Source organism: Shewanella sp. 38A_GOM-205m (assembly GCF_000518445.1).
Classification (GTDB): Bacteria; Pseudomonadota; Gammaproteobacteria; order Enterobacterales; family Shewanellaceae; genus Shewanella; species Shewanella algae.
The window spans coordinates 57,672-115,342 of the sequence record NZ_KI912438.1 but is presented as its reverse complement, the minus strand read 5'-3'; the positions used below and the strand labels follow the sequence as shown (position 1 = coordinate 115,342).

At 52.6% G+C, this 57,671-nt stretch carries 48 protein-coding genes (1 of these 48 only partly in view); 23 read left to right on the top strand and 25 right to left on the bottom strand.

What is annotated here, in order from left to right; genetic code table 11:
• Positions 1-55 precede the first annotated feature (55 nt).
• Positions 56-466 carry a lactoylglutathione lyase gene (gene gloA, locus N512_RS0120260; protein ID WP_025011617.1) on the top strand — a complete coding sequence of 137 codons (411 nt, stop codon included), beginning with the start codon at positions 56-58 and terminating at the stop codon, positions 464-466.
• Between the two features lie 56 nt (positions 467-522).
• Here gloA and N512_RS0120255 read toward each other — a convergent pair whose 3' ends face one another.
• Together N512_RS0120255 and N512_RS0120250 are read right to left on the bottom strand one after the other, a co-directional pair.
• A complete protein-coding gene (locus tag N512_RS0120255) occupies positions 523-3,075 on the bottom strand; it encodes a TonB-dependent receptor plug domain-containing protein (RefSeq protein ID WP_028781486.1) in 2,553 nt (850 codons plus the stop codon).
• A gap of 704 nt (positions 3,076-3,779) precedes the next feature.
• On the bottom strand, positions 3,780-4,115 hold the full coding sequence (locus N512_RS0120250; RefSeq protein ID WP_025011618.1) for a Grx4 family monothiol glutaredoxin: 336 nt from the start codon (positions 4,113-4,115) through the stop codon (positions 3,780-3,782).
• A gap of 221 nt (positions 4,116-4,336) precedes the next feature.
• Between N512_RS0120250 and sodB the strand changes: the two genes are divergently transcribed.
• The 4 genes from sodB (at position 4,337) to N512_RS0120230 (ending at position 9,967) form a co-directional block, all read left to right on the top strand.
• The gene (gene sodB / locus N512_RS0120245) at positions 4,337-4,921 is read left to right on the top strand and encodes a superoxide dismutase [Fe] (RefSeq protein WP_025011619.1); all 585 of its coding nucleotides are present in this window, start codon (positions 4,337-4,339) and stop codon (positions 4,919-4,921) included.
• 261 nt (positions 4,922-5,182) lie between these two features.
• A complete protein-coding gene (locus N512_RS0120240; protein WP_025011620.1) occupies positions 5,183-7,117 on the top strand; it encodes a PrkA family serine protein kinase in 1,935 nt (644 codons plus the stop codon).
• Positions 7,118-7,168: 51 nt separating this feature from the next.
• A complete protein-coding gene (locus N512_RS0120235; protein ID WP_028781485.1) occupies positions 7,169-8,434 on the top strand; it encodes a YeaH/YhbH family protein in 1,266 nt (421 codons plus the stop codon).
• A 12-nt stretch (positions 8,435-8,446) separates the two neighbouring features.
• Positions 8,447-9,967, top strand: coding sequence for a SpoVR family protein (locus N512_RS0120230; protein WP_025887758.1), 1,521 nt, complete (start codon positions 8,447-8,449; stop codon positions 9,965-9,967).
• An 86-nt stretch (positions 9,968-10,053) separates the two neighbouring features.
• Here the strand turns inward: N512_RS0120230 and fadR are convergent, their stop codons facing one another.
• Positions 10,054-10,773, bottom strand: coding sequence for a fatty acid metabolism transcriptional regulator FadR (gene fadR, locus N512_RS0120225; RefSeq protein ID WP_028781484.1), 720 nt, complete (start codon positions 10,771-10,773; stop codon positions 10,054-10,056).
• Between the two features lie 321 nt (positions 10,774-11,094).
• Between fadR and nhaB the strand changes: the two genes are divergently transcribed.
• Complete coding sequence (gene nhaB / locus N512_RS0120220) at positions 11,095-12,684, top strand: sodium/proton antiporter NhaB (RefSeq protein ID WP_025887756.1); 1,590 nt, start codon at positions 11,095-11,097, stop codon at positions 12,682-12,684.
• 139 nt (positions 12,685-12,823) lie between these two features.
• The gene (dsbB, locus tag N512_RS0120215) at positions 12,824-13,336 is read left to right on the top strand and encodes a disulfide bond formation protein DsbB (RefSeq protein WP_028781483.1); all 513 of its coding nucleotides are present in this window, start codon (positions 12,824-12,826) and stop codon (positions 13,334-13,336) included.
• 88 nt (positions 13,337-13,424) lie between these two features.
• Here the strand turns inward: dsbB and N512_RS0120210 are convergent, their stop codons facing one another.
• Genes N512_RS0120210 through N512_RS0120200 form a run of 3 tightly spaced genes read right to left on the bottom strand, consistent with a single transcriptional unit; the run spans position 13,425 to position 15,193 of the window.
• Positions 13,425-13,865, bottom strand: a complete 441-nt coding sequence (locus N512_RS0120210; protein WP_028781482.1) for a YcgN family cysteine cluster protein — start codon at positions 13,863-13,865, stop codon at positions 13,425-13,427.
• A 47-nt stretch (positions 13,866-13,912) separates the two neighbouring features.
• Positions 13,913-14,890: a lytic murein transglycosylase gene (locus N512_RS0120205; protein WP_028781481.1), complete on the bottom strand. Its 978-nt coding sequence runs from the start codon at positions 14,888-14,890 to the stop codon at positions 13,913-13,915.
• A gap of 15 nt (positions 14,891-14,905) precedes the next feature.
• Entirely contained in the window at positions 14,906-15,193 is a 288-nt protein-coding gene (locus tag N512_RS0120200) for a YcgL domain-containing protein (protein WP_028781480.1), read from the bottom strand.
• A 122-nt stretch (positions 15,194-15,315) separates the two neighbouring features.
• Between N512_RS0120200 and minC the strand changes: the two genes are divergently transcribed.
• From minC to minE, 3 genes are read left to right on the top strand one after another with little or no spacing between them, the layout of a single operon-like run.
• Positions 15,316-15,981 (top strand): septum site-determining protein MinC, encoded by a 666-nt coding sequence (minC, locus tag N512_RS0120195; RefSeq protein WP_028781479.1) that lies wholly within the window; start codon positions 15,316-15,318, stop codon positions 15,979-15,981.
• 26 nt (positions 15,982-16,007) lie between these two features.
• Complete coding sequence (minD, locus tag N512_RS0120190; protein ID WP_025011627.1) at positions 16,008-16,817, top strand: septum site-determining protein MinD; 810 nt, start codon at positions 16,008-16,010, stop codon at positions 16,815-16,817.
• A 3-nt stretch (positions 16,818-16,820) separates the two neighbouring features.
• Positions 16,821-17,081 (top strand): cell division topological specificity factor MinE, encoded by a 261-nt coding sequence (minE, locus tag N512_RS0120185; RefSeq protein WP_028781478.1) that lies wholly within the window; start codon positions 16,821-16,823, stop codon positions 17,079-17,081.
• Positions 17,082-17,220: 139 nt separating this feature from the next.
• Here the strand turns inward: minE and rnd are convergent, their stop codons facing one another.
• The 7 genes from rnd to tsaB form a co-directional block, all read right to left on the bottom strand.
• Positions 17,221-18,330, bottom strand: coding sequence for a ribonuclease D (gene rnd / locus N512_RS0120180; protein WP_037475779.1), 1,110 nt, complete (start codon positions 18,328-18,330; stop codon positions 17,221-17,223).
• A 71-nt stretch (positions 18,331-18,401) separates the two neighbouring features.
• Positions 18,402-20,075: a long-chain-fatty-acid--CoA ligase FadD gene (fadD, locus tag N512_RS0120175; protein ID WP_028781476.1), complete on the bottom strand. Its 1,674-nt coding sequence runs from the start codon at positions 20,073-20,075 to the stop codon at positions 18,402-18,404.
• A 204-nt stretch (positions 20,076-20,279) separates the two neighbouring features.
• Entirely contained in the window at positions 20,280-21,173 is an 894-nt protein-coding gene (locus N512_RS0120170; protein WP_028781475.1) for an alpha/beta fold hydrolase, read from the bottom strand.
• A 21-nt stretch (positions 21,174-21,194) separates the two neighbouring features.
• Complete coding sequence (locus tag N512_RS0120165; RefSeq protein ID WP_025011629.1) at positions 21,195-22,040, bottom strand: class I SAM-dependent methyltransferase; 846 nt, start codon at positions 22,038-22,040, stop codon at positions 21,195-21,197.
• A gap of 126 nt (positions 22,041-22,166) precedes the next feature.
• Positions 22,167-22,874 carry a M50 family metallopeptidase gene (locus N512_RS0120160; RefSeq protein ID WP_028781473.1) on the bottom strand — a complete coding sequence of 236 codons (708 nt, stop codon included), beginning with the start codon at positions 22,872-22,874 and terminating at the stop codon, positions 22,167-22,169.
• Positions 22,861-23,163, bottom strand: coding sequence for a hypothetical protein (locus N512_RS0120155; RefSeq protein ID WP_051472893.1), 303 nt, complete (start codon positions 23,161-23,163; stop codon positions 22,861-22,863). The genes N512_RS0120160 and N512_RS0120155 overlap by 14 nt, the downstream gene beginning before the upstream one ends.
• A gap of 59 nt (positions 23,164-23,222) precedes the next feature.
• A complete protein-coding gene (tsaB, locus tag N512_RS0120150) occupies positions 23,223-23,939 on the bottom strand; it encodes a tRNA (adenosine(37)-N6)-threonylcarbamoyltransferase complex dimerization subunit type 1 TsaB (RefSeq protein ID WP_028781471.1) in 717 nt (238 codons plus the stop codon).
• Positions 23,940-24,108: 169 nt separating this feature from the next.
• On the opposite strand from tsaB, the gene N512_RS0120145 reads away from it, so the two are divergent.
• The 4 genes from N512_RS0120145 to hemB all read left to right on the top strand — a co-directional run bounded on the left by N512_RS0120145 (position 24,109) and on the right by hemB (position 28,148).
• Positions 24,109-25,404, top strand: a complete 1,296-nt coding sequence (locus tag N512_RS0120145; protein WP_025011632.1) for a membrane protein — start codon at positions 24,109-24,111, stop codon at positions 25,402-25,404.
• Positions 25,405-25,583: 179 nt separating this feature from the next.
• Positions 25,584-26,525 (top strand): zinc dependent phospholipase C family protein, encoded by a 942-nt coding sequence (locus N512_RS0120140; RefSeq protein WP_028781470.1) that lies wholly within the window; start codon positions 25,584-25,586, stop codon positions 26,523-26,525.
• A 26-nt stretch (positions 26,526-26,551) separates the two neighbouring features.
• Positions 26,552-26,986 carry a hypothetical protein gene (locus N512_RS23505; protein ID WP_051472892.1) on the top strand — a complete coding sequence of 145 codons (435 nt, stop codon included), beginning with the start codon at positions 26,552-26,554 and terminating at the stop codon, positions 26,984-26,986.
• Between the two features lie 151 nt (positions 26,987-27,137).
• Positions 27,138-28,148, top strand: coding sequence for a porphobilinogen synthase (gene hemB, locus N512_RS0120130; protein WP_028781469.1), 1,011 nt, complete (start codon positions 27,138-27,140; stop codon positions 28,146-28,148).
• A gap of 120 nt (positions 28,149-28,268) precedes the next feature.
• Here hemB and N512_RS0120125 read toward each other — a convergent pair whose 3' ends face one another.
• On the bottom strand, positions 28,269-30,209 hold the full coding sequence (locus N512_RS0120125) for an ATP-dependent DNA helicase (RefSeq protein ID WP_028781468.1): 1,941 nt from the start codon (positions 30,207-30,209) through the stop codon (positions 28,269-28,271).
• 553 nt (positions 30,210-30,762) lie between these two features.
• Between N512_RS0120125 and hisG the strand changes: the two genes are divergently transcribed.
• The 8 genes from hisG to hisIE are packed head-to-tail and all read left to right on the top strand — an operon-like array spanning position 30,763 to position 38,079.
• Complete coding sequence (gene hisG / locus N512_RS0120120) at positions 30,763-31,659, top strand: ATP phosphoribosyltransferase (RefSeq protein WP_025011635.1); 897 nt, start codon at positions 30,763-30,765, stop codon at positions 31,657-31,659.
• Positions 31,660-31,662: 3 nt separating this feature from the next.
• A complete protein-coding gene (gene hisD / locus N512_RS0120115) occupies positions 31,663-33,021 on the top strand; it encodes a histidinol dehydrogenase (protein WP_028781467.1) in 1,359 nt (452 codons plus the stop codon).
• Between the two features lie 5 nt (positions 33,022-33,026).
• On the top strand, positions 33,027-34,130 hold the full coding sequence (gene hisC, locus N512_RS0120110) for a histidinol-phosphate transaminase (protein ID WP_051472891.1): 1,104 nt from the start codon (positions 33,027-33,029) through the stop codon (positions 34,128-34,130).
• Positions 34,131-34,173: 43 nt separating this feature from the next.
• Positions 34,174-35,241: a bifunctional histidinol-phosphatase/imidazoleglycerol-phosphate dehydratase HisB gene (hisB, locus tag N512_RS0120105; protein WP_028781465.1), complete on the top strand. Its 1,068-nt coding sequence runs from the start codon at positions 34,174-34,176 to the stop codon at positions 35,239-35,241.
• Positions 35,241-35,903, top strand: coding sequence for an imidazole glycerol phosphate synthase subunit HisH (gene hisH, locus N512_RS0120100; RefSeq protein WP_028781464.1), 663 nt, complete (start codon positions 35,241-35,243; stop codon positions 35,901-35,903). Before hisB ends, hisH begins: the two co-directional genes overlap by 1 nt.
• Positions 35,900-36,637: a 1-(5-phosphoribosyl)-5-[(5-phosphoribosylamino)methylideneamino]imidazole-4-carboxamide isomerase gene (gene hisA, locus N512_RS0120095; RefSeq protein WP_028781463.1), complete on the top strand. Its 738-nt coding sequence runs from the start codon at positions 35,900-35,902 to the stop codon at positions 36,635-36,637. The genes hisH and hisA overlap by 4 nt, the downstream gene beginning before the upstream one ends.
• On the top strand, positions 36,619-37,392 hold the full coding sequence (hisF, locus tag N512_RS0120090; RefSeq protein WP_028781462.1) for an imidazole glycerol phosphate synthase subunit HisF: 774 nt from the start codon (positions 36,619-36,621) through the stop codon (positions 37,390-37,392). The genes hisA and hisF overlap by 19 nt, the downstream gene beginning before the upstream one ends.
• Positions 37,393-37,428: 36 nt before the next feature.
• Positions 37,429-38,079, top strand: coding sequence for a bifunctional phosphoribosyl-AMP cyclohydrolase/phosphoribosyl-ATP diphosphatase HisIE (hisIE, locus tag N512_RS0120085; RefSeq protein ID WP_028781461.1), 651 nt, complete (start codon positions 37,429-37,431; stop codon positions 38,077-38,079).
• A gap of 200 nt (positions 38,080-38,279) precedes the next feature.
• Here the strand turns inward: hisIE and N512_RS23500 are convergent, their stop codons facing one another.
• Entirely contained in the window at positions 38,280-39,026 is a 747-nt protein-coding gene (locus N512_RS23500) for a DsbA family protein (protein ID WP_037475752.1), read from the bottom strand.
• On the bottom strand, positions 39,020-39,883 hold the full coding sequence (locus N512_RS0120075; protein WP_037475750.1) for an MBL fold metallo-hydrolase: 864 nt from the start codon (positions 39,881-39,883) through the stop codon (positions 39,020-39,022). The genes N512_RS23500 and N512_RS0120075 overlap by 7 nt, the downstream gene beginning before the upstream one ends.
• A gap of 109 nt (positions 39,884-39,992) precedes the next feature.
• Here N512_RS0120075 and N512_RS0120070 point away from each other — a divergent pair, with 109 nt between their 5' ends.
• Positions 39,993-40,874, top strand: a complete 882-nt coding sequence (locus N512_RS0120070) for a LysR family transcriptional regulator (protein WP_028781459.1) — start codon at positions 39,993-39,995, stop codon at positions 40,872-40,874.
• Positions 40,875-40,928: 54 nt separating this feature from the next.
• On the opposite strand, the gene N512_RS0120065 is transcribed toward N512_RS0120070, so the two are convergent.
• The 9 genes from N512_RS0120065 to pepN form a co-directional block, all read right to left on the bottom strand.
• The gene (locus N512_RS0120065) at positions 40,929-41,462 is read right to left on the bottom strand and encodes a cell division protein ZapC (protein WP_025011151.1); all 534 of its coding nucleotides are present in this window, start codon (positions 41,460-41,462) and stop codon (positions 40,929-40,931) included.
• A gap of 186 nt (positions 41,463-41,648) precedes the next feature.
• Positions 41,649-42,668 (bottom strand): quinone-dependent dihydroorotate dehydrogenase, encoded by a 1,020-nt coding sequence (pyrD, locus tag N512_RS0120060; RefSeq protein WP_028781458.1) that lies wholly within the window; start codon positions 42,666-42,668, stop codon positions 41,649-41,651.
• A gap of 61 nt (positions 42,669-42,729) precedes the next feature.
• Complete coding sequence (locus tag N512_RS0120055; RefSeq protein WP_028781457.1) at positions 42,730-47,577, bottom strand: NAD-glutamate dehydrogenase; 4,848 nt, start codon at positions 47,575-47,577, stop codon at positions 42,730-42,732.
• Positions 47,578-47,842: 265 nt separating this feature from the next.
• On the bottom strand, positions 47,843-50,152 hold the full coding sequence (locus N512_RS0120050) for an efflux RND transporter permease subunit (RefSeq protein WP_028781456.1): 2,310 nt from the start codon (positions 50,150-50,152) through the stop codon (positions 47,843-47,845).
• A 12-nt stretch (positions 50,153-50,164) separates the two neighbouring features.
• A complete protein-coding gene (locus N512_RS0120045) occupies positions 50,165-51,205 on the bottom strand; it encodes a WD40/YVTN/BNR-like repeat-containing protein (protein WP_028781455.1) in 1,041 nt (346 codons plus the stop codon).
• Between the two features lie 89 nt (positions 51,206-51,294).
• Entirely contained in the window at positions 51,295-52,662 is a 1,368-nt protein-coding gene (locus N512_RS0120040) for a DUF1329 domain-containing protein (protein WP_025887720.1), read from the bottom strand.
• A 13-nt stretch (positions 52,663-52,675) separates the two neighbouring features.
• On the bottom strand, positions 52,676-54,730 hold the full coding sequence (locus tag N512_RS0120035; RefSeq protein WP_028781454.1) for a DUF1302 domain-containing protein: 2,055 nt from the start codon (positions 54,728-54,730) through the stop codon (positions 52,676-52,678).
• 315 nt (positions 54,731-55,045) lie between these two features.
• On the bottom strand, positions 55,046-55,261 hold the full coding sequence (locus N512_RS0120030) for a DUF2835 domain-containing protein (RefSeq protein WP_025011156.1): 216 nt from the start codon (positions 55,259-55,261) through the stop codon (positions 55,046-55,048).
• An 8-nt stretch (positions 55,262-55,269) separates the two neighbouring features.
• Positions 55,270-57,671, bottom strand: the 3' portion of a protein-coding gene (gene pepN, locus N512_RS0120025) for an aminopeptidase N (protein WP_028781453.1). It continues 184 nt past the right edge of the window; only the last 2,402 of its 2,586 coding nucleotides appear in the window; its start codon lies off the right edge, out of view; it ends in the stop codon at positions 55,270-55,272.

The window sequence follows — 57,671 nt, the reverse complement described above, 5'->3', positions numbered from 1 at the left end:
ATCCACGCTACGGAAGCTCAACTGGGTTTCCGTTATAGAACCAAAAGAGGTAGCAATGTCACAAGTTCTCCATACCATGCTCAGGGTCGGTAACCTTGAACGCAGCATCCACTTCTATACAGAAATCATGGGAATGAAGCTGCTGCGTCAATCGGAAAACCCTGAATATAAATATACCCTCGCCTTCGTCGGCTACGGCGAAGAATCAACCGGCCAGGCAGTCATAGAGCTCACCTACAACTGGGGAACAGAGCAATATGATATGGGTAATGCCTTTGGACATATTGCCATAGGCGAAGAAGATATCTACGCCCGTTGTGAAGCCATCAGCGCCGCCGGTGGCAAGGTTATCCGTGCTCCAGGCCCTGTTGCCGGCGGAACCACTGAAATCGCTTTTGTTGAAGATCCTGACGGTTACAAAATCGAGCTCATTCAAATGAGCTCGGCTGAGCACGGCCTGGGTTAAACCATCAGACATTAAAAAAGCGCCCGAAGGCGCTTTTTTTCATTCCATGATATGGCTTAGAACTTGTAAGTCACACCACCGTAGATTTGACGACCGATAGTGTCATAGACTTCAGGTACCGTACCCGCATCACTACCATTGGACACAAATGAAGGTTCTTCATCAGTTAAGTTCTTAACACCCAGTGAAGCTGTGAAGCCATCCGTGAAGTGATAAGTACCGACAATGTTGTGGTACATTACAGCATCAGCCTTTGCAACCGCAGTGAACGGTTTATCATTCTGATCGTAATCAGTATAGATGTCATCCATCTTACCTATATAACGGTTGTAATACATCAAGCTCCAATCGCCACGACTTGCCTGAATACTGAAGTTGTTACGAACTTCTGCATAAGCACCAAAGTTACCATCGATAGTACCGTCATAGGCAACGCCATCCTGCTCAAACTCCAGCAGATAGGTCAGATCGTTGTTGATTTTCCAATCCAGCCCCAGACCTTCAAAGCTGTAAGCCAGGTTGAAATCGATACCACTGGTATTCTGGCTACCCACATTGGTCAGAGGGTTGGTGAAGTTGGACAGATCGCCATCCATAGTGATCTTGAAGGTATCACAGGCAACCTGGTTACCGGCGTGACAGTCATTCAGACCTTTCTGGGCATCCAGACGGGTAATGGCATTGGTCACCCGGAAGCGCCAATAGTCCAGTGTCAGAGACATGCCATCGATAAAGCGTGGCGAGTATACCAGACCGGCAGTGTAAGACTCAGACTCTTCCGGTTTCAGATCCGGATCTGAAGTGTAGTTAACCAGGATCTGTGGATCTTGTTCATTACCCCATGGATCATCCAGATAGTCATAAGACCCTGTATTACCACCGTAGAGTTCGCTGACGTTTGGCGCCCGGAAACCGGTAGCCGCCACGGCGCGCAGCATCAAATCATCTGTGGCTTCATAGGTCAGACCTATCTTCCAGGTCGTTGCCTTGCCGAAAGTTGAGTAGTCATCGAAACGCAGGGCAAATTCACCGGTCAGTTTTTCAGTGAAAGGTACACTGACTTCCTGATAGATAGAGATAACGTCGTAATTACCATCAGTTGGGTCTTGCTGGGCGGCAGTACCGTCACCGGCAACAATCACAGGATCTGGGTTAAAGTAACCACTGTCGTAACGGTATTCGGCACCGATAGCGAAGCTGACAGGACCGGCACTCAGATCAAACAGCTCACCACTCAATACGCCGGCAACCACGTGTTGTTCGTTACCACCATCATTGCGCTCGGTGAAACCGATGTCATTGATGATCTCTTGAGTCAGCGGGGCACCACTAAGCCAGGCATCCAGATTGTTGTAGACAGAGTTTTCCATCTTCTTGGCATTGATGGAGTTTTCAACCCAGGTATCGGCCTTGTTTTTGCCATAAGTGTAGGAAAGATCCCAAGTCATACCTGTGTTGACATCGAGTGTGCCCTGCAGGCCAATCGAGGCGCGCAGAGTATCGATGTCCTGGTTGTAGATACGAGGGCCTACATCATTGGTACGGCGACGGTAGTTAACACGGCCGGTTTTATCGGCCTTGATGCCGGCGTCCAGCATGGACTGATCCAGGGTGATACAACGGTCAGGATCTATCCCTGTTTGGCCACAAACACCCAGCATAATATCGGCAGGCTGAGCGGCCATTTGCTGATCTGACTTACGCTTGGTGTACAGAATATCACCTGTCAGTACCAATTCATTGCCCAGCTCCTGGATCATGTTGGCAAACAGACTATAGCGTTTACTAGGCGTCTGGAACCAGCTGTCTTGGGTATAGTCGTAACCTGTGCTGCGCTCAACCCAGTTGCCGTTGGCATCTTTAACCATACCAGCCAGAGAGCCGGTTGGAATGAAGGAACTGGCACCTGGCTCGGTCCAGTCACGGTCGCCCTGAATAACACCGCGACGGTCAGAGTAAGCTGCACCAAAGGTATAGTTACCGCCGTTGTCTGTGTTGAAACCGTACAGCAGGCTCAGTTCGCCGTTTTCACCGTCGCCCTTATCGGTTCCGCTGCCGTTGAAATCCAGCTGGAAGCCTTCAAAATCTTTCTTGGTGATGATGTTGACCACACCGGCAATAGCATCTGAGCCGTATACCGCCGAGGCGCCATCCTTAAGAATCTCTACCCGGGCAATCATCGCTACTGGGATTGAGTTCAAGTCCACTGCACTGTCTGCACCTGAGCCTGAGTTCACCATACGGCGGCCATTGAGCAGTACCAGAGTACGTTCAGCACCCATACCACGCAGATCAACCTGAGCCGCGCCATTGGCACCATTGTTGGTGGTTGAACCTACAGCCGCACCGGCCATAGAGGTCTGAGCCTGCAGCAGTTGATCAACAGAAGTGAAGCCTTCTGCACGAATGGCATCGGCACTGATCACTGTCACTGGAGAAGCGGTTTCCATATCCTGACGCTGGATACGTGAACCTGTTACTTCGATACGTTCTACCTTGGCACCGTCTTCTGCGGCGTAAGCCATCTGAGACACAGATGCAGCTCCCGTTGAAACCGCAGCAAACAGAGCCAGCCTGACTGCGCCAGTCAGCTTATTGGTTCTTGTCATTTTAAACTCCCTTACTTCCTGGTTTGTTTTTATTTTCACCGCGCTTATTAACACGGCGTTGCCAAGATACTGTCGCCTCGTTTCAACATCGTCAATAACAGGATTTTAATCTGACAAACCCGCAAATGTTTAATTTATGTTTTGCATTTGTTTTATTTAATGACAAATAGAACCTACCTATCCTACAGCGAATAGATATGCAGCCAATTACCGGGAGTTGTTAAAAAATAAACTTTGATTTTTTGTTAATTTCCAGAATATTAATTAACATTGCTCATCTCAAAAAGTGTGACGTGCATCACATTTTTAATTATTTCCACACTGATACATCACAGTAAATAGTCGAAATTTTTCTCAATACAATTCCCTGCTTTGAATCATCGCAAAAGCCTTAATTGCATATACAACAAGCCAGACCAGTCACATTTGGTAAGTAATAAAACGATACAGATAATACATTTGTTGCAATCTTGTTTTATTTTGAGGGCACCCCAAACTGCTTTGGTAGTCTTTTATGCTGCAAACAACAGGATTTAATCGGCAGATAAATGGTCAATAAAACAAAAATCAGAGTAGATTGTTAAAATGAAAGGTAATTTAAGATGATGACACCTATCGAAGATAGGCGCGCAAAAACGGGCAGAAAAAAGGCCGGAATATATCCGGCCTCATCTTTTAAATGCTTAAAGGTGCTGAAATTAACCTTAGGCTTCATCCTGCTTGTACTTGGCAGCAGTGTCCTTGATCAAGGTCTGTAACTCACCTTTTTGGTACATCTCGGTCAGGATATCGCAACCACCGACCAGCTCACCTTCAACCCACAACTGAGGGAACGTTGGCCAATTGGCATACTTGGGCAGTTCAGCACGGATATCAGGATGCTGCAAAATATCAACAAACGCGAACTGCTCGCCGATATTGATCATGATTTGCGCCACCTGAGAGGAAAAACCACAGCTGGGTAATTTGGGCGAACCTTTCATGTAAAGGATGATGGGGTTTTCAGCGATTTGCTGCTTAATTTTTTCAACAGTTTCCATTTACGTTCCTGAGTACGACACTATATTTGATTCACTATTGTACGCGAGAGAAACGCAGAACAAAATCACACTATTTGTAAGGTTATTTAGTCATTTGATTTTTCAATGATGTCAATCTGCTCAATCACTCAAACAATGATTCACTTCACAAATTTTATCGGTACAATAGGTGGCAGTGAGCAAGTCTGAAAATGATAAACCAAGTCCATGGAGAGATACTAATGGCTTTCGAATTACCTGCATTACCATATGCCAAGAACGCACTGGAACCCCACATTTCTCAGGAAACCATCGAATACCACTACGGTAAACACCACAACACTTACGTGGTTAAGCTGAACGGTCTGATCGAAGGCACTGAATTTGCCGGCAAGACCCTGGAAGAGATCGTAAAAACCTCCAGCGGCGGTATTTTCAACAACGCCGCTCAAGTTTGGAACCACACTTTTTACTGGAATTGTCTGGCGCCTAACGGCGGCGGCGAAGCCACCGGTGCTGTAGCCGAAGCTATCAATGCTGCTTTTGGTTCTTTTGAAGCCTTCAAGACTCAGTTCACTGAGTCTGCTGTCAACAACTTTGGTAGCGGCTGGACCTGGCTGGTTAAAAAGGCTGATGGCACTGTCGCTATCGTTAACACCAGCAACGCGGCCACTCCGCTGACTGATGCTTCAGTGACCCCACTGCTGACCGTTGACGTTTGGGAGCACGCTTACTACATCGACTATCGTAACGTTCGCCCTGACTACATGGCGCACTTCTGGCAGTTGCTGAACTGGGACTTTGTTAACCAAAACTTCGCCGGTTAATAATACTCATGAGTGCCTGAAAAGGAGCCTTATGGCTCCTTTTTATTGCCCATAAGCACTCTCCCGCAAGCCGACCGCACATCAACAAGCTCACCCTCCGGCAGCAATTCACAAGTGCAACTATTGCTTTTGCAACTATTTGCCTTTGTTTTTATTTATGTTTTTTGACATGAAGCATGAATTAGTGTCTAAGATTAATGGTAGGCAACTGCTAAAGACAGTTCCCTTCCCAGACATATTTGGCGTTTCAGGGGGTTTAAAATGGGCATATTTGAGCACTACCAACAGCGCTATGAGAAGAAACTCGATGAAGAATACACATTACAGGAGTTTCTTGATATCTGTAAGCAAGATCGCAGCGCCTACGCTTCGGCAGCAGAAAGACTGCTTATCGCCATCGGCGAGCCGGAAGTGGTCGACACTTCCAAGAATCAGGTTCTGAGCCGGATATTTTCCAACCGCTTAATCTCTCGCTATCCTGCGTTTAAAGACTTCTACGGTATGGAAGATGCCATAGAGCAGATAGTCTCTTACCTTAAACACTCGGCCCAAGGGCTGGAAGAATCCAAGCAGATCCTCTATCTGCTGGGACCTGTCGGTGGCGGTAAATCTTCGCTGGCAGAGAAGCTCAAGGCTTTGATGCAGCAAGTCCCCATCTATATTCTCAGCGCCGATGGAGTCAGAAGTCCGGTCAACGACCACCCTTTCTGCCTGTTTGATGCCGAGGAAGATGGCAAGTTGCTGCAGGAAGAATACCAGATCCCGACCCGTTACCTGCGCAGTATCATGTCGCCCTGGGCGGTCAAGCGCTTGCATGACTTTGGCGGCGATATCTCCCGCTTCCGGGTCGTTAAGGTATTCCCTTCGGTGCTGGATCAAATTGCCATCGCCAAGACTGAACCAGGTGATGACAACAACCAGGATATCTCTTCTCTGGTGGGCAAAGTCGACATTCGCCAACTGGAGCACTTTGCCCAGAATGATGCCGATGCCTACTCCTATTCAGGAGCACTGTGCCGTGCCAACCAGGGTTTAATGGAGTTTGTGGAGATGTTCAAGGCGCCGATCAAGGTGCTGCACCCACTGTTGACCGCCACTCAGGAAGGTAACTATAACGGTACCGAAGGTTTATCGGCCCTGCCCTTTAACGGCATTATTCTGGCTCACTCCAACGAGTCTGAATGGAGCAGCTTTAAAAATAATAAAAACAATGAAGCCTTCCTCGACCGTGTTTATATCGTTAAGGTGCCCTACTGCCTGCGCGTGTCGGAAGAGATCCAGATTTACCGCAAGCTTATCGCCAATTCAGAGCTGACCAAGGCGCCCTGTGCCCCAGGCACACTGGAGACCTTGGCTCAATTCAGCGTGCTCTCAAGGATCAAGACCCCGGAGAACTCCTCCGTCTACTCCAAGATGCGGGTCTATGACGGTGAAAGCCTCAAGGATACCGATCCCAAGGCCAAGTCTTACCAGGAATATCGAGACTATGCCGGGGTCGATGAGGGGATGCACGGACTGTCGACCCGCTTCGCGTTCAAGATCCTCTCCAAAGTCTTTAACTTCGACCACTCTGAAATTGCCGCCAACCCAGTGCATCTCTTCTATGTGCTGGAGCGGCAGATAGAGCAAGAGCAGTTCCCTTCCGATACCGCAGAAAGATATATGGAGTTTTTGAAGGGCTATCTGATCCCTAAATATGTTGAGTTTATCGGTAAGGAGATCCAGACCGCTTACCTGGAATCTTATTCGGAATATGGTCAGAACATCTTCGACCGCTATGTCACCTATGCCGACTTCTGGATCCAGGATCAGGAATACAGAGACCCGGAAACCGGCCAACTGTTTGACCGGGCCGCACTCAACGCCGAATTGGAGAAAATTGAAAAGCCGGCCGGAATAAGTAATCCCAAAGACTTCCGCAATGAGATAGTCAACTTTGTGCTCAGGGCCAGGGCCAATAATGATGGCAACAACCCGCAATGGACCAGCTATGAGAAACTCAGAACCGTGATAGAGAAGAAGATGTTCTCAAATACGGAAGATCTCCTGCCGGTCATTTCTTTCAACGCCAAGACCTCCACAGACGATCAGCGCAAACATGATGATTTTGTCAATCGTATGATGGAGAAAGGCTACACCAAGAAACAGGTACGCCTGTTGTCCGAGTGGTACTTACGGGTACGTAAGTCCTCATAGCTGTGCCCTTTCGGGGCTCTCGGGCCCCGGTATTTGCTTTGGGAGGTGCGTATGGCGAACTTTATCGACAGGCGGTTGAATGCCAAAGGAAAGAGCACGGTTAACCGTCAGCGGTTTATTAACCGCTATAAACAACAAATTAAAAAAGCGGTCAGTGATGCCGTCACTCACCGTAGCGTCACAGATGTCGACAAGGGAGAAAAAATCAGTATCCCCACCAAGGACATCAGCGAACCCGTATTCCATCAAGGTCGCGGCGGCGTCCGTGAGCGAGTGCATCCGGGCAACGACCAGTTTACCCGCGGCGACAAGATAGACAGGCCTCAGGGCGGTGGTGGTGGCAGCGGCAAGGGCGATGCCTCGGACTCAGGCGAGGGTCAGGATGACTTTGTATTTCAAATCTCCAAAGATGAGTACCTCGAGCTCTTGTTTGAAGATCTTGAGTTGCCCAACCTGCAGAAAAACCGCCTGAACAAACTGGTGGAATATCAAACTTACCGAGCCGGTTATACCAATGATGGTGTACCCTCAAATATCAATATCGTCCGCTCTTTGAGATCCTCTCTGGCGCGGCGCACCGCCATGTCCGCAGACAAGAAACGGCGACTGCATGAACTGGAAAACGAACTGGCAGAGTTGGAAAACACTCCGGGTGCCAGTGCCGAGCGGATATTGCAGCTCAAAGAGGAGATTGAAGAGCTTAAACAGCGCATCGCCAAGGTGCCCTTTATCGACACTTTCGATCTGCGCTACAACAACTTTGCCAAGCGGGAAGTGCCCACAAGTCAGGCGGTGATGTTCTGTCTTATGGATGTCTCCGGCTCCATGGATCAGGCCACCAAGGATATGGCGAAACGCTTTTATATATTGCTGTACCTGTTTCTGACCCGCACTTACAAGAATCTTGAGGTCGTTTATATCCGTCATCATACCCAGGCAAAAGAAGTGGATGAACACGAGTTCTTCTACTCCCAGGAAACGGGCGGCACCATAGTCTCCAGTGCACTGAAACTGATGCACGAAATTCAACAGGAGCGTTATCCGGCCAATGAATGGAATATCTATGCCGCCCAGGCATCCGATGGTGACAACTGGGCCGACGATTCGCCCACCTGTTATCAGATCCTCGAAACACAACTGCTGCCCGTAGTGCGCTATTTCAGCTACATAGAAATCACCAACAGGGCGCACCAGACGCTCTGGCGTGAATATGAAACCCTGCAAAAACAATTCGACAATATGGCGGTACAACATATTCGTCAGGCAGAGGATATCTATCCCGTATTCAGAGAGTTGTTCAAGAAGCAGGCGGTTTAGGGGGAAGCGATTATGAGCAAAAAGAAAACACGCCAGCCATTGAGTGACGGGCCTGAATGGACTTTTGAGCTGCTGGAAACCTATGAAAAGGAAATCGCCCGGGTCGCGGAGCATTATCGTCTGGGGACCTATCCCAATCAGATAGAGGTGATCACCGCCGAGCAGATGATGGACGCCTACGCCAGCATAGGCATGCCCATAGGGTATACTCACTGGTCCTTCGGTAAGCGTTTTATCGAAACCGAGCAGGGTTACAAGCGCGGCCAGATGGGGCTGGCCTATGAGATAGTCATCAACTCCAACCCCTGTATCGCCTATCTGATGGAGGAAAACACCCTCACCATGCAAGCCTTGGTGATAGCTCACGCCTGCTTTGGCCACAACAGTTTCTTCAAAAACAACTACCTGTTCCGCACCTGGACAGATGCCGGCTCCATCATTGATTACCTGGTCTTTGCCAAGCAATACATCAGTGAATGCGAGCGTAAATATGGCATAGATGAGGTGGAAAACCTGTTGGACTCCTGCCACGCCTTGATGAATTATGGCGTCGACCGCTACAAGCGCCCAACAGAAATTTCGTTTCGTGAAGAGCAGGCTCGCCAGAAAGAGCGCGAGGCCTATCTGCAAACCCAGGTCAACGATCTCTGGCGCACCATCCCCTCTCAGCAGACCAAGGAGGAAGCCAAACAGCAAAAACGTTTTCCGTCAGAGCCACAGGAAAACATTCTCTACTTTATCGAGAAGCACGCTCCGCTGCTGGAGCCCTGGCAACGGGAGTTGGTGCGTATCGTACGCAAGATGGGGCAGTATTTTTACCCGCAACGCCAGACCCAGGTGATGAACGAGGGCTGGGCCACCTTCTGGCATTACACCCTGCTCAACCACCTCTATGACGAAGGTCTGGTTACCGACAGATTTATGTTGGAGTTTTTACAGAGTCACACCAATGTGGTGGCTCAGCCCCCCTACAACAGCCCTTATTACAACGGCATTAACCCCTATGCCCTGGGGTTCAATATGTTCTGCGACATTCGCCGTATCTGCGAACAGCCAACAGAAGAGGATAGATATTGGTTCCCGGATATCGCCGGCAGCGATTGGTTGAAAACGCTGCATTTCGCCATGGAAAACTTCAAGGATGAAAGCTTCATCAGCCAGTATCTTTCCCCCACCATCATCCGCAAGTTCAAGCTGTTTGGTGTGCTCGATGATGAAAGCAAAAACTATCTGTCGGTATCTGCCATTCATGATGAACAGGGATACCGGGAGATCAGGCAAATTTTGTCTTCACAATATAACCTGTCCAATAATGAACCCAATATTCAGGTTCATAATGTCATGGTCAATGGCGATCGCTCGCTGACACTGAGGTATATCCCCAGCAAGGGCATCCCTCTGGCAGACAGTTGCCGGGAAGTACTCAAACACCTGCACCGTCTTTGGGGCTTTGATGTCACTCTGGAGCAGAAAGAAGATGATGGCGAGATAAGAGTACTGGCCTCGTGCCCGGACAGAAGCGAATTGATCTAGGCAGCTTTGGTCATAGAAAACCCTGGATAATAAAAAAGACCGCTAATAGCGGTCTTTTTTATTATGTGCCAACGGACCATCGGCAACTATTGATTGTCCTGGGCCATCTCCAGCGGCATGGCATCGCGCAGTTTCTGCCACATAATGCCACTGTCGATACCGTAAGCGCGCATCAAAGCAGGCACCTGGGTATAGTTTTTATCTTTAGCCAGGATTTCAAGCTTTTGATAGAAGACCAGTGCCAAGGCTCTTGCTTCCTGACTACTGAAGTAGTAGCGCCCGACTCTGGCATACAGCCCCTTGAAACCATTGAGGATCAGCACGTACAGCGGGTTACCTGATGAAAACGCCAAGGTGTGATGCAACTGGTAATCAAATTCGGCATAGGCCTCGGCATCATCTTCCAGCTCGTGGATTTTTGACAGCACTTCCACCGCCGTCTCGGGATTATGCCGCAATGCACCACGGAAGTAGATGGCACTGACATTGGTTCTGGCCGACAGCAATTGGTCAACCAATACCGGGAAACCTTCGGGATTCAGATCGGCAATGGTCTCCAAAATATTCAGGCCAGAGGTTTCCCAGAAATTATTCACCCGGGTGGGTTTGCCATGTTGAATCGTCAACCAACCGTCACGGGCCAAACGCTGCAGCACTTCCCTGAGCGTTGTACGGGTCACACCTATCAGCTCTGATAATTCCCGCTCCGCAGGAAGTATGGAGCCGGGGGGAAATTTATTTTCCCAAATTGAACGCACTATATATTTCTCTGCAAAACTTGCAGGTCCTTTGGCATTGATTATCATCAGCCCGGTTTTCCGATTGTTAGCATTATTCTGGCCACAGATCATACCAGAGCGACGAAAAATGAAAACCACCAGATCACTGATGAAAAATTCTACCCTGCCAAGCTCTCAATAACTGCTATAAAAGTGACCAGGTTCAAATCAGTTGTCACTGAATTTTGCGTTAGAGATCCGCTTTTTGAAATCCCTGTATACCCTAATCATTACATTGAGTTTATCTTTAGGCTAGACTGAACTACGCAAATTTTACCGTTCGTCAACCAAAGACGTAACTACCACACTTAATAACAGATTCACTTATAACAGATTAGAGAGGAAGACATGCCTGCTACACCGATTCAGGCTTTTATGAGTAACTTCTTGGGCAACTCGCCCAAGTGGTACAAGCTTGCGATACTGATTTTTCTTATCATCAACCCGATACTCTTCAGTATCAACCCCTTTGTTGCGGGCTGGTTTTTGGTCGTGCAGTTTATCTTCACTCTGGCCATGGCGCTTAAATGCTATCCTCTGCAACCCGGTGGTTTATTGGCGATTGAGGCCGTGTTTATCGGTATGACCAGTCCCAGTCAGGTACTGCACGAGATTGAAGCCAACCTCGAAGTACTGCTGCTATTGGTATTCATGGTGGCCGGTATCTACTTTATGAAGCAGTTGCTGCTTTATGTATTTACCAAAATGATCACCAAGGTGCGTTCCAAAATGGTCGTATCCCTAATGTTCTGTGTCGCCTCAGCCTTCCTGTCTGCGTTCCTCGATGCCTTGACAGTTATTGCGGTTATCATCGCTGTAGCAGTCGGTTTCTACTCCATCTATCATAAGGTCGCATCCGGTAAAGATTTCAGCGCCGATCATGACCATACCTCTGACGGGAATGACCAGCTTAACGCCCAAGAGTTGGAAGACTTCCGGGGCTTCCTGCGTAACCTGTTGATGCACGCCGGTGTCGGTACCGCCCTCGGTGGTGTGTGCACCATGGTCGGTGAGCCGCAAAACCTGATCATCGCCGCCCAGGCTAACTGGCAGTTCTCTGAATTCGCCTTGCGGATGTCACCTGTGACTGTACCCGTATTCTTTGCCGGTATCCTCACCTGTGTCTTGGTGGAAAAATTCCGTATCTGTGGTTATGGCGCCCAACTGCCAGACGCTGTACACAAAATTCTGGTGGAATTTGCCGCCCATGAAGATGCCCACAGAACCAGCAAAGATAAGATGAAGCTGGTTATCCAGGCTCTGGTCGGTGTATGGCTGATTGTCGGTCTGGCCTTCCACCTGGCATCGGTTGGTCTTATTGGTCTTTCAGTTATCATCCTGACCACAGCCTTCAACGGTATTACCGATGAGCACGCTCTGGGTAAAGCCTTCGAAGAAGCCCTGCCCTTTACCGCTCTACTGGCAGTATTCTTCGCCGTGGTGGGTGTGATTATTGACCAAGGCCTGTTTGCTCCTGTTATTCAATGGGCTCTCGGCTTTGAAGGCAATATGCAGCTGGTTATCTTCTATGTTGCCAACGGCTTGTTGTCCATGGTCAGTGATAACGTGTTTGTGGGTACCGTTTATATCAACGAGGTGAAAGCCGCACTGATTGATGGCCAGATCACCCGCGATCAGTTTGACCTGCTTGCCGTTGCCATCAACACAGGAACCAACCTGCCATCAGTGGCTACCCCTAACGGTCAGGCGGCCTTCCTGTTCCTGCTGACTTCCGCTCTGGCTCCCCTCATTCGTCTCTCTTATGGCCGCATGGTATGGATGGCACTGCCTTACACTATCGTGTTGTCCATTGTTGGTGTACTGGCAATTGAGACAGGTTTCCTGGAGCAGATGACCCAATACTTCTACGACTCAGGCATGATCCTGCACCACAGTGCCCAGGAAGTGCTGGGTAAAGGTGCGGCCGTAGGCCATTAGTCTATGTATTGACTGAACCTTTTGGTTTCAGTAGAGTCCAAAAAACGCCCCTCTAGGGCGTTTTTTTATGGGTGTCATATCCATCTGAGGAGTTATCCCACCTCGCCTTGGACTGATGGGTAATCAATGGAGAATAGTTTTGACAGCAATGATACGTTTCGCCCACTCCCACATGGCCTGGGGAATTCTGGCGCTCAGCGCCCTGTCTCTGGAGCTGGCTGCGTTGTACTTTCAACATGTGATGCAGCTCGAGCCTTGCGTCATGTGTATCTACCAGCGTTTGGCCGTATTGGGATTGCTGCTAGCCGGCATCATAGGCTTTCTTGCGCCGAGTGTACGTCCAGTGCGACTTGTGGCGGCCTTGCTGTGGGGGGTAAGCGCCAGTTGGGGGCTGAGATTGGCCATTGAACTCAACGATATGCAGCAAAACCCATCGCCTTTTTCCACCTGTTCATTCCTGCCGGACTTCCCCTCCTGGATGCCACTGCATGAATGGCTGCCTTCGGTATTTATGCCAACAGGTATGTGCACCGATATTCCCTGGAGCTTTATCGGCATCACTATGTCACAGTGGATGATTGTTGCTTTTGCCACATATCTGGTAGCACTGCTGCTCTATGTTGTACCTATTCTGAGCAAGAGCCGTAACTAGGTATTCAATTTTAGCTAGCGGGTTTCCTATAAACATAAAAAAGCCAAACAATCGTGTTTGGCTTTTTACTCTTGATGCCTGGATGAAATCAATCCAAGTCCTTCAGTGGCCAGAGTACAATATGATCTTCAAGATCGCGCACTTTACTCTCGCAAAGCGTCTTGCCCTTCACCGACATCCCTACTTCGTGCATCGCATCCTTGGAGCCGGTCAAAAGTGGATGCCAGGAAGGCAATGGCCGCCCCAGATACAGACGCCGATAAGCACAACTATCCGGCAGCCAGTCCAGCTCACCGATATTCGTCGCCGTCACCGCGGTGCACAAAGGCACAAATTCAAAGCGTTTTTCATAGTGAATGCAGCTGCAGTCTTTATCAGACAACAATTTGCAGGCCGCATTGGTATAGTAAAGCTCATCGGTTTCATCATCGATGAGCTTATTGAGACAGCATTTCCCACAGCCATCACAGAGAGACTCCCACTCATCCTGAGTCATTTCGGACAGGGTCTTGGTTAACCAGAAGGACATAAATTTGTTGGTTCGTTCTTGAAAGCTTGCGTGATGGCTATTTTACACTATTTCCGGGGTGGATACTTGATCCGCTCGGAAAGATAAGCCGCCGCCAAAGCGAAATAGTCTGAATTTTGCCAGCTTCGCAAGGCGCGGTAGTTCTGGTATACCAGATAGTGCCTTCCTGTGACACCATCTGGCATGATCAATGAAACTTGCATATCGGTCCGGCCAGGCAGATCGCCGCCATCGTAACGACGAACGCCCAACTGCTGCCAATGGCTGAAACTCGCCTGATAATCCACCCCGAGTTGGCTGTTCTCTATGGACTCGGGCGCTTTGACCTGGCGTCCCCAGGTTTGGGTGTCATCCCAGCCCGTTTGCTGCAGGTAGTTGGCCACAGATGCCAAGCCATCGGCAAAGCTGTTCCAGATATCGACCTTGCCATCACCGTCGCCGTCGCTGCCGTATTGCAGATAGGCACTTGGCATCAATCCTAAAGGCCCCATGGCACCGGTACTCGAGCCCTTGAGCTCGTTAAAGTCGAGCGATTGTGACGCGAGAATTTTCAGTGCCGCAAAAAACTCATCGCGGTAAACCTCTTGTCCCTCATAGGCCAGTGACGCCGTCACGGAAAGCACAGGATAACCGCCCTGCTGATTGCCAAAATCTGACTCGAGCCCCCAAAGGGCCAGAATAAACCTGGGCTGCACCCGATATTGTTTACCAAGTTTGACCAGCAGCGGTCGATATTCTTCGGCCAGTACCCGACCCTTTACCACCATCTCCTCACTGATCGCCTTGGGGATATAGTGCTCCAGATCCTTTGGCGGTTCGGGGGCTGTCTTGTCATCATTGGAGGCCTTTTTAAACAATTTTATCTGGCTGAAGGCCTTATCCAATACGAGTTGATCTATCCCTTGCGTTGCTGCGTCCTGTTTTAATTTATCAAGATACAGCTCAAAACTGCCTTCGGTCGCTGCACAGACATTGGTCAGCGACGCGCCCAGCAGCGAAATAAACACCAGGGAAAGTCTATCCATAAAACGCGTTATTCCTTAAGCAGAATGATCATCCAGGCCCTTGCTGCGTCTCAGCTCCTTCAGCATATCCACCTGCGGTGGCGGCAATTGCAAATAATAGCCCTTTTCCGCCAGTTCTGCTTTGACCTTGTTGATATCGGCGATACCCAGTTGCAGCCTTTTCTGCAGCGGCAACAGCATTACCAGTTGTGGCGGCCCAAATACCTGCATCAAGGGAGCAGGTACATCATCAAACTGGCCTTTCTTGTTGACGAATAAATAGGTGTCGGCTTTTTTCAGGCTCTTATAGACAGCACAGATCATAATTGTATCAATTTCCATGGGTTCAAACTTGCCACTCATCGGGGCACACTATAACATGGACGCCTTGGAATATAACGCTGTCACGCAATCTGACTGCTCATTTTCTGGAGAATGACGCCGGGATGCCAAAACCTAGTCTAGAGCTAAAGGGCTCTTCTTTTACGCTCTCTGTACTTCATATCAATACCCCAGATCTGGACGCCCTTTTTAAAGAGCTCGATGGCAAGCTCGCCCAGGCTCCCCAGTTTTTCCTCAACGCTCCACTGGTGCTCAACTTAAGTCAGGTCAACGGCACGGACATAGATCTCAAAGGGCTGCGCCAGGGACTGACCGAAAGACAACTGGTGATAGTTGGTGTGACTGCCGCCGATAAGGCACTCAATGAAGCCGCCAAGGCGCAGGGATTGGCCAGCATCAAAGCCGGGAAACAGTCGGAATTGCCACCGCCCCCCCCGAGAGTCACCAAGATAGTCAAACAAAACGTGCGCTCCGGGCAACAAATCTATGCCAAAGACGGTGATTTAATCGTTTTTGGTGCAGTAGGGAATGGCGCAGAAGTCATTGCAGATGGTAGCATTCATGTATACGGGGCACTGCGTGGTAAGGCAATGGCGGGAGCCAGCGGTGATAAACATGCCGTGATCCTGGCCCAGTCCATGGAAGCTGAACTGGTTTCGATTGCGGGACAGTACTGGTTGACTGAAAACCTGCAGCAACACTGTACCGCCAAGAGTGGTTGTATCAGGCTCAGCGGTGAGTCATTAATCGTTGAATCGCTGCCCGGATAAGGCAGATGGAAAGGATAAAATAGAACATGGCACAAATTATTGTTGTCACCTCAGGTAAAGGCGGTGTGGGCAAAACCACATCGAGCGCGGCTATCGCTACCGGCTTGGCGCTTAAAGGACACAAGACTGTTGTTATCGATTTTGATATCGGCCTGCGTAATCTGGATTTGGTCATGGGCTGTGAGCGTCGGGTTGTTTACGACTTTGTCAATGTCATCAACGGCGAGTCCAATCTGAACCAAACGCTGATCAAAGATAAACGCTGCGATAAACTGTTCGTTTTACCGGCTTCCCAAACCAGGGACAAAGATGCCCTGACCAAAGAAGGTGTCGGCAAGGTACTTGATGATTTGAGCAAAGACTTTGACTACATCATCTGTGACTCTCCGGCAGGTATTGAAACCGGCGCCATGATGGCACTCTATTTTGCCGATATCGCCATAGTGACAACCAACCCTGAGGTCAGCTCGGTCAGAGACTCAGACAGGATCCTTGGCATGCTGCAAAGCCGTAGCCGTCGTGCCGAGCAAGGGCTTGAGCCCATCAAGGAATATCTGCTGCTGACTCGCTACTCCCCTGCCAGAGTGAAAACCGGCGAAATGCTCAGTGTGGAGGATGTGCAGGAAATTCTCGCAATACAACTGCTCGGAGTTATTCCTGAGTCTCAGGCAGTGCTCAAGGCTTCCAACTCAGGGGTGCCGGTGATCATAGATCACGACAGCGATGCCGGACAGGCCTACGAGGACACTGTGGCTCGTCTGCTGGGTGAAGAGCTTCCGCTGCGCTTCGTCGCGGAAGAGAAGAAGGGATTCCTTAAACGAATATTTGGTAGCTAAATTATGTCATTACTCGATTATTTCAGAAGCAGCAAGAAAAGCAGCACCGCGGCAACCGCCAAGGAACGTTTGCAGATCATCGTTGCCCATCAACGCGGCGAGCGCGGGGCACCGGATTACTTTCCGCAGATGAAGCAGGAGATAATTGAAGTGATCCGCAAGTATGTGCACATCTCCGAAGAGCAGGTATCTGTGCAGCTGGATCAAAACGATGACAACCTGTCGGTACTCGAGCTCAATGTAACTCTGCCGGACCGCCCTTGATGCAAGCTTTTTCGGTAAAAAGCAAAGGGTATCAAGAGCATACATTTGAAGCCAAAGTATGAATAAAGCATCTATGTAAAGTACTGCTGCAGTCACAAAAAGGCGCTCTTGGGCGCCTTTTTACTTTTATCAACCAGGTTCAGAGTGCCAGCTTGGCCAATTTGTCAGCCACCAGCTGGCCACGCCAGCCCAGCAACACCAAGGGGGTGGGCCCCTGTTTGCCGTCCCATACCCACTCAAGATATTCGTGAATATGACGCTTGGATCCAAGCAACTCCATAGGCACACTTTCGGATTCAGCAATCTCGGTCAAGCACTGCTTAATGCTCTTGAAGGCGCTCTTATATCCCGGCTTGAGAGCCAACACATCCAAGGGCTCCGGCAGATTGCTCATATCCGCCTTGGCCATGACCTTGAGCACATCCTTGGCGTAGAGACGCTTTTCATGATCCGTCAGCTCTTTCATGGAAAGCACATCATTGATCCCTCTTGGCTGACGCTTAGCCAAGCCTATAAGGGCATGATCTTTCATGACAAAACCCAGCGCCATGTCCTTTGCCAACGCTTTACGCAAACGCCAGGCCGCCAGCACCTTGAGCACAGCCAATTGTGGTGTACTCAACTGAAAGGCGTTCTTGACCCTAAGATAGGCTGTGTCTTCATCCGGCGCGTCCAGACGCCCTTCTGTCATACGCTGGCTTTCTTCCAATACCCACTCGAGCCTGCCCTGCTGCTCCAGTTTCTGCTGCAGTTGAGGATAGAGTTGGTAGAGATAATAAACATCATTGGCGGCATAGCTGAGCTGCGCTTTAGAAAGTGGTCGTTTCAACCAGTCGGTGCGGGACTCGCCCTTGTCGAGCTCCACTCCCAGGCACTCATGCACCAGCTTGGCATAACCCAAGCCATGGCCCATGCCGGCAATGGCTGCCGCCAGTTGGCTGTCAAACAAAGGCTTGGGCTGACATTGGCCTTGGCGGGCAAACACTTCCAAGTCTTCACTGCAGGAATGCAACAACTTGGTGATCTTCTCATCGGTCAGCAAGGCCCAAAATCCCGACAGATCCGAGATGGCCAAAGGATCTATCAGAGCCAGGGTCTTGCCGTCATAGGCCTGAATGAGCCCTAAACAAGCATAGTAAGTGCGGGTGCGTACAAATTCGGTATCCAGTACCAGCAATTTAGCCTCGCGATACTGTTCCACCAGCTGCGCCAGAGTGGCGTCATCTTTTACATACAGGTAATCTTGCAAATTCAACTCCCATCCTGCGCGAGTTTCCAGGTCCCGGAAACACAAGAGCCGGCTGGCGCCGGCTCTCTATATTATGCAGATTTGGCCTCATCTCTGAGTTCTCTGCGCAGGATCTTTCCTACGTTGGTTTTCGGCAATTCGTCCCTGAATTCTACCAGCTTCGGCACCTTATATCCTGTTAAATGATGGCGACAGTGCTTGATAAGCTCCTTCTCGGTCAAAGATTTGTCTTTTGCCACCACAAAAATCTTCACCAGTTCACCACTGACCTCATGCGGCACGCCCACGGCGGCCACTTCAACCACCTTGGGATGCAAGGCCACCACCTCTTCCACTTCATTGGGGAAAACGTTGAAGCCGGAAACCAGGATCATATCCTTCTTGCGATCGACAATATAGAAAAAGCCTTTTTCATCCATATAGCCGATATCGCCTGTGGCCAGCCAACCGTCTTTGTCGATCACTTTGGCGGTTTCTTCCGGACGTTGCCAGTAGCCCAACATCACCTGAGGCCCCTTGGCAAAAAGTTCGCCCGTCTCACCCTGAGGCAATACCTGACCGTCATCACCCCGCACTTGAATTTGCGTCGAAGGTGCAGGTAAGCCGATAGAGCCGTTGTAACCGGCCAGATCGTAAGGGCAGCAAGCGACCAGAGGTGAAGCTTCGGTCAGGCCATAGCCTTCGAGCAAGCGAGTCTTGGTGATGTTCTGCCATTTGTCAGCCACGGCGCGCTGCACCGCCATACCGCCACCAATAGAGAGTTTGAGGCGGGAGAAGTCCAGAGCGGCAAACTCTTCGCTGTTGACCAGGGCGTTGAACAGGGTGTTCACCCCAGTGAGAGCAGTGAAAGGTGTTTTCTTGAGTTCGGCCACAAATCCCGGGATATCCCTGGGATTGGTGATCAGTAAGTTATTGGCGCCTTTATGCAGGAACAACAAACAGTTCACCGTTAAGGCGAAAATATGGTAAAGCGGCAAGGCGGTTACCACAAACTCCTTGCCGTCGTTGAGCAAAGGGGCATAAGCACCGTTGGCCTGCAATACGTTGGCAACTATGTTGCCATGGCTGAGCATGGCGCCCTTGGAAACCCCAGTGGTACCGCCGGTATACTGTAAAAAGGCGATATCGTCACTCTTGACCACAGGCTTAACATACTGCGCCTTTTTACCGGCCCGAAGCGCCCGGCGCATAGAGATGGCGTGTGGCAGAGAGTATTTGGGCACCAGACGTTTGATATACTTCACCACAAAATTAACCAGGGTACGCTTAGGCGCACTCAAGAGATCGCCAAGCCCTGTGATAATCACGTTTTTGACCGGAGTTTGATCGACCACTTGCTCCAGTGTGCTGGCAAAGTTGGACACCACCACTATCGCCTTGGCGCCGGAGTCGACCAACTGGTGCTTGAGCTCTCTTGGGGTATAAAGCGGATTGACATTGACCACTACCATGCCGGCCCGCAACACACCAAACAGGGCGATGGGATATTGCAGCAGGTTCGGCATCATGATCGCCACCCGATCGCCCTTTTGCAATTTGAGATCATTTTGCAAATAAGCGGCGAAGGCACGGCTGCGCTCTTCCAGTTTTCGGTACGTCAGGGTTGCGCCCATATTGACGAATGCGGGTTGGTCGGCATAGGTATTGACCGCTGATTCCAACATCTCCAGCAAGGAAGCATAGCGGCTGGCATCAATTTCGGCAGGCACGTCGGCAGGCAAACTGTTAATCCAGGGCTGGTCCACAAATCTCTCCTAAAATTCCGTCTTCAGCGGAAACGACTCTCTCTGTCGTTAAAGCCCGCAGCGTCTGCGGGCAAAGCACTGAGTATTTTTATAAAGTTCTTATTAAGGCCTTTGGCCTCGACTCTTGGTAGTTAACTTTCGCGCCGCAAAAATCATACGGGCGTTTAAAATTTTGATCATCATCACATAAAAGCTTTTATTTGCCTAGTCCCCCGGATTGGATTTTCTACCTTGGAGAAATCCGGCCAGAGTTTGCGCTACCTCATCGGCGTTCCCCATATGTAGATGGTGATCCCCTGGTAGTTGTACTATCTGCAAATCCCTGTACCAGGCGCGGGCCTGAGGTAAACTCTGCACCAGTCCAGGAAATCCCTGTTCACCCGTGATAAGTAAGCTGGGGATGGCGATCCCCTGCATCAGGGATGCTACCTGCTCAAAACAAAGTCGCATCGGCGAGTCGAGCCGCAGCCTTGGGTCACTGCGCCAACTGGCACCCTGTGCATCAATTTGCATATTGCGCGTCACCAATAATCTGGACCAGGGCTCGGCCAATCCGGTCAACTGCACTCTGGCTTTGATGGCCGGCTCGATACTGTCATAAACCACTTGGCTACGTTTGCTGCCGAGCATACGCTTGTGGGCAGCAAAGCTTTTTCTCAGCCTGGGTTTGGCCTGCTCCACCGCCTCATAGAGAGGAGCGAAGGCTTCAATCAACAGCAACTTATCGACTCGTTCAGGAAACGCTGCAGCATAAGCACTGGCAACGATCCCCCCAAGGGAGTGCCCCAACAGAGTGACTGGTGCATCGCCGGCCAAGTGGTCCAGCAGCAGCTCAAGATCATACAGATAATCAATCCAGTGCAGCGGATAACGCCCTGGCCTGTGACCCGATAAACCATGTCCAGGCCAATCAATGGCAAGAATACGATAATCATTCATCAGCTTCTCGGCCAAAGGGGCAAAGCTGTTACTGTTATCCAGCCATCCATGCAATGCCAGTAACAGCGGCTTATCTTCCGCTCCCCAGCATTGGGCAGCCAGCGTGAGGTGCGGCAGCGGGATCTTCAGTGCTTTTACGGGGGCGGAAGGTTGCCACATAATGCCTCTGTTGTCAGTGTATCAGTTCGCTTTTTTGATAAATTTGAGTGTCATACGGTCACTTTCTCCTATCTTGAGATAAGTGTCCCTGTCCTGCTCACCCAGTCGCAATGTTGGCGGCAAGGTCCAGACGCCTTTGGGGTAATCCTTACTGTCCCTGGCATTGGCGTTGATCTCACTGCTGGCTTCCAAGGTGAAGCCGACCTTTTCTGCCAGTGCTATCATCTCATCCTGCATCATGTAGCCGCTGTCAGGGCCGTTACCGGCTTTGCCCCTGTGCTCAACCACACCAAAGACGCCGCCATCTTTAAGCACATTAAAGGCAGCCTGAAACACGGTTTGCAGTTGCCCCTGACTGGCCCAGTTATGCAGGTTTCTGAAAGTGAGTACAGCATCCGCGCTGGCATCTTCTCCCAGTTTTACCTGTGCGGGAGGATCCAAAACCACCAGTTCGATTTTGCCAAGCTCTTTGGGGTGGGCTTGCAGCCATTCTAGATAACGCTTGCCCGCTTTGGCCCGATAACGGCTGCCCGGGTTGTCTTCTTGCGGCGCTGTGTTGAAACCGGCGGCAATATACTGCCCCTTGTCCGCCAACATAGGCGCCAGGATTTCTGTGTACCAGCCGCCGCCTGGCCAGAGCTCAATTACGGTTTGCTCCGCAGTGATCCCGAAAAAAGCCAGTGTCTGCTCTGGATGACGATATTGGTCGCGCTCGACATTGGCTTCCCGGCGAAAGTCACTGTTAACCGCCTCCAGCAAAGCCGGTTCGCCGGCCTGCACTGCACCGCTGCCAAGCAGCATGCCAGCCACCAGCAAAGCCTTGCCAAGCGGCGTTGCCAGCTTGCGATTAAATTGCTTGTATTCCATTTCCCTTCTCCTTTGAATGTGGATTTATGCTGCGGCAACAGACCCGCCGAAACGACTTTTTGGCACGCACTGGTGCCAAATAAGATTGCAGTTCAAGCTAACAGTGAGTGGCAGACTTGCCAAGGATCAGTTTGATTTTCCATCTATGTGGCGCCAGCAAAGCAGTAGTGCCAATAAGCCGGAAGCGAACCACAGCAATACCCAGACGAACGCAGGCACCCAGCTGTACTCAGCCAGCAATACCGCATCCCCCCTATCGTCCAGCCCCAGCAACACAGCAGGACTGGCAAGCGCATTGAGCATCACCATCAAGGCCACCAGGCGCAGGCTGCCGCTGAGCAATCGATTGCCGCCAAATTTCAGCGGCAGCAGAAACAGAACACTCAGACTAATGAGGATACTCAGGGTCAGTAAGTCCCGCCCCCACAGCAGTATGGTGAGCAGCACCAAGGCGCCGATAAAGGCAAAACTTATCCGGATCCCCCGCGGCCAAGTGGCCAGGTGGTAAAGCAGGCAGCCCCAAAAGGCCGCCCCCAAATAACCGCTGAATCCGATAAGGAGCGGCCAGCCGCCCTGACTGAAGCAGAAACCGGCGCCATTGGGAAAGAGTTGGATATGGCTGACAATCCCGCCGCTTAACAGCGTTGCCAGCGCATGGGACAATTCATGGAAATAGCTTTCCAACCATTTGAAGGGGACAGAGACATAGGGCAGATGAGTCAACATCAAGGCCAGTAGGAGTTCCAGCAGAAACTGGCCTCTTCCCGGTAACGGCAGAGAACGGGAAGGTTTTACAAAAGCGTTATCGGCTGCGGGACTGTCAGGCGTAGACATCTACGCCCACCATGGCTGAGATAGCGTCCCGCTGCGCGGCGTGTTGGGTATTCAGATAGAGGGCGATAGCATCAGAATGACCTGCGGTTTCCCGCTTCAGCTGCTCTCTTTGTTGGTATTTGTCGTTAAGGGCTTGGCTGTCAAACTCGACCAACTGCCTGGATGGGCTGACAAGGATTTCATCTTGAGTCTCAACGGTTTGCTGGGCACGCTCAGGAGGCCTGTTGCCGGCTACCGCCTGCGACAGACTTTGAACTGCACCCGGATGTCCCGTCTGCTTGATCATCATGATACTGGTTTGATCCCCGTTTGCCCCAAGCCCTTGAGGCAGTTAACCCGCCTGAAGCCCTATTCCCTTCCCGGCAGTTTCTTCCAGGCAACTGTATCTCGCAAATACACAGGCGCCAGCTCATCGACCGAGGTGGCCTGCCCTTGTTGCCAACCTAGGCTTGCCAAAGCAAGCATAGCACTGGCTTGAGGATATTTCACCGCATCCAGCAAGGTCAAGTTTTCGGCATGTTGTAAAAGTGCCGGGTAGGCATCAAACCCGGTGCCGCAGCAATACACCTTGTCCGTATTGGCAAAGGGCGAGGTCATTGTCTCAGGGGCGCTCACTTGCTCTATGCCAACCAGTTTGGCCATACCGGATTCCTGTTCAAACGCCGCCCAATAGATTTCGCCCATGCGGGCATCTATGGCACAAATCACCTGCTGCGCACCATGTTCAGTTATCGCTTGCTGCGCGATGGCGGCCAAGGTAGAGATGCCGATTACAGGTACATCCAGCCCCAGCGCCAACCCTTGAGTCATAGAGGTGCAGATACGGATACCGGTGAAACTCCCCGGCCCACGGCCATAGGCGATAAGGCCGATATCCTGCATCTTGAGCCCGGATTGGCTCAGCAAGTTCTCTATCATGGGCAGCAATCTTTGGCTGTGTTCACGGGGCGCATCGACAGATTCCGCAATGCTGCCATCTTGCCATGCCAGCGCCGCTGAGCAGAGTTCGGTACAGGTATCCAGAGCCAGAATAACAGGAGAGTTGGCAAGTGTAGTCGATGTCATGGGTTCAACCTTGATGGGCGAAGGTATGGCCTTCGGCGAGTTAATAGCGGCGGGATCATACCATCAAATACGCCGAAACCAAGCCCGGATCTGCCCTTGTGATCCTTATCATGGACAATGAGAACAGTTCTCAACTAATATGGAGTCCCCTTTTCGGTTAGCGTCTGTTATGTCCAGCCTCTCTCAGTCTTCCAATGAAACCGCAGTTTCGCGGTTGAAACGTGCCTTTGTCGCCGGTATTTGGGCCACGCTCATCAGCATAGCAATTGGGTTTTCCTTTAAAGTCTGGCTCGCAAGCTGGGTTCCCAAGGCGGATCTGGCTATCTACCACACGGTTATCGATATCATCTCGCTGTCACTGATCCTGATGACAGGCTTTCGCTCGTCTATGGTGGTGTCTTACAGCCAGACCCGCAACGACAGGGATATCATCAATATTTTCCGCTATGTGCTGATCCTTGTAGTGCTGCTGACCTGGGGCATCATACTGCCCTATATCAAGCACAAACTCGCCATAGATGTGGAGTACCTGCAACTGGTGGGCATCATAGTCAGCATGGGGCTCAAGGTGTACTTTACCAACCTGGTTGCCATGTATCGTCTCTATGAAATCAGTAACAAGGTAACCTGGATGGAGCCGCTGTCTTTGGTGCTGGCCTTTGCCCTGTGTTACTACGGGCTGAGTATGGCGCCACTGGGGGCACTCTTTTACGCTACGACGCTGTCGTCTCTGATTATCGCGGCCTTTATGTATCTGAGAAGGCGGCGTCAAATCGCCACCGCGCCGCTCGCCAAGGTCAATCTGGAGCCGGCGCTGAAAAGCTTTATGAAGCGAAGTGTCACCGCCTCGCTCGAGGCCGGCTCCAGCATTCTGATGATCTATATTACCGTACTGCTGACCATACGTTATTTCAGTGTCGAAGAGCTGGGGGATTTCCAAGTGGTGGTCAGGCCGGTATTTACCTACATGACCTTGCTGTTTGTATTCCCTATCTACCGCTTCGTATTGCCGGAATTGGCGGTCTGTGTTCGCGCCCGGGACAATGAACAGATCCGCGCCATCAAACACTGGCTCTACAAGCTGGCGCTGATTGTCAGCATCAGTTTCTTTGTTGTCATGCTGCTGGGCGGCGAGAGTCTATTCAGAATGCTGTTTCCGCCCCAGTATCACGGCGCCGTGCCGGTACTGCTGCACTATGCCATTTTCTTCATTTTTCTGATGCTCAACGGTTATCAACTGGCCTATATCAAAGCCGAAGGCTACTTCAATGCCAGTTTGCTGATCCGCCTGGCCGGCATCATTACTCTGGTAGGCGCCTTCTTCCTGCTCAGGCAACTGACGGCCAATGTGGTGGCGGTGATCCTCGCCCTCGGCTGCGGTTACTTGATGATGTACCTGATAGGCGCTCTGGTGGAGCGCCATATCCGCCACAGTAAAGCCCAGGCTTCACCGGCCGTTTCCTAGCTGTTTTCGGGCGGTGACATGGTGGTTTCTAGGCCTCAACCAAGGAAAGCGGCCAGTCTGATTTACTCTTGAGTGAATTGCGCTTGATAGTAGCTTCGGGCTATGGCCGTTTTCACCTTCAGCGGCTAAGGTTAACCTCAAGGAACAGCACGCAACAGCAAAGGATTGGAGGCCAGGGAATGCCAGGCGCCTATGCACACCTCACACTGGTCAATAGCCTCAGACAGCCACTTGAGCTGGAGGCGGTTACCCATATGCCCAAGGACGCTATTCGCGCCTTACTGAAGCACTTCAAGTACTGCGAGCTCGGGGCTGTCAGCCCGGATTATCCCTATCTCGCTCTCAATGACCGCCAACAGGCCAAAAGTTGGGCCGACAAGATGCATTACCAGCATAGCGGCGAAATGCTCAAAGCCGGCGTTCGTCACCTGGCCTGCAGTGAAGGGGAAGAACGCGACAAGGGCCTGGCCTGGTTGCTGGGCTATTGTGCCCATGTGATCGCAGATGTCACTGTCCATCCGGTTATTGAGATGAAAGTCGGCCCCTACAAAGAAAACGCCGATGCCCACAGGTATTGTGAAATGCATCAGGATGCCTACATCTATCCCAAGCTCAATCTCGGGGCAATAGGTCTGTCAGAACACCTGGATTCCGGTATTGCCGCCTGCTGCGATGCCACAGGTCAGAAACTGGATCCTGTCATAGAGAAATTGTGGGACAACTGCTTCAAAGATGTATATATAGAGGAATGGGCCAATAATCCGCCAGCCATCAATGACTGGCATAAAGGCTTTATCACTGTGGTGGACAAGATTGCCGAGGAAGGCAACAGACTGCTGCCGTTTGCCCGCCACCTGGGCGTCAAGTTCGCCGTCCTATATCCGGAGCAGGAGCAGATTGAAAAAACGTATTTAACCCTGACCACCCCTGAAGGCGATATGCACTATGACGCGATTTTTCTGCGCGCCAGAGAAAACGTCAAACACTTTTGGCAACTTATCGCCAGCGGTGTGCTGGAGCAAGACAGCGCCTATCTGGAAAGTATCAAAGATTGGAATTTGGACACGGGCCGGGATGCCGCAGGTAAACTGGCCTTTTGGCAAGAACTAACGCCGACCTAACACTATTTGTAGATAAGGATTCAAGGATGAAATCAATTTTCCATCAAGGCCCTATCGCCTGCCTGCTGCTGGCGCTGCTACCGACACTTGGTGGCTGCGGTCTCGGTGACAGGCATGATCAGGAATACCAACAACTGGCACCGGCACTGACCAAGGTGACCAGCGCGGCCGAAGCCACCATACGTTATGAAAATCATCCGGCCAACCTCGACGGCCAAACTTTATTGGCGTTGGCCACAGCCCATGACGCCTCCCTGCTCGAGCCATTCAGTCAATACCAACTGCACCTGTTTCGTATCGAGGATCATGCCCTCTTGTTGCTTTGCAGCGCAGACGGTGAGCGGGCCCTGATGGAAGACAGTGGCTGCACCGCAAAGCTCGACAAACAGCATTGGCAACAGGGAACACATCCCTGTGAGACCAGTATTGCACCTGCCAACATCTGCCTGGATGAACTGTGATCCCTGTCATAGTATCGCGTTTCCTGCAAAGGGTATCCTAGGCGCACTTGGGCGCTCGCGCCCCTTTAACCTCAATAGCTTAGTGCTGGTTACCGGGTCTTGAGACAATATTCGGCAAACAGGCACCCGCCATAGCAGTAAAGGAAATCTCATGTCAGACAGTCATTGCCGTCACGGCAGCTTCACCAAACCTCTTCGTCGCCTTCGCCGTCTTCGCAGCTCAGAAGCCATGCGGGATCTGGTTCGCGAGCAGCAAGTTTCCCTGACAGATCTGGTACACCCACTGTTCATCGAAGAAGGCATTACTGAGCCTGTGGCCATCAGCACCCTTCCCGGGATCAGCAGATTGCCCGAGAGCATGCTGGCAGCTGAGATCCGTGAGCTGAAGGCCCTCGGGATCCGCTATGTGATGCCCTTTGGTATTTCACACCATAAAGATGCCATCGGCAGCGATACCTGGAATGATGACGGCCTGTTGGCACGGATGATCCGCACCATCAAGCAGGAAGCGCCCGAGATGCTGGTGATCCCGGATATCTGTTTCTGCGAGTACACAGATCACGGCCACTGTGGTGTGGTTGAGCACAATGAAGTTTGTAATGACGCGACTGTGGAAAACCTGGTCAAGCAGTCTGTCTGCGCTGCCCGCGCCGGTGCCGACATGCTGGCCCCTTCGGCCATGATGGACGGCCAAATCCGGGCTATACGCGAGGGCCTGGATGCGGCCGGTTTTGAAAATGTTGCCATTTTGGCCCACTCGGCCAAGTTTGCCTCCTCTTTCTACGGCCCATTCCGGGCGGCGGTAGATTGTGAACTCAGCGGCAATCGTAAAGGTTATCAACTGGATAGCGCCAATGGCCGGCAAGCGCTGTTGGAAGCTCTGCTCGATGAAGAGGAAGGCGCCGATATTCTGATGGTTAAACCAGGTACGCCTTATCTGGATGTGTTGTCACAATTGAGAGAGCGTACCGAGTTGCCTTTGGCAGCTTATCATGTGGGCGGTGAATATGCCGGGATCAAGTTTGCGGCTCTGGCCGGTGCTCTGGACGAAAGAGCCGTGGTTACCGAAAGCTTTGTCGGCTTCAAACGCGCCGGTGCCAGCTTGATTGTCAGTTACTACACCAAGCAATTTGCTTCCTGGCTGGCCGCAGATCGCGGCTAATAGCTAGTACAGAGAGACAGAGAGCAAAAGGCGCCTAGTTTTAGGCGCCTTTTTACTATCAATTTATTTGTTCCAAAAATTGAATTAATACTATCAAATACAGTATCCAACTGTTTTTAATCAATCTATCCCTTCAAGAAAAGACAAAGCAGACTGCAAGTTGCGGGTTCGGTACATGGGCGGCAAGGAGTTGAGAAATGCCTGACCATAGCTGCGATTGACGATGCGATTATCACAGAGAATTAGCACACCGCGGTCGCTCTCGTCACGAATGAGCCGCCCAACACCCTGCTTGAGTGCTATCACAGCCTGGGGCAAGGCCAACTCCATAAAGGGGTCACCCTGTCGCTTACTGATCTCTGCGGCTCTGGCGCGATAGAGATTATCGTCCGGAGACACAAAGGGCAGTTTGTCGATTATCACGCAAGAGAGTAACTTGCCGCGCACATCCACGCCTTCCCAAAAACTGCCGGTGCCCAGCAGCACGGCATTACCCAGCTGACGAAACTTTTTTAGCAGAGTCTGCTTGCCGGCGCTGCCTTGCACCAGGAGTGGATAGCGGCTGCGACCATGAAGCGCCTGCGCCACCCGTTGGAGCATCCTGTGACTGGTAAACAAAATAAAGGTTCGGCCCTTGGCCGCATTAATCGCCTGCTCGCACACCTCAAGCAGGCGCCGAAACTGATAATCCCCTTCAGAGCGCACATCCCCAAGCTCCCTGGGGACACACAAAATTGCCTGGCGTCGGTAGTCAAAAGGGCTGTCCAGAATAAGCTCCCTGGCCCCCTTAAGCCCCAATGTCCGGCAAAAATGGTTCAGGCTGCGATTCACCTGTAGCGTTGCCGAGGTAAATAGCCATCGGGTTTGCACCTCAAACAGCGCCTGACACGCCTTGGCAACATCAATAGGCGCCATTCTCAGCGTCGGCAACCGACTGCCCTGCTCTATGCTGTAAGCCGCACTTTGGTCTTCACAGTTGAAAAACTGCTGCAGCTGCCCGCAGTAATCTAGCCATTTTTCCAGGCAATCATCCAGTTCATCACTGCGACCGATATTGGCCAGCATTACCCGCTCCAGCGCCCGAAACTCTTCGAGCAGCTGCCAGCATTGCCTCGCAAGTTCTTTATCGGCCAACAAGGGGCGCCAGTCGCTTTGCCCGGAAGCCTGGGTCATCTGCGCCCAATCCGCCAGGCGGGAGCCGCAGCGCCTGGCGAGATCGCTCAGTTGTGAAGTATCCCTGAGTTCCTGTTGATATACCGCTTCCACCCGCTCCAGCACTCGCTGCATGGCCGCGAGCGACAATTGGCGACCAAAGTAGGTTACGGCAATATCGGCAAGCAGGTGAGCCTCATCGAAAATCACCGCATCGGCATCGGGCAATAACTCGGCAAAGCCGGTATCCTTGAGGATCCTGTCGGCAAAAAACAGATGATGGTTAACCACGATAATCCTGGCTTCCAGGCTCTTCTGTCTGGCCTTGCGGGTAAAGCAGCTGTCATAGAAGGCGCAGCGCTTGCCGGTGCAGCGCTCTTTCGAAGAAGCCACCAGCGCCAGTGCCGGCGACTGTTCGGAAACCGTGGCCAGAGTGCCGAGATCGCCATCTGTGCTGGCCGCGGCCCATTGATTTATCCTGAGCAGATCATCGAGCACTTCCGGGCTACGGCTCTGGGCGCCATCCAACTGCTGCTCCAGCAACAACTGACACAAATAATTGTTGCGCCCTTTGAGCAGCGCCACCCGAACTTGCAGATCCAGCATCTGCAGCAAGGCCGGCAGATCTTTATAAAACAGCTGTTCTTGCAGGTTCTTTGAGCCGGTGGAGACAATCACCTGCTTGCCGGAGAGCAGCGCCGGGATCAGATAACCGAAGGTCTTGCCAACCCCTGTGCCGGCTTCGAGCACCAAAGGCACTGCAGCGCCGCTTGAGCCATGGAGTAACTGGGCCACTTCGCGGGCCATCTCCAGTTGTTGCTCTCTAGGCTTGAAGCCCCTGATATTGGTGGCCAAAGGGCCGCCCGGGGCAAAGGCCAGTGCCGTTTCGCTGACGAGTCGATTACGCATTGTGCTCCATTTTGCCCTGGGGTATGGCGTGCATTATCGCTATTTGAGTGACGGATACAAGGGACAAACCTTATCGCCAAGCCGCTCTACCCGACAGAGTTGGCATAGTTGACAGAGTTGGCATTGACATAGCTGACATAGTTAACATAGCCACTTACACCAACTCTTTAGCTAACGATTCGCAAACTTATGCCCAAGCGGGCCGCTTGATGAATCCTTTTCAAGCAGCAGACATTTTTTGATTTTGGGTGTTGCAAATTCCAGCCAAAGGGATTAGCTTAAAACACACCAGCCGAATCGGCTCAGAATTGAATGTTTATGCGCTGCAAAATTACAGCGTGAAATCACAGGATTTATTACATGACACAGCTTCGCAACGCTATCCATCATCACCACCACGAGCGGTAGCCTTCGGAGCTGACTGCCGAAGGTTCATTCCTTCTGGCGGTTGATTCATAAGATCTGAAAACCCCTGGAAGGAATTCCGGGGGTTTTTCGTTTCCGGATTTGAGTTTTTTAACCAAGATTGAATTGACCAACAGGAATGACCACTATGACTTCAAATCGACTGCGCATCGCCATCCAGAAATCGGGCCGGCTTTCGAAAGAATCACAACAACTGCTGAAAAACTGCGGCGTAAAATTCACCGTTAACGAACAGCGTCTGATAGCCCACGCCGACAATATGCCACTGGATCTGCTGCGGGTGCGTGATGACGACATTCCCGGCCTGGTCATGGATGGCGTGGTCGATTTGGGGATCATTGGCGAGAATGTGCTGGAAGAGGAGCAGATAGAACGGCAGACACTGGGCAAACCTTCGGCCTGCAACAAACTCAGACAACTGGACTTCGGCGCCTGCCGTTTATCGCTGGCGGTACCCAGTGAATTCCCTTATCAGGACGCCGCCTCACTGGAAGGCTTGCGAATTGCCACCTCCTACCCCAACCTGCTGCGCCGTTTTATGCAAAATAAAGGCATAAGTTATCGCGACTGTATGCTCAAGGGCTCGGTAGAGGTCGCTCCCCGCGCCGGACTCGCCGACGGGATCTGCGATCTGGTTTCCACCGGCGCTACTCTGGAAGCCAATGGCTTGTACGAGACCGAAGTGATCTTTCGCTCCATGGCCTGTGTCATTCAATCACAGCAAACCCAAACCCCGGCCAAACAGGCCTTGATCGACAAGCTGATGAGCCGGGTCAACGGCGTCATCCGCGCCCGGGAAAGCAAATATATCCTGCTGCACGCTCCCACTGAAACCCTGGAGCAGATTGTTGCCCTACTGCCCGGCGCCGAGAACCCCACTGTGTTGCCGCTCAACGATGACAGCAACCGGGTCGCCATCCACGCGGTCAGCACAGAAGATCTGTTCTGGGACACAATGGAAGAGCTGACCAAGCTCGGTGCCAGCTCGATTCTGGTAATGCCAATTGAAAAGATGATGGGGTGAAGCATGCAGTATCTGGTATGGGACAAACTGAGCGAAAGCCAACAGGCCGCCGCGCTCCAGCGCTCCTCCCTGGTGAGCAGCAAAGCGCTCGAGCAGAGCGTCGGCGAGATCATTGAGGCCGTCGCCGCCAAGGGGGACCAAGCCCTCAGGGAGTACAGCGAGCGCTTTGATAATATCCCCCTTGAGAATATCGCCCTCAGTCAGGCGCAAATAAAAGCCGCTGCCCAGGACGTTAGCCCTGAGCTCAAAGAGGCCATCAAGACCGCCATGGCCAACATAGATGTGTTCCACAGCGCGCAGCAGCCCCAGGCTTTGGATCTCAATACCCAGGCCGGAGTGCGTTGTGAACTCAGAAGCGAAGCCATAGACAGCGTCGGCCTCTACATACCGGGCGGCAGCGCGCCGCTGATCTCCACTGTGTTGATGCTGGCGCTGCCGGCCCGAATCGCCGGTTGTCGCCGCCGGGTCTTGATAAGCCCGGCACCGATAGACAGCGCCATCATCTACGCCGCCAGCGAATGCGGCATCGAAGATATTTACCAATCCGGTGGCGCCCAAGCCATTGCCGCGCTGGCATTGGGCACGGAAACCATAGCGCCGGTGGACAAGATATTTGGCCCCGGCAACCGTTACGTCACCGAAGCCAAGCGCCAGTTGTCCCAGGATCCCAGGGCGCGAGTCAGTATCGACATGCCGGCGGGGCCATCCGAAGTGCTGGTCATCGCCGATGAGACTGCCAATCCAGCCTTTGTGGCGGCCGATCTCCTGTCACAGGCCGAGCACGGCCCCGACTCTCAGGTGATATTGCTCTCTAGCTGTGAATCGCTGGCAAAAGCCGTCATCCAAGAGCTGGACAAGCAGCTTGCGGCCCTGCCCCGCGCCGATATTGCCCGCCAGGCATTGGCCGAAAGCCGTATTTTACTGCTCGATTCACTGGATAAGGCTGCAGCCGTTTCCAACCGCTATGGCCCCGAGCACCTTATCATCCAGACCCGCAGCCCAAGAGCGCTGCTGGCACAAATTCGCGCCGCCGGCTCTGTATTTCTCGGCCCCTACACCCCGGAATCTGTGGGTGATTACGCCAGCGGAACCAACCATGTGCTGCCCACTTACGGCTACAGCCGCTCGGTATCCAGCCTGTCACTGGCGGATTTCTGCCGCCGCTTTACCGTGCAGGAGCTGAGTGCCGAAGGTCTTTGCGCCTTGGGGCCCTCGGTAATGACCCTGGCCCAGGCGGAGCAACTTGACGCTCACAGCAATGCCGTTGCCCTGCGTCTGGCCTCTCTTGGGGTATCCGGAGCGGAAGCTTCAACCGAGAGTGTTTCATCACTGAGCGCGCCGTCGGCGAGTGTAGAGGAATAACAACCATGCCTGCAGCCATTAATAGCCCCACAGCGGATCTCAAGAAGGTTACAGCAGCCGTTACCCGGCAAAGCCGCGAGCTTGCCGCCACTCTGGCTCGCCCCGAGCTTTTGGCGCTCGAGCCCTATCAAAGCGCCAGGCGCCTTGGCGGCCAGGGGGAAGTCTGGATCAACGCCAACGAATCCCCCTTCAACCACACTGATATCGACCGGGTCAACCGCTACCCCGAGTGCCAGCCGCCAGAGGTGATAGCCGCCTATGCCGCCTATGCCGGAGTCTCAGATTTGCAGCTCATCTGCAGCCGCGGCGCCGATGAAGCGATAGAGTTGTTGATCCGCACCTTTTGCACCCCGGGGGCAGACAGCATCGCCCTCTTTGGCCCCACCTACGGCATGTACGCCATCAGCGCCGCGACCTTCAATGTCGAGGTCAAGACACTGTCGTTGGATGACAACTTTCAGTTGCCCAAAGCGTTAACCCAGGCCCAAGGCGCCAAACTGCTGTTTATCTGCAACCCCAACAACCCCACAGGCACCTGGGTAAGCCAGGGTGAAATTCTGCGGGTGCTCGAGGCCATGCCAGACACGCTAGTGGTAGTGGATGAAGCCTATATTGAATTCAGTCCCGAGCTGAGCGCCGTCTCTTTGCTCAAGGAGTATCCCAACTTAGTCGTGCTGCGCACCCTCTCCAAAGCGTTTGCCCTGGCCGGAGCCCGCTGCGGCTTTATGCTGGCCAATGAAGGCATTATCGAGATGGTAAAACAGGTGCTGGCCCCCTACCCGGTACCTGTCCCTGTGGCACGCTTGGCGGCTTTGGCATTAAGCCCTGAGGGCATAGCCAGAATGCAGGCCGATGTGGCGCTGCTCAAGACTCAGGGGCAAAGAGTGGCTGCGGCGCTGGAAAGACTCGGTGCCCGGGTACTGCCAAGTGGCGGCAACTATCTGCTGGCGTATTTCGCCGATGCCCCCAAGGTGCGTGAGCAGTTGCAGCGCTTTGGCATAGTCGCCCGCAGCTACCGGGATCCGCGTCTTGTCGACGCCATACGTTTCAGTTTCAGCGATGACTCAGATACCGAGCGGCTGCTCGCCGCCCTGAGCCAGGTGCAATAACGATAATAATCAGCCCGGCAGCGGCCGGCACAAGGAAACATCAATGAGCCAGAAAATACTCTTTATCGACCGCGACGGCACCCTTATTGAAGAGCCGCAAACCGACAAACAGGTGGACAGACTGGATAAGCTGGTGTTTGAACCCGGCGTTATTCCGGCGCTGCTCAAACTGCAAAGCGCCGGTTACCGCTTGGTGATGGTCTCCAATCAGGATGGCCTGGGCACCCCCTCCTTCCCGAAAGAAGACTTCGATGCGCCCCACAATCTGATGATGCAGATTTTTTCAAGCCAGGGGGTCAACTTCAGCGAGGTGTTGATTTGCCCTCACTTCAACGATGAAAACTGCAGTTGCCGCAAACCCAAACTTGGGTTGGTAAAAGCGTTTCTGACCCAGGGCCTGGTGGATTTCACCCGCTCGGCAGTTATTGGTGATCGGGAAACCGATATTGCCCTGGCCGAGGCCATGGGCTTGACCGGCTATCGCTATGACAGGGAAAAGCTCAACTGGGGCGATATCTGTGATGCCCTCTTGAGCCGGGGTCGCCAGGCAACTGTGGTGCGCACCACCAAAGAGACCGACATTCGGGTCGAGGTGGATCTCGACCGCGCCGGCAGCAGCGACATCAATACCGGCATAGGCTTTTTCGATCACATGCTGGATCAGATTGCCACCCACGGCAATTTCAAACTGGCGGTCAAGGTTGACGGCGATCTTGAGATAGACGATCACCACAGTGTGGAAGATACCGCGCTGGCGCTGGGCGATGCTTTGCGTCAGGCGCTGGGTGATAAACGCGGTATTGCCCGTTTCGGCTTTTCCCTGCCCATGGATGAAGCCCGCGGCGACTGCCTGCTGGATCTCTCCGGTCGTCCCTTCCTCAAGTTCAACGCCGAATTTGAGCGGGAAAAGGTCGGGGAGCTGGCCACAGAGATGGTAGCGCACTTCTTTCGCTCCTTTGCCGACGGCCTGCGCTGCACCTTGCACCTTGGCTGCGAGGGCGACAACGACCACCACAAGGTAGAGGCGCTGTTCAAGGTGCTGGGGCGCACTCTACGCCAGGCCATCAAGGTTGAAGGCGATGCCTTGCCTTCCAGTAAGGGAGTGTTGTAATGACCCAAGCCGTTGCCAAGACAGTGATAATAGATACCGGCTGCGCCAACTTGAGCTCAGTGAAATACGCCTTCGAGCGTCTCGGCGCCGAAGTCTGTATCAGTGATGATGCCGAGGTTATCCGCAGCGCCGAAAGAGTGGTGCTTCCTGGGGTGGGCACAGCCAGAGCCGCCATGGCGGCGCTCACCGAAAAACAGCTAATTCCTGTTATCAAGGCGCTGAAACAGCCGGTGCTGGGAGTGTGTCTCGGTATGCAGCTCATGTGTGACAGCTCGCAGGAAAGTGGCGAAGATGCCGATGAATGCCAGTGTCTTGGGCTAATCCCGGGCACTATACGCCAGCTCGACTGCAAGGGGTTGCCCAGTCCACATATGGGCTGGGATCAACTGAGCCCCGTACTTGATGCCAACGGCCAGGCGCACCCGCTGTTTACCGGTATCGATGAAGGCAGCTACTGCTATTTCGTCCATTCCTTTTGCGCCGTGCCTTCGGCGGCCACCATAGCCGAATGCTGTTACGGCGAGCGTTTCAGCGCCGCCATTGCCAAAGACAACTTTATGGGAGTGCAGTTTCACCCGGAAAAGAGCGCCGCTATCGGCAGCCTTATCCTGGCTAACTTTCTCACTCTGACCCAGGATGATTTTAGCGGAGCTGCAGCATGATTATACCGGCAATCGATCTCATAGAAGGTCAGGTAGTGCGCCTGTTTCAGGGCGATTACCAACAGGAGACCCGCTTCAATCTGCAACCTGAAGCCCAACTGCTCGCTTATCAGGCCCAGGGCGCTTCACTCTTGCATCTGGTGGACTTGACCGGCGCCAAAGACCCTGAGCGCTGCCAGAGCAGCCTGATAGCGTCACTCGCGGCCGCCCTGAATACACCACTGCAAGTGGGCGGCGGCGTGCGCAGCCAGCGTCAGCTCGATGAACTGTTCAAGGCCGGGGTTTCCCGGGTAGTGATAGGTTCATTGGCGGTGCGTGAGCCCAAACTGGTTGGCGCCTGGCTCGAGCAATACGGCCCGGATGCCATCTGTCTGGCGCTGGATGTCAATATCAATGCCGCCGGCGAGAAAATAGTGGCGGTTCACGGCTGGCAGAGTGGCGGTGGTAAAACCCTGGAATCTCTGGTGGCCCAGTTTGCCCCTTTGGGCCTTAAACATGCCTTGGTCACCGACATCAGTCGTGATGGCACCATGACGGGCGCCAACACGGCCCTGTACCGCGAATTGGCGCAGACCTTTCCCGATATCGCCTGGCAGGCCTCCGGCGGTATCGCCAGTCTGGATGATGTGGCTGCAGTCAGGGATTCCGGTGCCAGCGGCCTGATTATCGGCAAGGCCTTGCTAACCGGCGAATTCAGCGTAGAGGAGGCGATCGCATGCTGGCAAAACGTATAGTCCCTTGTCTCGATGTACGAGACGGTAAGGTGGTCAAAGGCGTGCAGTTTCGTAACCACGAAACCATAGGCGATATCGTGCCGCTGGCGGCCAGATATGCTACCGAAGGCGCCGATGAACTGGTGTTCTATGATATCACCGCCAGCGCCCACTCGCGGGTGGTGGATAAGTCCTGGGTCAGCCGGGTGGCGCAGCAGATAGACATCCCCTTCTGTGTGGCCGGTGGCATCAAGACCCTGGCCCAGGCACGCGAGCTGCTGGCATTCGGTGCCGACAAGATCTCCATCAATTCACCGGCACTGTCGGATCCCAGCCTTATTCGCAGGCTGCAGGATGAATTCGGCCGCCAGTGCATAGTGGTGGGTATAGACTCTTTCTTCGATGCCAATGACAACAGCTATAAGGTGAAACAGTTTACCGGCGATGAAGCTGCGACCCGCGACACCCAATGGCTCACCCTGGATTGGGTCGAAGAAGTGCAGCGCCAGGGCTGCGGCGAAATCGTCCTCAATGTGATGAACCAGGATGGGGTGCGCCAGGGTTATGATATCGAGCAGCTCGCCAAAGTGAGAGCCGTCTGCGATGTGCCGCTTATCGCCTCCGGCGGTGCCGGCACCATGGCGCATTTTCTCGAGGTCTTCGACAAAGCCAAGGTCGATGCCGCTTTGGCCGCCAGCGTATTTCACAAGGGGATCATAGAGATCCAGGCGCTGAAAGCCTTTCTCAAGCAAAGTGGCGTCGCCATTGGCAGCTAATGCCCTAAGCCCCACAACCCAATACAGGTATTTAATATGACAACCGAGACAAACAATGCCGACTGGCTCAAACAGTTGGACTGGGATAAACAACAGGGATTACTGCCGGCCGTAGTGCAGGACTTTCACAGCGGCAAGGTGTTGATGCTGGGTTATATGAACCGCGAAGCCCTGGATGTCACCCTGAGCAAAGGCCTGGTGACCTTTTACAGCCGCAGCAAACAGCGGCTCTGGACCAAGGGTGAAAGCTCAGGCAATCTGCTGCAATTGGTCAGCATAGGAGTGGACTGTGACAACGACAGCCTGCTGCTGCAGGCCAACCCCATAGGCCCCACCTGCCACAAGGGGACTGGCAGCTGCTGGGATAATCCGGCCTGCGGCGAAGTGCACCCCTTTATCAATCGCCTGCAAAGCCTTATAGCCTCCAGAAAGGAGGAAGACCCCAACGAGAGCTACACCGCTTCGCTGTTTCAGCGTGGTACCAAGCGCATTGCCCAGAAGGTGGGCGAAGAGGGATTGGAAACCGCGCTGGCGGCGGCCACTCATGATCGCGAAGAGTTGGTGAATGAAGCCTCGGATCTTCTCTATCACCTCTTGGTACTGCTGGAAGATCAGCAACTGTCCCTCGATGATATCCATGCCAACCTAGCCAAACGCCACACCCAGGCCAAAGCGGCACAGGGTTAAAGCAAAGCCAACATAAGGCAGTGGCACAGTACCAACGAACAAAGGCAAAAAGAGAAAGGGATGAATACAACCAATAGGTATTCATCCCCTTCTGCTGTCAGCTTTTATCGCAAGCTTACGATGCTCATTTTACTCAAGCCAAGACTAAGATTGCAGCCCCTTTCAACGCCCTTAAGCCCGCTCAAATCCATGCGGAAAGCTTAATCGCAGCCGCCTCCCAGGATACAAGCCGCCGGAGCGCTTGGCGCGGCTTTCGGATTATCTCTCTTGGCGTCAATCCCAGAGAGCTGTTTGGCAAAACTTGAGTCAAACCAACCCAGCATTGCCTCTGTCTGGCCGTAGAAGCGGTTCAAAGGTACAGGGTGCCACTCACCGATTTCGCTTTCCAGAACCAGCGACGGAAAGCCTGCCAATCCGAGCTTTGCCATCATGGCCCGGCTCTGGGCGATGTGGCTCGCCAGCGGCGAAATCTGCCCGGTTGAGCTTGCGTCCATAACCGCCGTCAGATCGCTAGCCAATTTCTCGCGCCCCAGCGCCTGGAGACTCGGCAGCTCCATCAGCAGTTGCAGTAACACTTCAGGCTCGGCAAGCCTTAACCCCTGAACATAATGGCCACCCTGCAATATCTCCAGCAGCGCCAATCCCTGCCCCGCCGCCTTTTCGGCCAGCAGGATGGCGGCAATGGTCGGTCCCGAGTCCAACACGGCGTCAGGACATTGAAGCAAACCCTGAGTGTAATCGTCGCCAAAGGGCTGCCCGGTCAGCTTGGCAATTTTGCTGTCGTGGCTGAGGATATGTTGCCTGAGACCGGGCGTTATTCTTGTTGCCTCCATCAGGCCGCCGGCGTGCAATACTATCGGGAGTCTGGCACTCAGGGCATGAATGAGGGGCGCCGCACCATGGCACCAGCCGCACAAGGGGTCAAAAAAGTAGTGCAGCCTCACCATTTCATCTCACCCTTGCTGACCTTGGCACCTATCTCCAATGCCATAGCAAGCCCGGCATTCGGGTACAGACGCTGCATGGTGTCAATAAGCTCAGCGCTGGTTTGCGTGTCGACTTCGGCTTGTTCGAAATCCTGCAGGTACTTGAGTGTCGCGGCAATATTGTCCTGCTCGAGAAAAGATTCAGACAACATGTGCCCGGGGATCACCTTGGCAGGTTTAAGCGCCGCCATTTCCGCAAGCTGCGCCTTCCAGGCCGCTCGCTCACTCTGGCTCTGACTATCAGCCATCCACAGGTGCAAGCCTCCGGAGACGGCCACATTGCCGAGAATGGTTTTGCTGGAAGGTACCCAGAGGTATGGCCTGTCAGCCAGCAGTCCCTGGTCACCTTTTATCTCAATCGCCTTGCCTTCAAGCATTAATTGACGGCCTTTAAATATCTCTGGCAGCTGCGCCTTGAGGGGGGCATTGCTACCCATTCTGGGGATCCAAAAGCTCAACTTGTCTTCCAGCTTGGCCGAAATTTGTGCATGCACTGCCGGGGTCGTCAGGTATTTTGCTTTAGGGAAAAACTGCTTGAGTGTGGCAACCCCGAAGTAATAGTCAGGATCCGCCTGGCTGACGAATACAGTGGTCAACTGTTTGCCACTGTCCAGAACCTCGGCGGCCAGTCGCAAGGCATCGGCGCGGGTGAAGCCTGTGTCGACCAAAATGGCTTCCTTGTCACCGCTTATCAGGGTGGCGTTGACATGAAAGCTGTTACCGTCGGCGTTATAGACTTTGAAGTCGAGGGCGTCCGATTCGGCGTGTAAAGAAAATGGCAACACTAAACTGGCAGCCAATACGAGTGATTTAAGCATGGTTTTACTCCGGTGAATTTCAACGTTGGCCAGTTTATGATTTCAATTAATGCAGATATACGGCTAAAATTGCGCAATATTGTTGCATAATCCGGACAAGTAATCGCAGATGGACAGATTAACCGCCGCCGAAGTTTTTGTGGATCTGGCCGCCAGTGGCAGCTTTACCGCTACCGCCGAGAGGCTTGAGATGTCGCGCGCCATGGTAACCCGCCATATCAAGACGCTTGAGGATTGGTTGGGCGCCAGATTACTCAATCGCACCACTCGCAGTGTAACCCTTACAGATGCCGGGAATCAGTGCCTGACATATTGTCGCCAGTTACTCTCGACCCGTGAGGCATTGGAAATCAGCCTAAGCGAGAGACGCAGACAATTGACCGGCAAACTGAGAATAAGCAGTAGCATGTCATTCGCACACGCACGACTGGCAGCGAGCCTCGCGCAATTCATCAGGCTTAATCCCGGGGTGGAAATCGAGTTGGATGTGAGCGATCGCGCTGTGGATCTGGTGGCGGAAAGGGTCGATCTGGTGATCCGTATTGCTTCAAGCCCGGATCCCTTGTTGATTGGCAAGCCGCTTATCAAGGTGAATTCGCAGCTGGTGGCTTCTCCTGAATACCTCAAACAGTATTCGGCGCCGCAGCACCCCAGGGATCTTCGCCAACACCTGTGCCTTGGCTACCGCCATTTCAATCGCAATCTTTGGCATCTTTCCAAGGGAGAGCAGAACGAATCTGTAGCGGTCAACTGCCAACTGGTGGCCAATGAAGCGACAGTGTTACTCAGGGCGGCTCAGGCCGGCAGCGGTATCGCCCAACTGCCCGATTATCTGTTGGCTGAGGCACTCAAAGATGGCAGCTTGCAATGCTTGCTGCCGGATTGGACACCGAGAGTCATGACGGCCTACGCTCTCTATAGCTCAAGAGAGCATATGCCGGTGGCACTCAGGGCCTTGATTGACCACTTGAGTCAGGCATTCTCAGGCTGAAGACAAACCAAAAACGGGGCCATAGGCCCCGTTGATACTCGCTGACAACCTTTGTCAGGCAGCAACTATCTGTTGCTGTGCCCTGAGCGGATGCAGACGATCGTGCATCACCTTGATGGTTTCAAAGCGGGTCAGGGTTTTGACATCGCTGAGTCGACATTCGTTGGCCAACATCATTACCAAAGAAGCCTGCAGCCCGGTCTCAACCACCATCACCAGCACACGCTCTCCACGACATTTGAGATCAAACATCTTTCCCGGCTCACTGTAAACACAGACAGCACTGGTGTCGAAGAACCATGACTTGGGCATCTGCGGTTTTTGCATAAAGTGAGCAGCGGTAGCATTCAATGCCAGTTGAACCACTTGTGCATCCGTCAATGACAGTGATTTGGTTAGACGATCAAGCAGGTCAATATAGAACTTGGCGTGCTCGACGCTAAATTCTGCTTCTTTCATTGCATCCGGTATCAAAGTCTTGGCTTTATAAGGAGTCAGAAATTCCATTTCCGAACCTAACGATACGCTAAGGACACCATACGAATCGTTATATCTCCATTGCCAATCTCTGTTTGGCATTAATAACATAACGCAATCCAATAAGACCTGTGATTTATTACAAACGGAATAATAGATGATATTTTACCCAATATCAAAAAAAGTTTTAGATATTAGATTGAGATAACAATATCTTAGACAGATCCTTTAGATCAAAAAACGATCGATTCAAATAAAAAAGGATCGCAATTGCGATCCCTTTGAGTGTTTTTTAACTTATTTGGATCTATAAGCGTCAACAATATCTTTAATTAATTTTGGCCCTTGATAGATAAAGCCGGAATAGATCTGCACCATGCTTGCTCCTGCATCCAATTTATCCAGAGCATCCTCGGCGCTATTAATACCGCCTACCCCCAGGATCGGGATCTCACCTTTCAAACACTGCGCCAAATATTTGATCACCTTGGTCGACAACTTGTTCAGCGGCTTACCGCTGAGGCCACCTGTCTCGTTGGAGTTGGCCAGGCCACTGACCCCATCACGGGTCAAAGTGGTATTGGTCGCTATGGCACCATCAAACTTATGTTTCAATAATGACTCGGCGATCTTTTCGATCTCTTCTTCGGTTAGATCCGGCGCTATTTTTAATGCTATGGGTACATACTTGCCATGCTTTTCTGCCAGTTCTGTTTGTTTGTTTTTTAAGCTCGCCAGCAAGTCGTCCAATAATTCGCCATATTGCATGGTACGCAGGCCGGGTGTATTGGGAGAAGAAATATTAACCGCGATGTAATCGGCATAGGCATAAACCTTGTCCATACAGATCAGATAATCATCTTTCCCCTGCTCTACCGGTGTATCTTTATTTTTACCTATATTGACACCGACCATGGCATTGGATTTTTTAGCCTTGAGATTAGCCACCAGATTATCCACGCCGAGATTATTAAAGCCCATGCGATTGATAATAGCCTTGGCCGGCTTAATCCGGAAAAGCCGAGGTTTATCGTTACCGGGTTGCGGTCTTGGGGTCACAGTTCCCACTTCAATATGACCAAATCCCATGGCATGAAAGGCATCGATACATTCACCGTCTTTATCCATACCGGCGGCCAAACCGACGGGATTAGGGAATGTCAGCCCCATGAATTCGACCGGGGCCGGGGCAAGATGCTGCGCATAAAAGCAGTTCAGCGGTGAGTTACCTGTGGTTCTGAGACTACTGATGGCAAAGTTGTGGGCGCGCTCAGGATCCATCTGAAACATGACTTTTTGTGCGAGTTTGTAAAACATGGTTTCTCCTAGACCTAAAAAAAGCCCCGGCGTTTGCCAGGGCTCTTATTGTTATAATAGCTTACTTCTGCCCTTCGCAGTGCAGGATCAGCAGATTCAGTTCACGTAGCGCTACTGAGAACTTCGCAAATTCATGGGTTTGCGATGTCTTGAAGTCAGCCAGCATGTGGAACCAGCGCTCCAGCAAGCCCTGATTGAGTTCGACCCATTGTTCGATAATGGCATCGGACTCACAGCTGTCGGTACAGCTGCGCAGTACCGCCGATGTCAGTGCTCTTTGCTGCCAATCCAGCTCCTCACGGAAGGCTGCTCTGGCCAGTGCCTGCCAGTGGTTGGCCACCGGCTGACCACCGATCTGCTCCAGGAACCAGTGCAGATCGATTCTGGCGCCCAACTTGAAGTAAGTTTCTGCCACCAGTGAAACCGGCTTGGATTCCAGCTGAGCTATCTGAGCGATATCCAGTGCCGAGAACAGCGTACTCATGTTGGCAACCAGACTGGCCACCTCATGAGGCACGGCTTCTTTTTCCAGTGCGGCGATATCCTCTTCAATACCCGCCAGCTCATCGGCTACCAGATAAGAGCGGATATTGGCTTTCAGCTCGTCGAACACCGGCTTATAGAAGGCAACAACCTGCTCTATGCTCATGGCGCGGCTACGGTTACGCAGGAACCAGCGACAGGCACGGCGCATGTTACGGCGCAGCTGGTGCAGCATCTCGCCCTGAACAACCGCGGGTACTATGCCGTTCAAGTCAGTAATGGCTTTGGTTAAATCTGCCAAACCAAACACTTCGCGAGCCATAGTGTAACAAATGGCGGCATCGGCAACTGAGGCGCCTGTCTCATCCTGCATACGCTGGACGAAATTGAGCCCCATATCGTTAACAAGTTCATTGGCCAGCGAGGTAGCAATGATCTCACCGCGCAGCGGATGCTGAGTCATCTTGTCGGCATACTTCTGCTGCAGCTTGCCAGGGAAGTAATCCACCAGCAGTTGGCTCAACCAGGCGTCATCTGTGATAACAGGTGTCAGCAGTTGCTCCTTGAGCACCATCTTGGCGTAAGCCACTAATACCGACAGCTCAGGACGGGTCAAACCACGACCGCTAGCCAGACGCTCGGACAGCTCCTCTTCTGTAGGCAGGAATTCCAGCGCCCGGTCCAACTTACCTTCTTTTTCCAGGTAGTTGATAAAGCGGATCTGCTCTTTGAGCTGCTCGGCGCCGCGCACCTGAGTCACTGAGATGGTGCGAGTCTGATCTTTACAGTCCTGCAGCACTATCTGAGCGACTTCATCTGTCATCTCTTCCAGCAAGCGGTTACGCTGCTTGAGAGTCATCTCGCCTTCGGCCACCAGGGCGTTGAGCAGAATCTTGATGTTAACTTCGTTATCCGAACAGTCCACACCACCCACGTTATCGACAAAGTCGGTGTTGATACGGCCACCATTGGCAGCGTATTCGATACGGCCGAGCTGAGTACAACCCAGGTTACCGCCTTCACCTATGATCTTGGCCTTAAGCTCGCCACCGTTGACCCTCAAACCGTCGTTGGCGCGGTCGCCGACTTCGGTATGGGTTTCACTGCTCGCTTTGACATAAGTACCGATACCACCGTTCCAGATCAGGTCAACCGGCATTTTCAGCAGGCACTTGATCAGCTCAGTCGGCGTCATAGCATCCTTGTCGGTCGCCAGCATCTTCTTGATTTCCGGCGTCAAACTGATGGATTTTGCGCTACGGGCAAAGATACCACCGCCTTTGGAGATCAGCTCCTTGTTATAGTCTTCCCAGCTGGAGCGAGGCAGATTAAACAGACGCTGACGCTCGACAAAGCTGGTCGCTGAGTCCGGCGTTGGGTCGATGAAGATATGCATGTGGTTGAAAGCCGCCACCAGTTGGGTGTGCTCAGACAAGAGCATGCCGTTACCGAATACGTCACCGGCCATGTCACCTATACCCACACAGGTGAAATCTGTGGTCTGGCAATCGATACCTACTTCGCGGAAGTGACGTTTCACCGACTCCCAGGCGCCGCGGGCGGTGATGCCCATCTTCTTGTGGTCATAACCGTTGGAACCACCGGACGCGAAGGCATCACCCAGCCAGAAACCATATTCGATGGCAATGGCGTTGGCGGTGTCAGAGAAGGTCGCCGTGCCCTTATCGGCGGCTACCACCAGGTAAGGGTCGTCTTCATCGTGACGCACCACATCCACAGGAGGAACCAGGTCGCCGTTGACGATATTGTCTGTGATATCCAGCAGACCACGGATAAAGATCCGGTAGCATTCCTGACCTTCGGTGAAGAAGGCTTCACGGCCGCCTTCGGTCGGCAGTTGTTTACAAACAAAGCCCCCCTTGGCACCTACGGGCACAATCACAGTGTTCTTAACCTGTTGCGCCTTCACCAGACCCAGCACTTCGGTACGGAAGTCCTCGCGGCGATCAGACCAGCGCAGACCACCACGGGCCACTTTACCACCACGCAGATGCACACCTTCAACCCTTGGGCTGTAGACGAAGATTTCAAACTTCGGCAGCGGCTTGGGCATTTCAGGGATCTGGTTGGGGGCAAACTTGAAGGAGATATAATCCTTCGGCTGGCCGGCGGCATCTTGCTGATAGAAGTTGGTTCTCAACGTGGCGTTGATAAGATCCAGATAGCGGCGAATGATACGGTCATCATCCAGGCTGGATACGTCATCGAGACGCAGATTGATCTGCTCGATAAACTTATCCAGCGTGCGGGTCTTCAGCTTGGGATTGAACTTACGAATAAACATCTTCACCAGCGAATCGGCAATCTGCGGATAACGGCTGAAGGTTTCTTCGATGTAAGCCTGGCTGAAGGTCGCATCTATTTGACGCATATACTTGGCATAAGCGCGCAGCACTGACACTTCGCGGCCGGAAAGCCCGGTAGCCAGCACCATACGGTTGAAGCCGTCGTCTTCCAGTTTTTTCTGCCAAACCTGAGCCAGCGCGGTCTGGAATCTGTCCTGGCTGTCTGCCAGGTTTTCAGTGGCGCCGCCCTGTACTGTCATCAGGAAGTCGAGGATCCAGAAGGTTGCACCATCTGTGCTCTTCACTTCATAGGGACGCTCATTGATCACCCTGAGACCGAAGTTTTCCAGCATAGGCAGCACATCCGAGAGATGGATAGGCTCATCCTTGTGGAACAGCTTCAAACGTACCTTGTTGCTGCCGGGCGCCGCTTCCTGTGGCTGATAGAACAACATGCCCAGCTTATGGTCATCGTCCAGCGCTTCCAGTTGCTGCAGATCCACCACGGCCGAAGTCGGCAGCACATCGTCTTTGTAACTCTGCGGGAATGCGGTCAGATAACGCTTGAACAGGCGAGTACCCTGTTCTTCACCCAGTGAATTGTTGAGCGCGCTCTGAAGTTTATCTTCCCATGAGCGAGCGGCTTCAATCAGATTGTTTTCTATGGCAGCCACATCGAGTTCCAAATTATTGTTGTTGTCGACTTTAACTATGTAGTGGGTACGGGCCAAGCTCGACTCGGAGAAGTAAGTGGTAAACTCCACCTCTTCATTACTGTTAAAGGTTTGGGCGAAGATCCTTTGAGTATCTTCACGCAGACGGGTGTTGTATCTGTCTTTGGAGACATACACCAAACAGGACAGGAAGCGGCCGAAACCGTCTTTACGGACAAACAGCTTGAGTTTATCTCTATCCTGCATCTCCAACACGCCATGCGCCATGTGCGACAACTCTTCGACGCTTGCCTGAATAATCTCGTCCCTTGGCAGATTTTCCAGAATATTCATCAACGCTTTATAGTCGTGGGAGCGCGGTGCCAGTCCTGACTTGTCCATCACCCGCTGAACTTTCTCGGCCAGCAGGGGGATCTCTTTCGGGCTGCGGTTGTACAGATTGGAGGCATACAGGCCGATGAATCTGTCTTCACCGACGACATTACCGGTCTCATCGAAACGTTTGACGCCGATATAGTCGACATAGGCGGGTCTGTGAACCCGGCTCTTGGCACTGCTCTTGGTCAGGATCAGCAAACTGTTGTCCAGCGCTTCGCGGCGAGCCGATTCAGAGAAAGAAGACAGCATCAAACCGTGCTCTGGCTGCGCCTTGCCGGGTTTGTTCATCAAGCCCAGGCTGCTTGCCATATCCGGCACCAGCTCAACGTCACCCTCGACTTTTCGCAGGTCGTAGCGACGATAACCCATCAGAGTAAAATGATGGTTGTTCAAATAGTTAAGGAAGCGAGTCGCTTCTTCAAGTTCGGCTTTCTCACCGGGGAATGGGCGCTTTGGCAGCTCTTCAGCCACTTCTGCCAGCTTGTCGGACATGGCGCGCCAGTCATTGACGGCGGCGGCGACATCACCGAGAACGGACTCTATCTCTTTTTCGAGTTGTTTTATGTCCTTGTCGCTGCTTTGGCGGTCGATTTCGATCAGGAATACCGCCACCTTGTCGCTGTCTTCCTTGCTGTCGTTAACAAAGCTGACCCGCTTGATGTCTGTGCCCTGGCGCTCAATGGCCAGTGGCGTATGCAACATCATATGAGCCGTGATCCCCAAACGGTTGAGGGCCATACCCACAGAATCCACCAGGAAGGGCATATCGGGCTGCACAACTTCTATAATGGAGTGGGTTGATTGCCAGCCGTGCTTGGCCTGGCTTGGGTTAAATACCCTTAAGTGAGTTTCCCCACAAGGCGTGCTGTTCAGGGCATTCCAAAGACTCAGGACGGCACCGTAGAGATCGCTATCGTTACGGGCCAGGAGATCGTCCTTGGACATGTGAGCGTAGAGGCAGGTGGCGAACTGTTCCACCTGATTTGCTTGTGCTTTAGGGACTTTGGAGTGGATTAAACTGACTACCTTTTCAAGCAGTACTGAAGGCATTGCATCTTTCAAGGCCATTTTGCTGTTTCCTTAAGCGTCTATGGCAGCGCTTTTTTCATTATATGGATGCTTCGACGAATGACCCGGGCCTGAATTTTTTGTGACCGAGGTCATGCCGCGCAGTGTATTACTAAACACACCATAATTCGAGCAAAATTTTAGTGGTACATCCTGTACAAATCCAGCAATGACGGGATATTGAAGGGAGTGGTGAAGAAGTAATCGGAATAACAGACTAACTATGCAGCAAGGGCAGGAGAAACTTCTTCCCCTGCCCCCATCACTAACTGTGTTTGCGCCAGAAAAGTGCCGCCAGCGCAGGCAGGATAATTATGGCCCCGAGCATGTTGACCACAAACATGAAGGTAAGCAAAATTCCCATATCCATCTGGAACTTAAGTGCAGAGAAGAACCAGGTGCTCACCCCAATAGCCAAGGTCAGGCCAGTGAAGATGACCGCACTGCCCCGCTCCATCAAGGCTTCGAAATAGGCCTGCTGCACCGCCATACCATCGCGCAGTTTCACGGCCATGGTCGACAGGATATAGATGCCATAGTCCACCCCGATACCCACCCCGAGGGCAATAACCGGCAAGGTGCTCACCGTCAGGCCTATATCCAGCCAGGTCATCAGTGCCTGCGCCAGTGTCGATACCACATACAGAGGCAGAATCACTGCAACCGTGGCTTTCAGTGAGCGGAAGCTTATCAGGCAGAGGATAAACACCGCGCCATAGACATACAGCATCATAGGCAGCTGCGCCTCGGCCACGGCCTCGTTAGTTGCCGCCATCACCCCGACCGGGCCGGAAGCGAGTTTAAAGCTCAGCTTGTCGTCGTCCATTTCGGCGGCCAGCAGCTTCACCTTGTTCACCACCTGTTCTATGGTTTCCGCCTTATGGTCCTTAAGAAACAGATAAACAGGCATCACAGAGCAATCGCCGTTCAGCAGGCCTGTGCTGGTAGGAATTTGTGACACCAACTGTGCCAGGCTCGCCGGGCTCCTGGGCAATACCTGCCACTTGGGGCTACCCTCGTTGAAACCGGCATTCACCTGGCGTGCCACCGAGGCGATACTGGCGGTAAACTCAACCCCTGGGGTGTTGCGCGCCAACCATTCGAACCTGTCAATCTTCTCCAGCGCCGAGTGATAGGTACAGGCCTCGGGGTAGGCTTCCACTATCACACTCATCACGTCTGTGGTGATAGAGAAATGATCGGTAATAAAGAAGGTGTCCTGGTTATAGCGGGAGTCCTGATGCAGCGCCGGTGCTCCGCCCTGAAGATCGCCGATTTGCATCTTGCCGGCTTGCTGCAACCCGCCCAGATAAAGCAGCGCAGTGGCAGCTACCACCACCACAGCATATTTTGGAGTGGCAAAACAGGTGAGCTTTTGCCAAAAGGCCGCTGTCTTGGCCTCGGTGACAACGTCCGCTTTCGCGGCCTTTATCTGGAAGAAGGAGATCACCAAAGGCAAGAGCACCAGGTTGGTCAGGATGATCACCGCCACCCCAAGCGATGCGGAAATAGCCAGCTCGCGAATAATGCCGATATCGATTGCCAGCAAGGTCATAAACCCTATGGTATCCGACAGCAAGGCGACCCCGCCCGGTACCAAGAGGCTACGAAACGCCGAAGCCGCCGCCACCTTGGTACTCTGACCATCGGCGACCCGCTTGCGGATGGCGTTGATCATCTGTACCCCGTGGCTGACACCTATGGCAAATACCAAAAACGGCACCAGAATCGACATGGGATCCAAGCCAAAGCCCACCACGGTCAAGAGACCAAGCTGCCAGACCACGGCAATCAAGCTGCACACCAAAGGCAGCAGGGTCAACACCATAGAGCGGGAGAAGAGATACACCATCAGGGCCGTGACTAAAATGGCTATCAGGAAAAACAGCAGTACCCCTTTGGCCCCATCTGCCACATCGCCGGCCATCTTGGCAAAACCTATGATGTGAATCTTGATGCCATCTTTTTCAAACTGACCTCTGAGCTGCTCTTCCAGTTGGGCAGCAAACGCCAAAGTGTCCAATGGCTCGCCGGTTTGCGGATCAAAGTCCATCAGCTGCGCCGTCACCATGGCAGCGCTGTAGTCCTCTGCCACCAGACGGCCGACTATGCCGGCCTTTTCGATATTGCCTCTGACCCGCTCAAGCCCGGCTTCTGTCGTACTGAAATCCGCCGGGATCACCGGCCCTCCGGCAAAGCCGTCTTCCACCACTTCGGTAAAACGTGTCGACGGCGAAAACAGGGATTTCACCTGAGAGCGCTCTACCCCGGGAATAAAGAACAGTTGATCATGCACATTCTTCAGGGTGTCGAAAAACGCCGGATTGAAAATATTACCGCTGCTGTCTTCTACCGCCACCATGATGGAGTTGGCGCCGCCAAACTGCTTCTGGTGTTTGAGGTAGGTCTGCATATAGGGGTGATGCAGCGGAATGTTTTTAACAAATGCCGCATCCATTTTCAGCTGACTGGCCTGAAAGCCCAGAAATACCGTGGTCAGCGCAAACAGCAGTATCACTCCGATACGATTGCGAAAGAGAAAACTCTCAATCCCATTGACCAGTCTGTCTAACATAATAATGGCCCTTTATTGTTGTTTTAGTTCGAAAAGCCCTTTGGTTCCGGCTATCCATAACCGGCCCTTGGGGTCAACGGCAACTGCCGATAAGTTTTCTCCTCTGCGCTGGGTTACCAGCTCAGCGTGTAAGTTGTTATCCAAACGAATCACGGCGCCGCCATTGCCGACCAGCAGCAGGCCCCCTTTGACCGGCGCAGCCGCATTGAGGGTCGATTCAAGCGGCATCTTTATCTCCTGCCACTGACTCATATCTTCCGGTGCGCTGAAGGCATGCCCTCGCAGACCAAACACATAGAGCTGTTTATCCCTTTCTATGGCATTGAACAAAGAGCCGTCATAAATAAACTCCAGTCGCTGCCACAAACGGCCGCCATCTTCGGAAATGGCTACCATCCCCAGCTCCCCGACCATAAGCAAGCGCTTGTCTTCAAGGGCGATGACCCGATTGAAATGGGGCAGAATAGAGTCAGACTCGGCCATATAGGCTTCTTCATCCTGCTGTTTGAGATCCGCCAGATAATCGGCGTCATCTTGGCTCAAGAGCTCGGGATGAAATTCTTTCTGCCAGCTTTGGCCACCATCTGTGGTGCGCAGAAATAGACCATAGGCACCAACGGCTATTCCGTTTTGCGAGTCGGCAAACCAGACATCCAGCAAGGGCCGGGCAAGCTCTGGCGAACTGAACTGTTGCTGCCAGGTGAGCCCGCCATCTTGGGTGGCAAGAATGGTGGCATCATGGCCCACGGCCCAGCCATGGTTGACATCGAGAAAAAATACCTTGGTCAACTGCGCCTGACTCGGTGTCGCCACCTGTTGCCACTGATTGGCATCGGCGCTGAGCCTTAAGATATGACCCCGCTCACCGACCGCCACCATAGTGCTGCCGGCCTGAGCAATATCCAACATCAAAGAGTGAACCGCCAAAGGCTGCAGCTGGCCGGTCAGAGCCCCGGTTGCAGATTGCGTTTCGGCGTGAAGGGGCGAAATCGCGCCCTGGAATGTGAGTATGCCAAGGCCCAGAGCCGCTGCTTGAAGCATGCGATACGACATTACAGACTTCCTTAGGGTTGAAAGGGGCGCACGCGCCCCTGGAATTTCCAACTGGGTGACCTCAGCCACCCATTACAGATGCCACAGGCTTAACGTATCCCTTCGCGGCGCAGCGCTGCCGGGGTGAAGTTGGCCTCGGACAACTTGGCATCGAAGTCATACATACGGCCTTCGTTATCCAAACCTATGGCGATATAGCGACGGGACTGCAGATCGTGATACACCTCGAGGGTACTCCAGTGAGTCGGCACCTCGTAGTAGTTCAGGCCATGAGCCATGGCAACCCGATACAGTTCGTCACGGTTGTCGTACAGATCGGCGATTGATACCTGCCAGGAATCCTCATCCAGATAGAAAACCCGGGTCTTGTAGATGTGGCGCATGCCCTCTTTCAAGCTGGCCTTGACCACCCAGACTCTGTGCTTTTCATAACGCACATAGTCAGGGTTCAGGTGACCTGGCTTGAGCAACTCACTGTACTTGACCTTATCCGAGTGCAGACGGTAGTCGTTATAAGGAATGAAGATCTCTTTCTTGCCAAGTAGTTCCCAGTTGTAACGGGAAGGCGAACCATTGAACATATCGAAATCATCCGTGGTGCGCAGGCCATCGGAAACCGTACCTGGTGTGTCGAAGGCCACGTTGGGCGCCTTTCTCACCCGGCGCTGCCCTGTGTTGTAAGTCCAGGCCTGGCGGGGTTCCTTTTCCTGATCCATGGTTTCCTTCACCAATAGCGCGGTACCGGCAAGACGCGCGGGCTGGGTAACTACCTGTTTGAATTCAAACAAGATATTGTTTTTTTTCAACTCTTCGAGACTGGCATCCGGGCGTGAATATTCGAAACGTATCTCTTCGGCCATTTCCACCAGAGTATAATCACCGCTGGCGGTAGGCGCGGCTTGGCTACGCTCGGTTTCAATATCAATACCGCGGAATCTGAGGATATGGTTCCAGATGGCTTCAAGGCCATTGGCCGGCTCAGGGAAAGGAATACCTATGGAAGCGCCATCGACACCATTGCCCTCGGCTACCAGAGTTGCACGGGTAGCATTGGCCTTGGTGGCATCATAGACAAACTGAGGCACAGAAGCGGTACGCCGGGTCTGGTAGATGTTCATTTTGAAACTATCTGGATAGGTTTCGAACATCTTCAGCTGACCAGGCGTCAAAAACTCCTTGTATTGATCCTTGTTGGCCGCGGTAACCGTCGCCAGCGGCTTGTCATCCGGGAAAGGATCGGGATGGTGCATGCCCTTTTGATAGCCCGCTGGAGGTGTGGTAATACCGCCGTCCCAAGCCGGAATACTGCCATCGGCATTGGGGCCCTTCTCAGCCCCGAGTGGAGTCAGACTGGTACCCAATTTTGCCGCATCGGCCTCAGAAATCTTGGCTTCTACAGCTGTGGTGGCCCCCAAAGCCAGGATCACAGCAGCAGACAATATAGCTATAGTTCTCATTTTATTGTCCTTATCAGATCGAAAACTTAACGTTGAAAGACACATAATCGCGATCGGCCATCGCGTTGGTTGTGCCTACCCCACCGAAGAAACTGTTATAGGAAAGATCCGCGCCCCAGCGGCTCTGGTAGTCAAAACTGAGTCCCAGTGCCACGGACTTGCGACCTTCGGTAAACAGGAACATAGGATCCGGGGTGATACCCTCAACGTCATGGGAGAAAATCACTCGAGGTGACATATTGATGCCGGAGAACACGTTGTTGAAATCGGCCTTGGCGACAATCCGGTAACCCCAGGCGAAATCTGTCGGGAACGGATTGGTTTCAGGGCCATTGTGCAACGCCTCTATGATGCCAGGCATATCCGGATTGCCGCCGCTGCGACCTGTGCCTGGGCCATTGAGCCTGAGTTCATCAAAACTTGGCATATCGTGGATCCATACCCCACCGACTTCGGCGAGCATGGTCAGGTTATCGGTACCCAAGGTGGGACCGAACAAGTGGGTAAAGGTCATCTGCGCTTGAGTGGTATCGAGACGAATATAACCTTCGGCGTATTCACCCGGACCAACATCCTTGACATAGGAAGTGTACTGGGACAAACCATCAAGATCCGGCCTCAGCCCTGCGTTGGCAAGCTGTTGTGGCATAGCGGCAAATAGCAGTTCCACATCATCAATCTGCAGTGGCTCATCCTGGCGGTGTGCGATTTCACCGGCTACAGAGGTATCGCCAAGCAAGGTGTTGAAGCTAAAGCCATAGAGCTTGATATCTTCAGGATAAACCACCTGGGCCTTGGAGAAGCTGTCCAGGCTCAGCAGCACTTCACGGTTAATATTGCCGGCGTTTTGCCCAAGCACAGCCATATCTGACAGCAGCGCGCCTGTACTGAAGTCCGCCGTGGTACCACTGATGAGTGGGCGACGGCTATGGTAGTTCATGTAGTACAAGCCAAACTCGGTTTCACCCAGCTCCGGAGCGTAATAACCCAGTTTGATACCGTACTGACCGGAATCGCTGGGAGCGGCTTCATCTTCCACCAATGTCACCTTGGTGGGATAAGCCAGTGCCATCTGCACCAACTGCTCGGTCGGAATATTCTGTCCGGAGGCTATCATGTTGGACAGACGGTTATATTCCTGGGTCAGGAAGTCGAGATTGATATCCGGGTTGGCGTTAAAGCCGAGCTGAGCGTTTTGGTTGTAGCCACCGTAACCGACAAAGTCATTGGTGCCGAAAATCGACCCGGGAGTCGGAACCCAGATAGGCTCCCAGTCATACTGATAGAAAGCTTCCAGCGACAGGTTTTCGGTCACCCCAAAAGAGGCCCACACCATACCCTGTGGCCTGAAGGCTTCCTTCAATTCTGCGCCCGGCGCGTTGAGTATGTTCAAATCAACCGGGTTGATCACCGCAATACCATGGGAAATCAGCGTGCTTTCCCCCCATGACACCACTTGATTACCCACACGGATAGTCAGTGGATTGGCACCATCGTTGAAATCGAAGTTGGCATAGACGAAGGCATCCAGCAGACGGATATCCTTACACTGCACTTCCTCGGCGCGCTTGTCGGCGCAAGGGTCGTAGCGGTTGCCGGTCAGCGGATCATTGAAATCGTAAATTCTGTCGTTCAGCTTACGATCGTAGAAATACATGCCGCGGGCGAAAATACCGAAATTCTCATACTTGAGCGACAGCTCGTGCAGCCCCTTGAAGATTTCCGAGGTGGTATCACCCTTAGAATAGAGGAGATTACTCAAGTCATTGTTACTGGAATAGGAACCGGGCTGCGCCCAGATCTCGGCAGCCGTGTACTTGGTATCAGTAAAAGCGGAATAGCCACTCCAGTCGAATCTGGGATGGTTAACCTTACCTATCTGACCATCCCAGTCACGTCCTTCCACGCGCCAACTGGCGCCCAAGGTCCAGGTCGAATCAAAGGAGCCATCCACATCGCCCCATTTGAAAGACACCGCTTCGACACTGGGGATCATCCCTAAACTCAGTGCCGACGCCACCCCCAAAGCGAGCGCCGACTTGTTAAAACGGTTTATCACTGTTTTCATTTATCGCTTCTCCGTAACCTGCTGGATTAATTGTTATAGGAGTCTCAACCAACATCTTGTTAGCTCACAGGTAACACCATTGTTACAGCAATTAATGCTGATGAGCAAGGCGGATACTGAGAAATTTATTGTGCAGATTTGAGGACTTAAGACGGATCCGTCATTCAGGAAAGGCGCAGGGATTTAAATTTTTGTTGAGTATGCAAACGACAGTGAAGGTTAACAGCTATAACCCAATTAATTTCAATGAATTAACCTTTGTTACAGCTGTAAAAAACGGCCGACTGATTTAGTCGACCGTTTTAAGTAATTACTCTAAAGTTGTTTCAGGGAAATGAACTTTCCATCCCGGTCCAATCTGAGATGGAATTCACCGTGAATACCATCGGCGGTCAGAAAAGGACGTAGACGACGGCCGTTGATCCAGAGGATCTTGCCACCCTTTTCCCTGACCTCAACATTTTCAGCAATACCTTGATAGTAAGGTAAAAAGTCCTGATAACTCAGATTGAGGCGAAAGTAAAATTCCATCTTTAAGCTCAGTCTTCCAGTGCGCGGCTGACCTTCTCATAAAGATCCCGTGACAGCTCAGGCATAGCCAACAACTCCTGCAGGCAAGCCTTCATTTTGGCCTGGCGCCCGGCATCAAACTTGGCAAACTGGATCAGCGGAGTAATGATCCGTGCTGCCACTTGCGGGTTGAGGCGATTGAGCTGTTTGAGCATGGCGGTAAGGAAAGCATATCCCTTGCCGTCCTGGCGGTGGAATTGGCGCACATTGGCCGCGGCAAAACTGCCCACCAGGGAACGAACCCGGTTGGGATTATTCAGACTGAAAGCCGGATGTTGCAACAGGCTCTCGAGTCTGGCGATCACCTCATCATCTGTCGCCATCGCCTGCAGGCTGAACCACTTGTCCATCACCAGAGGGGTCTGGTTCCAGCGCTGCTCGAATGCCTGCATCAGGGCATCGCGGCAATCACAATCGGCATCGTTGGCGGCAAGCAGCGCGCCCAGCGCATCTGTCATACCAGAGGCCGATGCAAACTGCTGTTCAATCAAAGACTCATGCTCATCAGAGACTTTGGCCAGCAGCCCAAGCAGAGTGTTTTTCAAACTGCGGGCGGCAGCCTCATCCAGTGGCAGCAATTGACGATAACGGGCCAGCAGCTCATCTTCACAGCCAGTGGCGATGGCTTCAATCACAAAGTCGCGGGCCAGCAACAGGGCATCCAATTCAACCTTATCGGCCTGCTCAATCAAGGAAGACACTGAAAGCAGCTTGAGAATTTCGGCCGCAAGGCCCTTATCCAAAGCTTCGTCCAGGATCACGCCTCTGAAGCCGTCGACAACCCGAGGATCCAGATGCATCCCCTGCCCCTGTTCGAGCAAGGCAACGTTGGCCCAAACAGCGCGGCTGAAGAGACTCATCGCCGCTTCCCAGCGGGCCACTTCACTGCCGGCATGGCGCAGTAAGCAGAGCAGCTGTACTGTGCTGTAGTCATACTTGAGCTTCACCGGCGCCGAAAAGTCCTGCAACAGCGAAGGGATCGGACAGACACTGATATCCTTGAACTCCAGAGTCTGCTCGGCCTGGGTAAAATCAAACACTTGGTTGACCAAGGCGTTGCCGTCATTGCCCAGCAGTTCCAGACTGAACGGAATATGCAACGGTGCCTTAGCCGCTTCACCGGCGCGCACTGGGGTGAACTGCTTGAGGTGCAGGCGGTAAGTCTCTGTGCTTGCATCATACTCATCGGTCACTGTCACCTGAGGGGTGCCCGCCTGGCTATACCAAAGGCGGAATTGAGTCAGATCTTTACTTGAAGCATCTTCCATAGCGGCGACAAAGTCGTCACAGGTAACCGCCTGGCCGTCGTGGCGCTCGAAATAGAGCTTCATCCCTGCCTGGAAGGCCTGCTCACCCAGCAGGGTGTGCATCATGCGGATCACTTCGGCGCCCTTGTTGTAAACAGTGACTGTGTAGAAATTATTCATCTCTATCACGCTTTCGGGACGAATAGGATGCGACATCGGGCCAGAATCCTCGGCGAACTGCTGGTTCTTGATGACCTTGATGGCATGAATACGGTTGACGGCCCGGGAGCCGAGATCTGAGCTGAATTCCTGATCGCGAAATACGGTCAGGCCCTCTTTCAGGCTAAGTTGGAACCAATCGCGGCAAGTTACCCGGTTGCCGGTCCAGTTGTGGAAATATTCGTGGCCAATCACAGATTCTATACCGTGAAAGTCATCATCGGTCGCCGTGTCTTTATCCGCCAACACATACTTGGTGTTGAAGATATTCAGGCCCTTGTTTTCCATTGCACCCATGTTGAAGAAGTCCACAGCCACCACCATGTAGATATCGAGATCGTACTCGAGATCAAAGCGTGACTCGTCCCAGGCCATCGCCTTTTTAAGTGAAGCCATGGCGTGTCCGGCCTTGTGCAGGTTGCCCTTGTCGACAAACACCTGCAGTTTGACCTCTCTGCCGGAGCGGGTGGTAAAGCTGTCTTCCAGCAGGTCAAAGTCACCGGCAACCAAGGCAAACAGGTAAGCGGGTTTAGGGAAAGGGTCTTGCCAGACGGCGAAATGACGACCATCGGCCATCTCCCCTTTCTCCAGCAAGTTGCCGTTGGAGAGCAGGAAAGGAAACGCCTTATCGGCTTCGATACGTACCTGGTATTTGGCCAGCACATCGGGACGGTCGAGAAAATAGGTGATGCGCCTGAAACCTTCCGCCTCACACTGAGTGCAATAGGCGCCATCGGACATGTACAGGCCTTCCAGTGCCGAGTTATCGGCCGGGCTGATGCGAGTCACCAGAGTCAATTCAAATTCGTTGAGTTCGGTTTCAAGCAGTAGTTTACCCGGCTCGAGGCGATAGTCGGCCGGTTCACCATTGACCAACAGCTGCTCCAGTTCCAGCTCGTCACCAT

Excerpts from the sequence above, each read along its gene's own strand:
- gloA (WP_025011617.1), top strand. The coding sequence starts at position 56 with ATGTCACAAGTTCTCCATACCATGCTCAGGGTCGGTAACCTTGAACGC.
- N512_RS0120255 (WP_028781486.1), bottom strand. The coding sequence starts at position 3,075 with ATGACAAGAACCAATAAGCTGACTGGCGCAGTCAGGCTGGCTCTGTTT.
- N512_RS0120250 (WP_025011618.1), bottom strand. The coding sequence starts at position 4,115 with ATGGAAACTGTTGAAAAAATTAAGCAGCAAATCGCTGAAAACCCCATC.
- sodB (WP_025011619.1), top strand. The coding sequence starts at position 4,337 with ATGGCTTTCGAATTACCTGCATTACCATATGCCAAGAACGCACTGGAA.
- N512_RS0120240 (WP_025011620.1), top strand. The coding sequence starts at position 5,183 with ATGGGCATATTTGAGCACTACCAACAGCGCTATGAGAAGAAACTCGAT.
- N512_RS0120235 (WP_028781485.1), top strand. The coding sequence starts at position 7,169 with ATGGCGAACTTTATCGACAGGCGGTTGAATGCCAAAGGAAAGAGCACG.
- N512_RS0120230 (WP_025887758.1), top strand. The coding sequence starts at position 8,447 with ATGAGCAAAAAGAAAACACGCCAGCCATTGAGTGACGGGCCTGAATGG.
- fadR (WP_028781484.1), bottom strand. The coding sequence starts at position 10,773 with ATGATAATCAATGCCAAAGGACCTGCAAGTTTTGCAGAGAAATATATA.
- nhaB (WP_025887756.1), top strand. The coding sequence starts at position 11,095 with ATGCCTGCTACACCGATTCAGGCTTTTATGAGTAACTTCTTGGGCAAC.
- N512_RS0120210 (WP_028781482.1), bottom strand. The coding sequence starts at position 13,865 with ATGTCCTTCTGGTTAACCAAGACCCTGTCCGAAATGACTCAGGATGAG.
- N512_RS0120205 (WP_028781481.1), bottom strand. The coding sequence starts at position 14,890 with ATGGATAGACTTTCCCTGGTGTTTATTTCGCTGCTGGGCGCGTCGCTG.
- N512_RS0120200 (WP_028781480.1), bottom strand. The coding sequence starts at position 15,193 with ATGATCTGTGCTGTCTATAAGAGCCTGAAAAAAGCCGACACCTATTTA.
- minC (WP_028781479.1), top strand. The coding sequence starts at position 15,316 with ATGCCAAAACCTAGTCTAGAGCTAAAGGGCTCTTCTTTTACGCTCTCT.
- minD (WP_025011627.1), top strand. The coding sequence starts at position 16,008 with ATGGCACAAATTATTGTTGTCACCTCAGGTAAAGGCGGTGTGGGCAAA.
- minE (WP_028781478.1), top strand. The coding sequence starts at position 16,821 with ATGTCATTACTCGATTATTTCAGAAGCAGCAAGAAAAGCAGCACCGCG.
- N512_RS0120170 (WP_028781475.1), bottom strand. The coding sequence starts at position 21,173 with ATGTGGCAACCTTCCGCCCCCGTAAAAGCACTGAAGATCCCGCTGCCG.
- N512_RS0120165 (WP_025011629.1), bottom strand. The coding sequence starts at position 22,040 with ATGGAATACAAGCAATTTAATCGCAAGCTGGCAACGCCGCTTGGCAAG.
- N512_RS0120160 (WP_028781473.1), bottom strand. The coding sequence starts at position 22,874 with ATGTCTACGCCTGACAGTCCCGCAGCCGATAACGCTTTTGTAAAACCT.
- N512_RS0120155 (WP_051472893.1), bottom strand. The coding sequence starts at position 23,163 with ATGATGATCAAGCAGACGGGACATCCGGGTGCAGTTCAAAGTCTGTCG.
- tsaB (WP_028781471.1), bottom strand. The coding sequence starts at position 23,939 with ATGACATCGACTACACTTGCCAACTCTCCTGTTATTCTGGCTCTGGAT.
- N512_RS0120145 (WP_025011632.1), top strand. The coding sequence starts at position 24,109 with ATGTCCAGCCTCTCTCAGTCTTCCAATGAAACCGCAGTTTCGCGGTTG.
- N512_RS0120140 (WP_028781470.1), top strand. The coding sequence starts at position 25,584 with ATGCCAGGCGCCTATGCACACCTCACACTGGTCAATAGCCTCAGACAG.
- N512_RS23505 (WP_051472892.1), top strand. The coding sequence starts at position 26,552 with ATGAAATCAATTTTCCATCAAGGCCCTATCGCCTGCCTGCTGCTGGCG.
- hemB (WP_028781469.1), top strand. The coding sequence starts at position 27,138 with ATGTCAGACAGTCATTGCCGTCACGGCAGCTTCACCAAACCTCTTCGT.
- N512_RS0120125 (WP_028781468.1), bottom strand. The coding sequence starts at position 30,209 with ATGCGTAATCGACTCGTCAGCGAAACGGCACTGGCCTTTGCCCCGGGC.
- hisG (WP_025011635.1), top strand. The coding sequence starts at position 30,763 with ATGACTTCAAATCGACTGCGCATCGCCATCCAGAAATCGGGCCGGCTT.
- hisD (WP_028781467.1), top strand. The coding sequence starts at position 31,663 with ATGCAGTATCTGGTATGGGACAAACTGAGCGAAAGCCAACAGGCCGCC.
- hisC (WP_051472891.1), top strand. The coding sequence starts at position 33,027 with ATGCCTGCAGCCATTAATAGCCCCACAGCGGATCTCAAGAAGGTTACA.
- hisB (WP_028781465.1), top strand. The coding sequence starts at position 34,174 with ATGAGCCAGAAAATACTCTTTATCGACCGCGACGGCACCCTTATTGAA.
- hisH (WP_028781464.1), top strand. The coding sequence starts at position 35,241 with ATGACCCAAGCCGTTGCCAAGACAGTGATAATAGATACCGGCTGCGCC.
- hisA (WP_028781463.1), top strand. The coding sequence starts at position 35,900 with ATGATTATACCGGCAATCGATCTCATAGAAGGTCAGGTAGTGCGCCTG.
- hisF (WP_028781462.1), top strand. The coding sequence starts at position 36,619 with ATGCTGGCAAAACGTATAGTCCCTTGTCTCGATGTACGAGACGGTAAG.
- hisIE (WP_028781461.1), top strand. The coding sequence starts at position 37,429 with ATGACAACCGAGACAAACAATGCCGACTGGCTCAAACAGTTGGACTGG.
- N512_RS23500 (WP_037475752.1), bottom strand. The coding sequence starts at position 39,026 with ATGGTGAGGCTGCACTACTTTTTTGACCCCTTGTGCGGCTGGTGCCAT.
- N512_RS0120075 (WP_037475750.1), bottom strand. The coding sequence starts at position 39,883 with ATGCTTAAATCACTCGTATTGGCTGCCAGTTTAGTGTTGCCATTTTCT.
- N512_RS0120070 (WP_028781459.1), top strand. The coding sequence starts at position 39,993 with ATGGACAGATTAACCGCCGCCGAAGTTTTTGTGGATCTGGCCGCCAGT.
- N512_RS0120065 (WP_025011151.1), bottom strand. The coding sequence starts at position 41,462 with ATGTTATTAATGCCAAACAGAGATTGGCAATGGAGATATAACGATTCG.
- pyrD (WP_028781458.1), bottom strand. The coding sequence starts at position 42,668 with ATGTTTTACAAACTCGCACAAAAAGTCATGTTTCAGATGGATCCTGAG.
- N512_RS0120055 (WP_028781457.1), bottom strand. The coding sequence starts at position 47,577 with ATGGCCTTGAAAGATGCAATGCCTTCAGTACTGCTTGAAAAGGTAGTC.
- N512_RS0120050 (WP_028781456.1), bottom strand. The coding sequence starts at position 50,152 with ATGTTAGACAGACTGGTCAATGGGATTGAGAGTTTTCTCTTTCGCAAT.
- N512_RS0120045 (WP_028781455.1), bottom strand. The coding sequence starts at position 51,205 with ATGTCGTATCGCATGCTTCAAGCAGCGGCTCTGGGCCTTGGCATACTC.
- N512_RS0120040 (WP_025887720.1), bottom strand. The coding sequence starts at position 52,662 with ATGAGAACTATAGCTATATTGTCTGCTGCTGTGATCCTGGCTTTGGGG.
- N512_RS0120035 (WP_028781454.1), bottom strand. The coding sequence starts at position 54,730 with ATGAAAACAGTGATAAACCGTTTTAACAAGTCGGCGCTCGCTTTGGGG.
- N512_RS0120030 (WP_025011156.1), bottom strand. The coding sequence starts at position 55,261 with ATGGAATTTTACTTTCGCCTCAATCTGAGTTATCAGGACTTTTTACCT.